The following is a 56794-nucleotide window of genomic DNA, read 5'->3' as shown; positions in this document are numbered from 1 at the left end:
TTTCATCAACAGATCGCCAAGGCAATGTGCTTCTTTGGTCACCAGAATCACGACGCGGCGTCGACCTGCAGGCGTCAGTTCACGTATGGAGCCTTCCGGCAACGCGCTATCCAGATCGGCAAGCAGGGTCGTGTCGTTGAAAATACCTTCCAGTTCGGTACGCATGAAGAAACGACCGGTACGGTGGTCAACGAACTCGTTGTTCTGCACGATATTCAGTTCATGTTTGTAACAAATGTTGGTAATTCGTGCGATCAGTCCTTTTTGATCGGGACAGATGGTGCGCAGAACTTTACGTTGTAGTGATTGCATCGCCGGGAAATCCTGTTTGTGTATTTGCGAAGTCTGGGTTGTCAGGCATTACTGCCCGCAACACTTTTTAAATTTTTTACCTGAACCGCATGGGCAGGGATCGTTACGACCAAACTGTGGGCGCGTTCCGTCAATATAATACCATTGCCCGCTTTCCTTTAAGAACCGGGAACTCTCGATAATGGCCGCCGTTTTATCGCGCTCGATAAAGCGGGCAACAAAGCTGACGTAGCCTTCGTTGTCGTCGTTTCCGGCCGATGCTTCAAAAACGGTCAGTCCAAGCCACTGCGTGTTGGCGAAGCCAGCTTCAATGTCCTGGCGAAAATCGGCGGCATGGCAAGACGGGTGCCAGGTTTTGATCAGATAGTCTGCGTCTTTGATCACAAAAGCAGTGTACCGTGAACGCATGAGGTGTGACGGGTCTGGTGCAACCTGATCGCCAGAAAGATATCGCTGGCAACATAGGCTATACTCCAGAGCGCTACCACAAGGGCAGAGTTGAGACACGATTCTCTTCCTGGAACAAAAAATAAGGGCGTAAAACGCTTCGGGTAGCACTATGTTAACTGAGCAGTTGCGTTGATGTCATGTCAGGAATCCAGGGGACGTAAAACAGGGCTAATGAGAAAGGTTAAAATTGGACTGGCGCTGGGCTCAGGTGCAGCCCGGGGATGGTCACACATCGGCGTGATTAATGCCTTAAACCAGATGGGTGTTGAGGTTGATATTGTTGCAGGGTGTTCAATAGGATCGCTTGTCGGCTCCGCTTACGCGTGCGGAAAGCTTCCGGAACTTGAAACCTGGGTACGTTCCTTCAGCTACTGGGACGTGCTGCGCCTGATGGACCTCTCATGGCAGCGTGGTGGGCTGTTGCGCGGTGAACGCGTTTTTAACCAGTTCCGCCAGGTTATGCCTCTTGAAGACTTCACTGACTGTCAGATGCCTTTCGGCGCTGTTGCGACGAACCTCAGCACGGGACGCGAGCTTTGGCTTACTGAAGGTGATATTCATCTTGCCGTTCGTGCCTCCTGCAGTATGCCGGGACTAATGGCTCCTGTTCCGCATAACGGTTACTGGCTTGTCGATGGTGGCGTTGTTAACCCGGTCCCTATCTCCCTGACGCGTGCGATGGGTGCCGACATCGTCATTGCCGTGGATTTACAGCATGACGCCCACCTGATGCAACAAGACCTCATGCCGGTGAATCTCCAGAGCGAAGATGCCGAAGGCGAGAAACTGGCCTGGCATGAACGTTTGCGTGGAAGAATCGGGCGTATGGCCGCACGACGCTCTGTGACTGCGCCGACGGCCATTGAAATTATGACTACCTCTATCCAGGTTCTTGAGAATCGCCTTAAGCGAAACCGCATGGCTGGCGACCCTCCAGATATTCTGATTCAACCGTACTGTCCGCAAATATCTACCCTTGATTTCCATCGAGCTGAGGCCGCCATCGCAGCGGGCTCGATAGCCGTCGAAAAGAAAATGGATGAGCTGTTGCCTTTTGTGCGAACAGCACGTTAAGCACCTTTTTTTGATTACTTCAGCAAAATCTGACAGGCGGTAGTGCTGATAGCATGCCACTATTTAATTACTGTCAGCCAGGGGAGGAACCATGACGCAGCCATTGGCCGGAAAACACATTTTGATTGTTGAAGACGAGGCCGTTTTCCGATCGCTACTGGATTCGTGGTTATCCTCAATGGGAGCAATCACTTCGCTGGCTGAAGATGGCATAGACGCACTGGAAAAAATGGTCAGCATCACCCCGGACCTGATGATTTGTGACATTGCGATGCCGCGTATGAACGGACTGAAGCTGGTTGAACATCTGCGTAACGAAGGCAATCAGACACCGATTCTGGTGATATCTGCCACAGAGAATATGGCAGATATTGCCAAAGCGCTGCGAATTGGGGTTCAGGATATCCTGCTTAAACCGGTCAAGGACCTGAACCGGTTACGAGAGACGGTGTTAGCTTGTCTTTATCCGAACATGTTTAATTCCCGGGTAGAGGAAGAGGAACGTCTGTTTCAGGACTGGGATGCCCTGGTAAGTAATCCACCTGCCGCGGCTAAACTGTTACAGGAACTCCAGCCGCCCGTACAGCAAACTATTTCACATTGTCGGATAAACTATCGCCAGCTGGTTGCTGCGGACCAACCTGGGCTGGTGTTGGATATTGCACCGCTGTCTGATTCAGACCTGGCTTTTTATTCCCTGGATGTTACCCGGGCAGGGGATAATGGTGTATTAGCGGCGTTATTACTTCGTGCGCTATTTAATGGTCTCTTGCAAGAGCAGCTATCGCATCAGGGGCAACGGCTTCCGGAACTGGGCAGTTTACTAAAACAAGTGAACCAACTTTTTCGTCAGGCCAATTTGCCTGGACAGTTTCCGCTATTGGTCGGTTATTACCATAGTGGTTTAAAGAATCTGATCCTCGTTTCAGCGGGCCTCAACGCCTCACTGAATACGGGTGAACATCATATTCAGGTAAGCAACGGTGTGCCGCTTGGGACACTGGGAACAGCGTATCTTAATCAAATTAGCCATCGTTGCTCCTCCTGGCAGTGCCAAATTTGGGGTGCCGGGGGACGGTTACGATTAATGTTGTCCACGGAATAAGCAATTGGATCGTAATTTTAAGATTGCTTTACCTGTGTTTTGTGGGGAGTGCTACTATCCCTGCCCAGATTCATGCGTATTTATCCTAATTGATCGGCAACGCGTTCTTTTCAGACCCGAACTGTGGGGCGAGGCTGATATACTCAACGCGTTATTTATTGCATAAAAGTTCAAAACTTGAACAGCTCAGGAGAATTTGAATGGCTGCCCTAAATTCGAAAGTCAGAAAGGCCGTTATCCCGGTAGCGGGATTGGGGACCAGGATGTTACCAGCAACTAAGGCGATTCCTAAAGAGATGCTGCCTCTGGTTGATAAGCCATTAATCCAGTACGTCGTTAATGAGTGTATCGCAGCCGGCATCACTGAAATTGTGCTGGTTACGCATTCATCAAAAAACTCTATCGAAAACCATTTCGATACAAGTTTTGAACTTGAAGCCATGCTGGAAAAGCGTGTTAAGCGTCAGTTGTTACAGGAAGTGCAGTCTATTTGCCCTCCGCACGTGACTATTATGCAGGTTCGTCAGGGGCTGGCTAAAGGCCTGGGTCATGCGGTTATGTGTGCCCACCCTGTTGTCGGTGATGAGCCAGTGGCGGTAATACTGCCTGACGTTATTCTGGATGAATACGAATCAGATCTTTCTCAGGATAATTTGGCTGAGATGATCAAGCGTTTTGATGAAACAGGTAGCAGCCAGATTATGGTTGAGCCAGTTGAAGACGTAACCGCTTACGGTGTGGTTGACTGCAAAGGCGTTAACCTTGAGCCTGGCGAAAGCGTGCCAATGGTTGGCGTTGTAGAGAAGCCAAAAGCCGACGTGGCGCCTTCTAACCTGGCAGTGGTGGGTCGCTATGTCCTGAGTGCGGAAATCTGGCCTCTGCTTGCTAAAACGCCTCCAGGAGCGGGTGATGAGATCCAACTGACCGATGCTATTGATATGCTGATCGAGAAAGAGACCGTTGAGGCTTACCATATGAAAGGTAAGAGCCATGACTGCGGTAATAAGCTCGGTTATATGCAGGCATTTGTTGAATATGGCATTCGCCACAATACCCTGGGTGAAGAATTTAAAACCTGGCTCAAAGAGAGCGTGGGTATTAAGAAATAACCAAGGCAGCAAATGTTTGAGACCGGTGAGGCGTTGCCCACCGGTTTTTTTATGCCCATAACACTCGTTATCCCGCTTGAATGTAAGAGATGGCAATAGCCGAATAAGATTCTATGACAGAGTGTAAGGGGATGTTGGTGATAAAATTGTGGTTAAAAAAAATCCCGCATTACGCGGGATTTTATGGAATGTGGCTTGATTAATCCTTGATCAGGAAGTCATCCAGCTGTTTACCTTGCTCATCCATGGCTTTCTTGATAACAGCAGGAGTACGACCCTGGCCAGTCCAGGTTTTAGTTTCGCCATTCTCATCAACGTAGCTATATTTAGCAGGACGGGCAGCGCGTTTTGCTTTGGTGCCGGTTTTAGCTGCAGCCATGCTGTTCAGCAATTCGTTTGGATCGATACCATCAGCAATCAGCATTTCACGATATTGTTGCAGTTTACGAGTGCGCTCTTCGATTTCAGCTGCTGCAGCGCTTTCTTCTTCGCGACGTTCATTAACTACAACTTCTAATTTTTCCAGCATTTCTTCAAGCGTTTCGAGGGTGCATTCTCTAGCCTGCGCACGAAGAGTACGGATGTTGTTCAGAATTTTAAGTGCTTCGCTCATTGTAGTAATCTCAAACTTATAATGGGGGGGTGGTTTGTTGACCTAATAATAGAGCCATAAATTCAGTTGTGCAATAGCCAGGAATGTAAGGAATTCAAAAAATACTAAATAAAGCCACTATTATTAATTACGCTAACTTAAATTTCATCTCCCAGGAATCTCGCTTGTTATCAGCGTAAGCCTGCGCAACCTGCTCGATTGCATCTTTTTTTGTGACATTTACCGCAGGAATTATAGTTGCTGCGGATAAATATCAGCCTTTTGTATTAGTTCCATTGAGCGATGTTAAGACAGTAATAGTTAATAAATAGTGAATTTTAATGAACATTGATTCCACTATAAAATGAAGTGTTATGTTTGACTGACCTTATAACATATAGACCTGATTGATTACGTTTACTCTCTGTTTTAACGGATTATTTTCGTAATCTGAGGGTGCTTAACTCCGCTCTGAACCGCATCGTCTGTGCGCTGAGTCGCTGTTGACCAGACAAAATATGGTACAATCAATCATCGGGAATATTACACATTGATTAGGGTTTTACGGCCAATGGCACAACTTTATTTCTACTATTCGGCAATGAATGCCGGAAAATCCACAGCACTGCTTCAATCCTCGTACAATTACCAGGAACGAGGAATGCGTACTGTTGTTTATACGGCTGAAATTGACGATCGCTTTGGTGCAGGGAAGGTGAGTTCCAGAATAGGCCTTTCGTCTCCGGCCAGGCTGTTTAACCCGCAAACTGACCTGCTGGAGGACATTAGCGCAGCGCATGCCGCGCAGCCTATTCATTGTGTTCTGGTTGATGAGAGCCAGTTTCTGACGCGTGAGCAGGTTCATGCGCTTTCAGAGGTGGTAGATGAGCTCGATATCCCTGTTCTTTGCTATGGGCTGCGTACAGACTTCCGTGGCGAGCTATTCGCAGGGAGCCAGTATTTGCTTGCCTGGTCAGATAAACTCGTCGAACTCAAAACTATCTGCTTTTGCGGCAGGAAAGCCAGTATGGTGCTTCGTCTCGACCAGGCCGGAAAGCCTTATGCAGATGGTGAGCAGGTGGTGATAGGCGGCAATGAACGCTATGTTTCTGTCTGCCGTAAGCATTATAAAGAAGCGCTGTCTGTAGGCTCGCTGACGGCGATTCAGCACGACAACAGAAAATAATTTTCACCGTGTTCTTCAGACATAAAAAAACCCGCCATTGGCGGGTTTTTTATCAGACTGTCAGTTAAGCGCTTTTCTTCGCTTTTTTGTCAGCTTTTACCGCAGGAGCTTCAACTTTAGCCACTGCTACATCACCTTCTTTGAACTCACGACCGTAGTAGGTATCCAGCAGAATCTGTTTCAGCTCGGAGATCAGTGGGTAGCGCGGGTTAGCACCAGTACACTGGTCATCGAAGGCATCTTCAGACAGTTTATCTACGTGGGCGAGGAAGTCAGCTTCCTGAACGCCAGCTTCACGGATAGATTTAGGAATACCCAGTTCAGCTTTAAGGCTTTCCAGCCATGCCAGCAGTTTCTCAATCTTAGCAGCAGTACGGTCACCCGCAGCGCTCAGACCCAGATGGTCTGCAATTTCAGCGTAACGGCGACGTGCTTGCGGACGGTCGTACTGGCTGAATGCAGTCTGCTTGGTTGGGTTATCATTCGCGTTATAACGGATAACGTTGCTGATCAGCAGGGCGTTCGCCAGACCGTGAGGAATGTGGAACTGAGAACCCAGTTTGTGCGCCATTGAGTGGCAAACACCCAGGAAGGCGTTAGCAAACGCGATACCGGCGATGGTTGCTGCACTGTGTACACGCTCACGTGCTACAGGGTTTTTCGACCCTTCATTGTAGGACGCTGGCAGATTTTCTTTCAGCAGTTTCAGAGCCTGCAGAGCCTGACCATCAGAGAACTCAGACGCCAGTACGGAAACGTAAGCTTCCAGAGCGTGAGTTACCGCATCCAGACCACCGAAGGCACACAGTGATTTCGGCATTTCCATGACCAGGTTGGCGTCAACAATCGCCATGTCTGGGGTCAGTGCGTAGTCAGCCAGTGGGTATTTCTGACCTGTTGCATCGTCAGTAACAACCGCAAACGGAGTCACTTCTGAACCGGTACCGGAAGTGGTAGTAACGGCGATCATTTTCGCTTTTACGCCCATTTTCGGGAACTTGTAGATACGTTTACGGATATCCATAAAGCGCAGCGCCAGTTCTTCGAAGTGAGTTTCCGGATGTTCGTACATTACCCACATGATTTTCGCGGCGTCCATTGGGGAACCACCACCCAGTGCGATAATCACATCTGGTTTGAAGGAGTTCGCCAGTTCAGCACCTTTGCGAACAACGCTAAGGGTTGGGTCAGCTTCAACTTCAAAGAAGACTTCAGTTTCGACGCCAGCCGCTTTCAGAACAGAGGTGATCTGGTCAGCGTAGCCGTTGTTGAACAGGAAACGGTCAGTCACGATGAGCGCACGTTTGTGGCCATCAGTAATCACTTCATCCAGCGCAATTGGCAGAGAGCCACGGCGGAAGTAGATAGATTTCGGAAGTTTGTGCCACAACATGTTTTCAGCTCGCTTAGCAACGGTTTTCTTGTTGATCAGATGTTTTGGACCAACGTTTTCAGAGATGGAGTTACCACCCCAGGAACCACAACCCAGAGTCAGGGAAGGTGCGAGTTTGAAGTTGTACAGGTCACCGATACCACCCTGAGAAGCAGGGGTGTTAATCAGGATACGTGCAGTTTTCATCTTCTGACCGAAGTGAGCAACACGTTCTGGCTGATTATCCTGGTCGGTGTACAGGCAAGAGGTGTGACCGATACCGCCCATGGCAACCAGTTTCTCTGCTTTCTCTACTGCATCGTCGAAATCTTTCGCGCGGTACATTGCCAGAGTCGGAGACAGTTTTTCATGTGCAAATGGCTCGCTCTCATCAACAACTTTCACTTCACCGATCAGGATCTTAGTGGTTGCCGGAACGGTGAAACCTGCGAGTTCAGCAATTTTATACGCTGGCTGCCCAACGATAGCGGCGTTCAGTGCGCCATTTTTCAGGATGATGTCCTGAACGGCTTTCAGCTCTTTGCCCTGCAGCATGTAGCCGCCGTGGCTGGCGAAACGTTCGCGAACCGCTTCATATACGGAATCTACAACAACAACGGACTGTTCAGATGCACAGATAACGCCGTTATCGAAGGTTTTGGACATCAGTACAGAAGCAACAGCACGTTTGATATCAGCCGTTTCGTCGATAACAACAGGAGTGTTACCTGCGCCTACGCCGATTGCTGGTTTACCGGAGCTGTACGCTGCTTTAACCATGCCAGGACCACCGGTCGCCAGGATCAGGTTAATGTCTGGGTGGTGCATCAGTGCGTTGGACAGTTCAACAGAAGGTTGGTCAATCCAGCCGATCAGGTCTTTTGGTGCGCCTGCAGCGATAGCCGCCTGCAATACGATATCAGCAGCTTTGTTCGTTGCATCTTTAGCACGTGGGTGCGGAGAGAAGATGATTGCGTTACGGGTCTTCAGGCTAATCAGTGATTTGAAGATAGCAGTAGACGTTGGGTTGGTGGTTGGAACGATACCGCAAATGATGCCGATAGGTTCTGCAATCGTGATAGTACCGAAGGTGTCGTCTTCAGACAGCACGCCACAGGTTTTCTCATCTTTATAGGCGTTGTAGATATACTCAGAAGCAAAGTGGTTTTTGATCACTTTATCTTCAACGATACCCATACCGGATTCGGCAACGGCCATTTTAGCGAGAGGGATTCGAGCATCTGCAGCAGCCAGAGCGGCCGCGCGGAAGATTTTATCAACCTGTTCTTGGGTGAAATTGGCATATTCACGCTGGGCTTTTTTAACGCGCTCGACGAGGGCGTTCAGTTCAGCGATATTAGTAACAGCCATAATGCTCTCCTGATAATGTTTAAACTCTTTTAGTAAACCAGCGCTCGATACGTCAGACAGTATAGACAGAGCTGATATGACTTGCGTAACACAAAATAAAACAAAGAGTTACTTTCTACACCAGCACACTAATTTACTAAAAGAGCCTTACCTTAGCATCATCCCTTTTTGTCAGGTGACCTCCCTGGGGTGTAACCAAGATTACTCACTTCTGAGTACGGAAATCATGATCTGCGTCAATTTTCCCCCAAGCTGATACCTTTCAGCAGGGTTATTTCTTTGAGATTTTTCCAGTGTTAAATAATTACGTAAGTATTGGAAGTGGCGCTATCATTGATTCTACATATGTTTAACATCCTGAAATGATAACGTTTTGGCACAGATTTCGAGTGAAGTATGCTAATAAAAAGGGTATCTTCAGCGCGATTTCACATGACAAATTGTCAGTCCCGGGCATGCGCATAAGCGGAGCAAAACGTGATCCAAACGCTCTTTGATTTTCCAACGTATTTTAAATTTTTTATTGGTTTGTTTGCCCTGGTCAACCCGGTGGGGATCATTCCTGTCTTCATTAGTATGACCAGTTACCAGACGGCGGCGGCCAGGAACAAGACCAACCTCACCGCCAACCTGTCAGTGGCTATCATATTGCTCACCTCCCTTTTTCTGGGGGACGCCATTCTTCAGCTCTTCGGGATTTCGATCGACTCTTTCCGCATTGCGGGTGGGATCCTGGTTGTGACCATCGCCATGTCTATGATCAGCGGTAAGCTGGGTGAGGATAAACAGAACAAACAGGAGAAGTCAGAAACTGCCATCCGTGAAAGCATTGGCGTGGTACCGCTGGCGTTACCGCTTATGGCTGGCCCCGGAGCCATCAGTTCAACGATTGTCTGGGGCACGCGTTACCATAGCCTGATGCATTTGATTGGCTTTTCCGTGGCCATTGCCATTTTCGCGCTCTGCTGCTGGGGAGTATTCCGCATGGCGCCCTGGCTGGTGCGCTTATTGGGGCAGACGGGCATCAACGTTATAACCCGTATCATGGGCCTGCTGTTGATGGCGTTAGGGATCGAATTTATTGTCACCGGTATTAAAAGCATTTTCCCCGGCTTGTTACACTAATATTTCATATGAAAGAACGGAGCTACAGCTCCGTTTTTTTACGTGATTATCAGCAAATCATATAACTAAAGTTGAAATGCTCACATATCATAATAAATTCTACTAATAATGTTCATCTCTTGTATTTCAATAAGTTATTAATTTCCTTCCAACCCACCTGCGCAGAAAACCTTCGATCGCTCTGTTATTTTACTCACATGATACTCTGGGGCTTGCTGAGAGATAACCGAAATGATATTAGTAATTTCAACATTCCCCTAGATGAATGTGCTAAATAATAACCAGTTGTTAAATTTTTGTACAAAAACACTCGATGATAGCGCAGCGACGCGCTTGTAGAGGAGGTTTCCTCTATCTTATTGAATGTCATGTTTTTTAGTGGCGTTTGATGTCTGGCAGGGCTGCCCTCAACGATACGGCTCTCACCGTAAAAGAGAATTGCTTAACAAATTTGCAAAATGTATTGGCGTGCGTTTACGCCATTTGATACTTTCCGGCCTACTATTTTGCAGCATAAAACAAGTAGATGAGAATTATTTTCATATGCTTCTCTTCTCAGATATCCAGCGCAGGTCTCAAACAGGGGAGGCCTGTAAAGAATCGACGCAAGACGGCCATACGAGCGGTCAGTAATAAAAAAGTCGGTGATAGCAAGAAGTAAAAAAGAAGAACCTGGCAGCAGCAAAAAAAACTCCTGCGCTGTACAGGCCCCAACAGGGGATTACACAGCTGGCGAAGGCCAGTCATTATAATGAGTGGAGTACCAACACAATGTCCATCATCACAAAAAAAAATCTGGTAGCGGCGGGGATTTTAACTGCGCTAATCGCGGGCAACGCTGCAATGGCTGCGGACGTACCTGCAGGTGTTCAACTGGCTGAAAAACAGACGTTGGTTCGTAACAACGGTGCGGAAGTTCAGTCTCTTGACCCGCATAAAATTGAAGGTGTTCCCGAGTCAAACGTTAACCGCGACCTGTTCGAAGGTCTGCTGGTGACTGACGTAGACGGCCACCCGGCACCTGGTGTGGCAGAAAAATGGGAAAATAAAGATTTCAAAGTCTGGACTTTCCATCTGCGTAAAGATGCGAAATGGTCAGACGGCACGCCGGTTACCGCCGAAGATTTCGTTTATAGCTGGCAGCGTCTGGCGAATCCAAATACTGCCTCTCCGTATGCGAGCTACCTGCAATATGGCCACATTGCCAATATTGATGACATCATCGCAGGCAAAAAACCGGTCACCGACCTGGGCGTGAAAGCGATCGATGCGAATACCTTTGAAGTCACGTTGAGCGAACCTGTTCCGTACTTCTATAAGCTGCTTGTTCACCCGTCTGTTTCTCCAGTTCCAAAATCCGCAGTGGAAAAATTTGGTGAAAAATGGACTCAGCCTGCCAATATCGTGACCAACGGTGCCTACAAACTGAAAGACTGGGTAGTCAACGAACGTATGGTTCTGGAGCGTAACCCGCAATATTGGGACAACGCGAAAACCGTGATTAATCAGGTGACGTACCTGCCAATTTCTTCCGAAGTGACTGACGTTAACCGCTACCGTAGTGGTGAAATTGACATGACCTATAACAACATGCCGATTGAACTGTTCCAGAAGCTGAAAAAAGAAATTCCTAAAGAAGTGCATGTCGATCCGTATCTGTGCACCTATTACTACGAAATCAACAACCAGAAAGCACCATTCACCGATGTTCGTGTCCGTACGGCACTGAAACTGGCACTGGATCGCGATATCATCGTGAACAAAGTGAAAAACCAGGGCGATCTGCCAGCATACAGCTATACCCCTCCATACACCGATGGCGCAAAACTGACTGAACCAGATTGGTTCAAACAGACGCAAGAGCAGCGTAACGCAGAAGCGAAGAAACTGCTCGCCGAAGCTGGCTATACTGCTGATAAGCCGCTGACCTTCAGCCTGCTGTATAACACCTCCGATCTGCACAAAAAACTGGCTATCGCCGTCGCCTCGATCTGGAAAAAGAACCTGGGCGCAAACGTGAAGCTGGAGAACCAGGAGTGGAAGACCTTCCTGGATAGCCGTCATCAGGGCACCTTCGATGTCGCGCGTGCTGGCTGGTGTGCGGACTATAACGAACCAACCTCCTTCCTGAACACCATGCTGAGCGACAGCTCGAACAACACCGCGCACTATAAGAGCCCGGCATTCGACAAGCTGATTGGCGACACGCTGAAAACAACTGACGAAGCACAGCGTACTGAACTGTACTCTAAAGCTGAGCTGCAGTTGGATAAAGATTCCGCGATCGTTCCGGTTTACTACTACGTCAACGCCCGTCTGGTGAAACCGTGGGTAGGTGGCTATACCGGTAAAGACCCGATGGATAATATCTACGTTAAAAACTTGTATATTATCAAGCATTAATGGCAATGAGTGGGGCGAGTTCACTCGCCCCACGGTGTCTAACCGACGTCACAATATATAGGCACACGCCAGAAGGTACGGGCAATGTTTAAATTTATCCTACGTCGCTGTCTTGAAGCGATTCCAACGCTGTTTATTCTGATAACAATTTCCTTCTTCATGATGCGTCTTGCGCCGGGAAGTCCATTTACCGGTGAACGTACGTTGCCGCCAGAAGTCATGGCGAATATTGAAGCGAAATATCACCTGAACGATCCTATCTCCACCCAATACTTCAATTATCTGAAGCAGCTGGCTCACGGTGATTTTGGACCGTCATTCAAATATAAAGACTATTCCGTTAACGACCTGGTGGCTTCCAGCTTCCCGGTATCGGCAAAGCTGGGTGCTGCGGCATTCTTGTTGGCCGTTGTTCTCGGGGTGACTGCAGGCGTTATCGCCGCGCTTAAACAAAATACCAAATGGGATTATACCGTAATGGGGGTGGCGATGACTGGGGTAGTCATACCCAGCTTCGTTGTCGCGCCGTTACTGGTGATGATATTTGCCATCACGCTGAAATGGCTACCTGGCGGTGGCTGGAACGGCGGGGCGTTAAAGTTCATGATTTTGCCGATGGTGGCATTATCTCTGGCGTACATCGCCAGCATTGCGCGTATCACCCGTGGTTCAATGATCGAAGTGTTGCATTCGAACTTCATTCGAACCGCGCGCGCTAAAGGGCTGCCGATGCGTCGGATTATCTTCCGCCACGCGCTCAAACCGGCGCTGTTGCCTGTGCTCTCCTACATGGGGCCGGCATTCGTCGGTATCATCACTGGCTCAATGGTTATCGAAACGATCTACGGTCTGCCGGGTATTGGTCAACTGTTCGTAAATGGCGCGCTCAACCGCGACTATTCGCTGGTACTGAGCCTGACCATTCTCGTTGGTGCGCTGACCATTCTCTTTAACGCAATTGTCGATGTGCTGTATGCCGTCATCGACCCGAAAATCCGTTACTAACTGGAGCACGCCATGATGTTGAGTAAGAAAAACAGCGAGGCGCTGGAAAACTTCAGTGAAAAACTGGAAGTAGAAGGTCGTAGCCTCTGGCAGGACGCGCGCCGCCGCTTTATGCACAACCGTGCCGCGGTAGCCAGTCTGGCCGTACTGGTGATCATCGCGCTGTTTGTGACCCTGGCGCCGATGCTGTCGCAATTTACCTATTTCGACACCGACTGGGGCATGATGTCCAGCGCACCTGATATGGAGTCCGGACACTATTTTGGTACGGATTCCTCCGGACGCGATCTGCTGGTACGAGTGGCTATCGGAGGCCGTATTTCGCTGATGGTTGGTATCGCTGCTGCACTGGTGGCGGTGATTGTGGGCACGCTCTATGGCTCACTCTCAGGCTACCTTGGCGGTAAAGTGGACTCCGTGATGATGCGTCTGCTGGAAATCCTGAACTCCTTCCCGTTCATGTTCTTCGTTATCCTGTTGGTGACCTTCTTTGGCCAGAACATCCTGTTGATTTTCGTGGCTATCGGGATGGTTTCCTGGCTGGATATGGCGCGTATTGTCCGCGGACAGACACTGAGCCTCAAACGCAAAGAGTTTATCGAAGCCGCGCAGGTGGGTGGCGTATCAATCGGTAATATTGTGGTTCGCCATATCGTTCCTAACGTGCTGGGGGTGGTGGTGGTTTATGCTTCACTGCTGGTACCAAGCATGATTCTGTTCGAATCCTTCCTGAGCTTCCTGGGGCTGGGTACGCAAGAGCCTCTGAGCAGCTGGGGTGCACTCCTGAGTGATGGTGCAAACTCCATGGAAGTCTCTCCGTGGTTACTACTTTATCCGGCGGGTTTCCTGGTCGTTACCCTGTTTTGTTTCAACTTTATCGGCGATGGCCTGCGTGATGCCCTCGACCCGAAAGACCGTTAAGGAGCGCCGTCATGACAATTATTGAAACGGCCACTGCGCCGCAGGCGCAACAGCAGAGCAAACTTCTGCTGGATGTGAAAGATCTCCGTGTAACCTTTAAAACCCCGGACGGAGACGTAACCGCCGTTAACGATCTCAACTTCGACCTGCGTGCAGGTGAAACGCTGGGGATTGTTGGTGAATCTGGTTCCGGAAAATCCCAGACTGCATTTGCGTTGATGGGACTGCTGGCTGCAAACGGTGTTATCGGAGGTTCCGCGAAATTCAACGGACGTGAAATCCTCAACTTGCCGGAACATGAGCTGAACAAGCTGCGTGCCGAGCAGATCTCGATGATTTTCCAGGATCCGATGACTTCGCTGAACCCGTACATGCGTGTTGGCGAGCAGCTGATGGAAGTCCTGATGCTGCACAAAGGTCTGGGCAAAGCGGAAGCGTTTGAAGAGTCAGTCAAAATGCTGGATGCGGTGAAAATGCCGGAAGCCCGTAAGCGCATGCGTATGTTCCCGCACGAATTTTCTGGCGGCATGCGTCAGCGTGTGATGATTGCGATGGCGTTGCTGTGCCGGCCAAAACTGCTGATTGCTGATGAACCCACCACCGCGCTGGACGTCACCGTTCAGGCACAAATCATGACCCTGTTAAACGAGCTTAAGCGCGAGTTCAACACAGCGATCATCATGATCACCCACGACCTTGGCGTTGTGGCGGGCATCTGTGACAAAGTGCTGGTGATGTATGCCGGCCGTACCATGGAATATGGCAACGCGCGTGATGTGTTCTATCACCCAGCCCACCCGTACTCAATTGGTCTGTTGAATGCGGTACCGCGTCTCGATGCGGAAGGGGAATCTCTGCTCACCATTCCGGGTAACCCGCCAAACCTGCTGCGTCTGCCGAAAGGTTGTCCGTTCCAGCCGCGTTGCCCGCATGCGATGGAAATCTGCAACAGCGCTCCGCCGCTGGAAGCGTTTGCACCAGGCCGCCTGCGCGCCTGCTTTAAGCCGCAGGAGGAGTTGGTATGAACGCATTAGATGAAAAACGCAATGTGCTGCTCGAAATCGCTGACCTTAAAGTGCATTTTGACATCAAAGACGGTAAACAGTGGTTCTGGCAACCATCTAAGACCCTGAAAGCGGTCGATGGTGTCACGCTGCGTTTGTACGAAGGCGAAACCCTGGGCGTGGTAGGGGAGTCTGGCTGCGGTAAATCCACCTTCGCGCGCGCCATTATTGGTCTGGTAAAAGCCACCGGCGGCAAAGTGGCCTGGCTGGGTAAAGACTTGTTGGGGATGAAGCCTGACGAGTGGCGTGACGTGCGTAGTGATATCCAGATGATTTTCCAGGATCCACTGGCATCATTGAACCCGCGTATGACCATCGGTGAGATTATTGCCGAGCCGCTGCGTACTTATCATCCGAAGATGGCTCGTCAGGAAGTTCGCGATCGCGTGAAGGCGATGATGATGAAAGTTGGCCTGTTGCCTAACCTTATCAACCGCTACCCGCACGAATTCTCAGGCGGCCAGTGTCAGCGTATTGGTATTGCACGTGCGTTGATCCTCGAACCGAAGCTGATCATCTGTGATGAGCCCGTCTCCGCGCTGGACGTATCCATTCAGGCACAGGTGGTCAACCTGCTGCAGAAACTGCAGCGTGAAATGGGGCTGTCACTCATTTTTATCGCGCACGATCTGGCCGTGGTGAAACACATCTCGGACCGCGTACTGGTAATGTACTTAGGCCATGCAGTGGAGCTGGGCACCTATGATGAGGTGTACCACAACCCGTTGCACCCTTATACCAAAGCGCTGATGTCCGCAGTACCGATCCCCGATCCCGATCTGGAAAAGAATAAAACGATTCAGCTTCTGGAAGGGGAATTACCCTCACCGATTAACCCGCCGTCGGGCTGCGTCTTCCGTACGAGATGCCCAATGGCCGGGCCGGAATGTGCGAAAACGCGACCGGTTCTGGAAGGCAGTTTCCGACATGCGGTTTCCTGCCTGAAAGTAGACCCGTTATAATCGCAAGGGCTGACATGATGTCAGCCCTTATTTTTTGCGAGGTTACTGTGTCGCTTTTAATCACGCCCGCCCGTCGGCGGCTTTACCATTTTTTATTCGATCCTGAAACCGTAACCGGGAGACGCTTCGAAGGCCTCTGTGGTTTATTTGCGCTGCTCAGCGTGGTTGTGATCTTTATTGAGTCTGGTGTCGGGACGCAATACCACCTGACGTTTGACGAGTGGCATATTTTTGTCTGGCTTGAGTTGGCGATTACTCTGGTCTTTACCGCGGAATATTTCCTGAGAGTCATTTGCTGGCCCAACCCGGCCAGATATGTTTTCAGCTTTTGGGGATTTATTGATTTAGCGACCATCCTGCCACTCTATGTGATGTGGCTGTGGCCGGAAATTAGCCTGAGTTACGTCTTTGCCTGGCGAGCGATGCGCGTCATTAGGGTATTACGTATCCTTAAATTACTGCGTTTTATGCCGTCATTGCACGTGTTCTGGAGCGCGATTGTCAGCGCACGGCACCAGCTTATTCTGTTCTATTCATTTATTGCCATCGTCATGATTGTTTTCGGCGCGCTGATGTATCTGATAGAAGGGCCAAAATATGGCTTCACGACGCTTAATGCCTCGGTCTATTGGGCTATCGTGACCGTGACGACCGTGGGTTATGGTGATATCACACCGCATACCCCATTGGGACGTATTGTGGCATCAGTGCTGATCCTGATTGGCTATTCGGTGATTGCAATCCCAACAGGGCTCATTACCACACATATGAGCAGTGCCTTTCAGAGTCGCAAACAGCAGCGCAAATGCCCGAATTGTCATCAGGGTGAGCATGAACACAGCGCACGGTTTTGTAACCGCTGCGGAAGCGAATTACCGGATTAAATAAAAAAGGCTGCAATCGCAGCCTTTTTTACTATTCGCGCCAGAGGATATGGCACAGTTTGTGGTCTTTCTCGCGGCACAGCAGGACGCGGGCGAAGATGTCATTTATTTCGCCGCCATCTTCATCGGCCAGCCCAATCACTACTTCGGCAAAGAAGTCAGGATTAAGGTCGAAATCCACATGCTCAGCCCAGTCTTCTGAAGGGTCGAACAATTCGGCACCGCCGCGCTCTTCGAACTGCAGATTAAAGAGGATCACGTCTGCGGGATCGAGGTTATCAACCGCCAGTTCGAGAAAAATGTCATAGGCCTGCTCGAGCGTTTCGTCTTCGGTCAGGCGATTGTTCAGATCCATTTCCATGATGACTACCTGTTTAACATCGTTGGGCACGTTTTACAGCAACGGACTAAAGAAGTAAAACAGTCGTTCGGCAATTCTCTGCCACATTGGACGTTTTACCCACAGTCTGGCATCCAACAGTCGCGAGCGGGAGATATAATCATCCTGCACCGCCGCCAGGTCACCGCCAAAACCGGCGTCATCAATCACAAGTGTGATTTCAAAATTGAGCCACAGACTCCGCATATCCAGGTTGACTGTGCCCACCAGGCTTAATTCACCGTCGACGAGAACGCTCTTGGTATGGAGTAATCCGCCTTCAAACTGATAAATTTTCACCCCTGCGGCCAACAGTTCGCTAAAGAATGCCCGGCTGGCCCAGCCTACCAGTAGGGAGTCATTTTTGCGTGGCAAAATGATACTCACGTCAACACCACGTTGCGCCGCCGTACAGATTGCGTGCAGCAGGTCATCGCTGGGGACAAAGTATGGCGTGGTCATGATCAGGTATTCACGGGCTGAGTAGGTTGCCGTCAGCAGCGCCTGATGAATCAAATCTTCAGGGAAGCCTGGCCCGGATGCAATCGTATGAATGGTGTGCCCGCTGGCCTCTTCAAACGGCATAATATTGCCGTCCGGTGGTGGTGGCAGAATACGTTTACCGGTCTCAATCTCCCAGTCGCATGAGTAAACGATACCCATAGAGGTGGCAATCGGCCCCTCCATTCTTGCCATCAAATCAACCCATTGCCCAACTCCCGAATCCTGTTTAAAGAAGCGTGGGTCGACCATGTTCATACTGCCGGTGTAGGCAATATAGTTATCGATCATGATCATCTTACGGTGCTGGCGGAGATCCATCCGGCGCAAAAAGACACGCAGGAGGTTAACCTTCAGCGCCTCAACCACTTCGATACCGGCATTACGCATCATGCCCGCCCACGGGCTGCGGAAAAATGCCACGCTGCCTGCAGAGTCCAGCATCAGTCGGCAGTGAATGCCCCGACGTGCTGCGGCCATCAGGGATTCAGCAACCTGATCGGCCATACCACCGGGCTGCCAGATGTAAAACACCATCTCAATGTTACGGCGAGCCAATTGAATATCGCGGATCAACGCCTGCATAACATCGTCAGAAGTGGTCAGCAACTGGAGCTGATTGCCTTTGACACCGCCAATCCCCTGACGGCGCTCGCAAAGTTTAAACAGCGACGCGGCAACACTGCTGTTCTCTTCGGCAAAAATATGTTTGCAGGCTTTAAGGTCGTTAAGCCACTTCGCGGTCGAGGGCCACATGGCGCGGGCACGCTCGGCGCGGCGCTTGCCCAGATGAAGCTCACCGAAAGAGAGATAGGCAATGATCCCTACCAGCGGGAGGATGTAGATTATCAGAAGCCAGGCCATGGCAGAGGGTACGGCTCTGCGCTTCATCAGGATGCGTAATGTCACACCCGCGATTAACAGCCAGTATCCCAGAATGACCAGCCAACTCACCACGGTGTAGAAGGTTGTCATAGGTTAAAAAATCCTTTTGAAAGCGTATTGTTATGAGTGTACGCATCAGGATTCATCTGGCAAATAAAAACGCCAGGTAAAAGCGCTGGTTTGCTGTAGTGTTGGGTTTATAATGGCATCTCTGTTAGAGAAAGAGTTGTAGACATGAAGCGCAGTAGAACTGAAGTAGGGCGCTGGCGCATGTTGCGACAGGTGAGTCGTCGCAAGGCACGTTGGCTGGAAGCACAATCCCGCCGCAATATGCGTATTCACGCCATCAGAAAATGTGGAATGACCCGGCACCGCAACGCGTTGCTGTTCGCAGTCCAGGATATCTGAGAACCATGAGGGCACCGCAAGGTGCCCACTGATTTTATAGCGTCTGATTTTTAGGAATAGCGTTTTTGCAGCGATATTCCCGTTGTTTTTAGCAAAAGGAGGGAGAAGTGTTTGCGGAGTTTGGTGTACTGAATTTCTGGACGTACGTTGTAGGCGCATTTTTTATCGTGCTGGTACCAGGGCCGAATACCCTGTTTGTGCTCAAAACCGGGATTGGTCACGGCGTTAAAAAAGGGTACCTCGCCGCGACAGGTGTATTTATCGGCGATGCGGTACTGATGTTTCTGGCCTGGGCGGGTGTTGCGGCATTAATCCAGACCACGCCGGTACTGTTTAACATCGTGCGCTATCTCGGGGCTTTTTATCTGCTCTGGCTGGGGGGCAAAATGCTCTGGTCGGTGGTGAACCGTCAAAAAAACGCTCATGAGAGCGGGCCCGAACCTGCCAGTACGATCATGAAACGCTCGTTGGTGTTAAGCCTGACCAATCCCAAAGCGATTTTGTTCTACGTATCGTTCTTCGTTCAGTTTATTGATGTGAATGCCCAGAGCACCGGCACTTCTTTCCTGATCCTCGCGACAACGCTGGAGCTAATAAGCTTTGTGTATATGAGCTTCCTGATCTTCTCTGGCGCGTTTGTGACGCGTTATCTGAAAACCAAAAAGAAACTGGCAAAGCTGGGGAACGGTCTGATAGGGCTGCTGTTTGTTGGGTTTGCGGCAAGGTTGGCGTCGCTGCATTAATGTGAAGAAACAAAAAGGCTCCTGCTGGAGCCTTTTTAATGTCTGGCGTAACTGGAAAGCCGCGCCAGACAAGGCTTCACGTTTTACTGCTAGCAGTCAAAAGCCATAAAAAGCGGCTAGGGTGTGGACACATTGTGGACACTCTGACCACCATTAGCACCCTTCAACGGGTTAAGCGAAATCGCGTCCTGCAGGTACTGAGGAGCGAAGTGCGCATAGACCATTGTCTGCGCAATTTTCGTATGACCTAAGATCCTCTGCAGTGTGATGATGTTGCCCCCGTTAATCATAAAGTGCGTCGCGAAAGAGTGTCGTAGCGCATGTGTTGCTTGTCCGGCCGGTAAATCGGGCTTAACCTCTTTGAGGGTTCGCCTGAAGTCAGCATAACTGGCCTCAGGAAATAGAAAACCTCGTGTTTTGCCGACTACGTAAGCCGCAACTTCATCAGAGATCGGGACCGTGCGCGGTGTGTTGGTTTTCGTCTTAACGAAAGACACCCGGTTATGAATCACATTCTCCGCCTTCAATCGCGCAGCTTCTCCCCATCTTGCTCCGGTACTCAAACACAAAACCGCAATTTTACGATTATCACCTGAGAGCGCAGCAAGTAAGGCATCAATTTCCTCAAGAGTGAGATAGCCCGTTTCGGCTGTCTGCTCTTTCAGTTTTTTGAATCCCCTGAATGGATGCTCACCGTTATACAGTTCTGACTCAATCAGGGTTGTGAACATCCCACCTAGCGTGATCAGGTCGCGGTTGATGGTAGTTGGCTTAATACCTTCACCCCGACGTTGAGCACAATATTGCGTTATCAGGCTCTTGGTGATCTGGAAAGCGCACGGGTTTCCGGTCATCGTTTCGAAACGCTCAATTTTCCTGAGATACGATTGACCGTGCTCCTCATGTTTACCTTTCAGCTTCCACCATAACTCTTTCAGTTCCGACAATTGGCGTTTGTCCGTTGGTTTTGAAAGCCATTCCTTTGAGTGATGGTTATATTGAGTATGCTTTTCAAAAGCCATCGCCTCGCTTTTCTTGTCGAACTTCCGACGGATGCGTTTTCCGTTACGCCCGGTCGGTCTAATGTCCACTTCATATCGACCATCATCGAGCTTTTTAACAGACATAAAGCCTCCCGATGATGTTACTGCGTACTTCAATTTCCTGATTTAAATAGCAAAAACTCACTGTGCATTTACTGCACAAATAAGCGCCATAAATAGTTAGCCAGTTTTCTGGTCTGAGTGGGATGACGTTGTTGTCTGCTGCCCAAAGTGCGCGAGAGCCGGTGCAATCTGCCCAGCTTCAGGTGATATCGTCTCTGTCATGAACCACATAGTGTATTTTTTGAACTGAGGATGATTCAAAATCTTCATCACTGCCTGTATGCCCATATCTTTTACACCCTTCTCGTAACTCGAAAGAGAGCTGTATGGAACGCCTGTTAAGTCACTGAATTCTTTCCTATTCATACGTTCTGACTCACGCATGATCGCTAGCTTTTCATTTACGGGTATCATCGTAATTAACACTCCACTATTGATAGAAAAACGATAACGGAGTAATCTTCAATTCGTTATCGCAATCTAATGGCTCCAATATGGCAATTAATAGCCATTAGGAGCAATTAAAACACTAACGAGGAATACTCACAAATGAATAGGGTCATTGATAGTGTGAGCGACGCCGTTCCATACCAGGAATTCGCGCGCCTTATTGGTAAAACACCTGCAGCCGTTAAAGGCATGATTGAAAAGGGGAAGCTACCTGTAGTCGAGATGACTGATCTGCAGTCAACGAGTGGGCGCGCAGGGGAATATTGGGTTTATCTGCCTGCCTGGAACAAGGGGATGAAGATGGCATATGACAGCCGCCCGAAGGAAATTCGTGATGGTTGGCTGATGTGGCTCGGATTAGGGGAGCCAGTATGAATAGTGAACCTCGCTGTATTGCACAGTTGCTTCGAAGAGAAAGTCCTAAACCTACCAACTTCACTATCACTCACGGTCGTGGACGTAAGGGCATCATCATCCGAACCCGTAAGACGGGTGTTATCGAGAAGCTTCGTCGCTTGGTCAAAAAGAGAGGACTGTGGTTATGACGGTAATGACACTTGATGTGATCCAGAAACAACCAACAGCACTTCGCAGTCTGGTCTGCAAGTATCTGGCTCAGCCTCGCTGGCAGGACACTTGCGATTTTTACAATCAGATGATGGAGCGGGAGCGTCTTACGGTTTGTTTCCACGCACAATTAAAACAGCGTCACTCTGTCATGCGCTTAGAGGAAATGACCGAAGCCGATCGTGAGCGTCTTGTTTGTGCGCTTGATGAATTGAGAACTGCATTTGCCCGGCGCCGACAATTTGGCGAGTCAAAAGCAATTTTTATCAGTCGCCTAACCGTTAGCCAAAGGCGCTCATTGTTTCTTCATGCGGGACTGACAGAGCAGGAATTTATGATGCCGCACTGGCGTTTGAATGAAGAGGATTGTTACTGGCGTGACAAACTTTTCCGCGCTCTACGAGAGCTGTTCAGCCTTTTTGAGTACGCACCAACTATTTTAACCTCGGTAAAACCTGAGCAGTATTTACATTAATTAATCTGGATTCGTTTTATTACGCGCCTTACAGCGTGGGGACTCCTTTTGTCTGGAGATAGGCAAATGCAAAAACAAAATACAGCGCAGCGGGGGATGTATTCGGCACATCTGGCGCAGGCAGTAAGCGAGGCACAGCGCGACTTGGCGACCCGTTACTCTTCTCAGTTTGATGCGCTTATCGCGTACATCAGTAAGTCAGAACTTAATCGCACCGAGATTATCGAGTTATTAGGCCAGGAGTCGGAAAAGTTACACAACTCAATTTTCGGTAGAGCTGGTTAACCACTGTTAACAGGAAGCAAAAATGAGCATACGCATCGAGATTAATAACCAATACGTCATCACCAGTGACCGCTATCAATTCATTTTGCAGGAAAAAAAGACCGCTACATCCGGGAAGAATGAAGGAAAGGAATGGTTGGACGTTGTGGGTTACTACCCAACTATCCCTAAGCTTATCTCAGGCTTGGTTTTGCATGATCTTTTGACCAGCGATCTTACCGGCTTCTCAGCTTTGGAAGCTCGGATTGAACGCATGGGGAAGCAATGTCTGGACGCTTTTAAATAATATGTCCAACGAACCTCGGGGGCGTGTTGCCCCCTCGCCACCACCACCATTTTTGAAGGGCACCAGTGATTCATTCGTTGGTGCTTATCCCTGGAATAACGTCACCAAAGAGGCCATTGGCCGCGACAGACCCCTTACACGTGCCGAACTCCGTCAGGTGCAAGGTGTTTTAAACCGGATTGACCGTCTGCCGTTTTTCCTGCAAACGCTGTTTACATCGCGTTATAACTTCATCCGCCGTAAAAAGAGCCCTTTAGGTGGGCTGTATTTCCTTAAAAACACGTTTGAGCGCAAGCTGCTGCCACGTCTTGAGCGTGTTAATGAGCTGTGCGGGATGAATGAAACCGCCTCGATTGGGTTTCTGTCCGAGCGCGACCAGTATGCGCGCTTGCCCGATATGAATGACAAAGCGCTCAGGAAATTTGCGGCCAGAATTGCCTCACAGCTCTGGAGCAAATACGAGGAGTTAAGCGACGCATGGGCGGAGGCTTACGGCGGGAAAGAGACACTTTTCACCGATGAAGCTCAGTCGCACCTATACGGGCAAGTGGCCGGTATTGCTCGCGCATTAAACATCACCCCGATGTACTGGAAAAAATACCGTAAGGGTCAGATGACGATCCGCATGGCCTTTTCCGCTATTTCACGACTGATTAAAGACGAGTGGTGGGTCAACCAGCTCAAGGCGCAGCGGATGCGCTGGCGCGAGGCGCTGCTTATCGCAGCAGGTGAGGTCAACAAAGACCGTTCACCTTACGCAAGCAAAATAGCGATCCGCGATGTTCACGCGCGCCGCCAGGCTAATCTCGAATACCTGAAATCCTGCGAGCTCGAAAACAAAGTAACCGGCGAGCGTATCGACCTCATCAGCAAGGTCATGGGGAGTATTTCAAATCCTGAGATACGCCGCATGGAGCTGATGAACACCATCGCCGGGATTGAGCGCTACGCGGCCAACGCCGGTGATGTGGGGATGTTTATCACCCTGACCACACCCTCGAAATATCATCCGACCCGACAGGTCGGCAAAGGCGAAACCAAAACGGTGCAGCTCAATCACGGCTGGAACGAAACCGCATTCACACCCAAAGACGGCCAGCGCTATCTCTGCCAAATCTGGAGCCTGATGCGTACCGCGTTCAAAGATAACGATTTAGAGGTGTACGGGATGCGCGTTGTCGAACCGCACCACGACGGTACGCCTCACTGGCACATGATGCTGTTTTGCAAACCTGGTCAGCGTAAAGCCATTAACGAAATCATGCGTCGTTATGCCCTCAAAGAGGACGGACACGAAAAGGGAGCGGCAAAACAGCGCTTTGAGTCTCGTCATCTTAATCGGGGCGGCGCAGCGGGTTATATCGCTAAATACATTGCCAAAAATATTGATGGCTACGCGCTCGACGGCCAACTCGACCACGACACCGGCAAGTCCCTGAAAGATACGGCCGCAGCCGTCACCGCATGGGCGTCTACATGGCGCATCCCGCAGTTTAAACCGATTGGTCTCCCGACGATGGGCGCTTACCGCGAACTGCGCAAGCTGCCGCGCGGGGTGAGTATTGCCAGCGAGTTTGACGACAGGGTTGAAGCCGCGCGAGCTGCTGCAGATGAAGGGGACTTTGAGCGGTACATCATCGCGCAGGGTGGGGCAAACATGCCGCGTGATGCTCAGGCCGTAAGGGTTGCCCGTAAGGTGACGGATGAGGTCAACGACTATGAGGAAGATATCGAGAGGATTGTCGGGATTTATGCCCCTCACCTCGGGGCTCACCGTGTCCATGTAACCCGTACAGCCGAATGGCGAATCGTGCCAAAGGTTTTGGCCGTTGAGCCTTTGACCTTGAAAAGCGGCTCTGCCGCGCCTCGGAGTCCTGTCAATAACTGTGGAAAGCTCACCTACGGTGGCGATCCAGTTATGACCCCCACACCGTCTGAGCAAGCCGCAGCGGTGTTAAATCTGATTAAGCGCGGGGTTATTGGCTGGAATGAGCCGGACGTCCTGAAGGTGCTTAACGGGGCGTTAAAAGTTGGCGCACCGCGCAAACATCGGCAGCAAAGAAGCAATGCTCCGCTCAAAACCAGCGAGCAAGCGCCATCAGCCAGGATGACGAAGCCCGAAAGGGATCGCGTCGCAAAAATTCGTTTCGATTTAGCTCAGGAGGGCATTACCCCGGAATGGTGGGCGCTCGATGTGCTGGCTCGTGGGGCAACTGTGATTTATGGCGATAAAAAATTCAAATACGCGGCTGCTGAAGGGGTGCCGGGATTTTCAATGCAAGAGGAGTGAAGTTAATGACCAAAATCAATGACTTAAAAATCGCACCAGAGCATTTTGAAGCAGTGAAGTCAGGGGAAAAACGCGCTGAATTTCGTATCAATGACCGTGATTATTCCTGTGGTGATGTTCTCAGGTTGCATGAGTGGGAACCTAAGCAAGGATATACCGGGAAACGTGTATCGGTAAGGGTCACAGACGTTACTGATTTAACCGTGTGGGTGGGAAACTATGTAATGCTGAGCGTCCAGTTACTTGTTCAGGATGAACCTTGCGGTATGTCCCTGTTGAACTGGAAAGAACTTAGCAAGAAAGGGCTGGTTTTCAGAATTAATCACGAAATTTTGCACCCATTAGGTCTGGCTATTGGATATGAAACACTTAACGGCGTTTCGGCTGGGGCTTTCGTGGCCGATGATGGTGTATGGCAATATTCAGCCGAGCTGGTCGCCGATGCTAAAAAAAATGGGTGGTTAAAATGAGCCATACGCTAATGATGCCAGCACCGCCCGTGCATTCGAAACACAACGTTAAGCTGATGGCCGTCGTGCATCGCCTGCAGCAAATCATGATTAACGAGAATCTGACTCCTGACGAGCTGGTCGGGTGTGCAGGTGTAGTGAGAGACAACTATCGCCGATATAGCGACATCAGCAATCCGAAATCATATGCGATCACACCGGTAAACATGCCCAAATGCCAGCCACCACGGCAAAGATAAGAACAGCGCCGGTGCTTCAGTGCCGGTGGTGTTGAACAACGAGCCCGGCGAGGGGCTATGGCGGGTCATGACTTGGATTTTCAGGTGGTCTATTGGGAGAGAAGTTAGAGTATTTTCGCCCTGGAGGCTGGGTTTTCTTTAGCGGTCTAAAGAGCACGCAGCGGGAACTGATTAGGGCGCACTTATGATGGCGTTTTTATGATTGAGTACGAGCGACCAGTATCGCTACATGATGGTATGGATTTTATTACCTCGAGGAAAAAAGTAGTGGCTAAAAGCGAGGAATTATAGAGATGATAAGACATTCACTAGAGCAGTTTCCTTTTTGATTTTACTCACAACGTTTGTAACTATATATTGCGCGTTAAATTTCAACTCTATAAATTAATCTTACTTTTCGCAAGGTCTTAAAGGATTTTAATTATGGGAATGAAAAGCCGATTAAAAAAAGAACGCAGAGCTTCTTGTCATCAAGATGATTTGCATTCAGCTTCAAAAGAACAAACCTCTGCATACACCCCACCAAAAACCATCTTCAGATTTTTTAAAGAGAAAGAGCACGCTGAAGCCCTTTGCAATGGGGACGTTTGGTTAAGTACTCTTCAAACATGTCGAGAATATGAAGACCCTCTTCAAGGAGATCCTAAAGAGGCAACACATACTTATAATGCAGGGTCTACTGTTTTACATGGTGATGGCACTGAAGAAGATTTTGTCACGAAAGCAGCTCGTCTTGGCATTAGAGTCCATCCGGGAGCAAAAGACATAACATTAATAGGTGGCTTTCACTCATTCTCCATACCAGATGCATATGTGCTTTGCATGACACAGGAATTTGACCCATCAAAGCTGAGTGATACTTTCGGTAATTATTGTGTGGAGATATCTGATCCAAAACAATTTTTCGAAGTAATTTCTACAAAATTGCATACTATCATCCCTTTAAAAGATGGATATATGGGTCCAATAACTTACGATACAAGAGACCACTCGGTACATGAGGCTATGCCCGGTATAATCGGATTCGTTAAGCCTAAAGACACCTATTCTGAACAGAAAGAATTTAGATTTCTCTGGCAAACTTATGACAAAAGAGCCATTAAACCATTTCTACTTAGCTGCCCGGAAGCTGCCGCATTTTGTCGGATAATTACATGACATTAGCTATGCCGTTATGTGTGCATAAGTTAGGTGCATGATTTTGCATGCGTCATGGTTGAACGATCTTGTCACGCCACACCATACCTAGTGCGGTTCCAGAGTATCCATGCAACTGCATTAAAAGCGACCCGTTAAGCGCGCAGGCGAGGCGGGGATAGCACTGCGCGCCAGACGTGGTGACAGGATTTATTTTGCACGTCTGTGTGAGTCGTGGTGGCGTGCTGAGTGCTGAGGTTGAATCGTGAGGTTGTCGCGGGGTTACGTGGCGTGTGCAGCGTCTGGCTGGCTCTGAGGGGATGCCGCCCAAAGGCGGCATTTCAGACGGGGTTTATTCTGTCTCGATGCTGTAATCCTTAAAGCGGATCACTTCCATACCGAGCCATTCATTGATTTCTTTGAAACGCTCCTGCAGCGGCGTCAACTCGTTACGCACAAACACCCGTGCCACTTTCTCGATATCGCCCATCGAACCGATATTTTCAGGCTTGCCGCCCATGAGCTGGAACGGCACGCGATGCGCGTCGAGCAGGTCAGCGGCGCTCACCTTCTTGATGTTAAAAAAATCATCCTTTGTGGCGACTTCACTCAGCGGCACAATCTTGATGCCATCCGGTTTCCCGTTTGGTGCGTAGAAAAACAGGTTTTTGAAATTACCGAGTCCTTTCGAGTCACGCATGGCGGAGCGCAGCGCCTCAACGTCGGTGCTGCTTTGCGCCGCATCGGTCACGTACATAATGTAACCCGCGTGCGCGCCGTTCTGGTAATACTTTCGACGAAACAGCGTGGCGGATTCATTCAGCCAGGCGGAATTGAGCGCGCTAAGGTATTCCGGCATCCCGTAGAGCTCCTGATTGATATCGGGCTCAAGCAGATGGCACACCGAGCCGGGGGCGAACTGGTGCGGGTGGGTAAAGCTCGACACGTACCAGTAAACGCCATCCTCGACGCCACGGCGGGTGTATTTGGCCGGGGAGGTTTCCAGCTTCATGAGCTGGCCGGTCACGCTCATGCGCTTTTCGAGATAGCCGTTGGCAAACACCAGATAATCGAGCACAAGGCGGCTGAAGTCCTGACGTGACAGCAACGGGTGCGGAATGTAGGTGCTCGTCAGGATGTTGCGCTTAACGTAAATCGGGGAGCTGTGATGTACTGCGGCGCGCAGGCTTTTCGCCAGCCCCGAGAAGTTGACCGGCGGCTCGTACCATTTGCCGTTATTGATACACTCGACATAGTCGAGGATATCGCGGCGATCCAGAACGGGCGACGGCTCACCAAAGGTGAATGCCTCCATTTTCTGTGATGCGCTGGCGGTCATGGTTGCTGTCTGTTTTGGCTGTTTCTTTTGGCGTTTTTTCATCTTAGTTAATATCCAGAATGGAGCTTGACTGCATACCGCTACCAGCGGAAAGCGGCTCGTTTAACAGCGAGTGCATGGTTGCCCAGGCGATATCCGCGTGGCTGGCCTCCTCACTGCGGCTGGCTTCATAGGTGGCGCTGCGGCCACTGCTGGTCATGGTTTTGCGGATAGCCATAAATGACTGCGTGATGTCGGTCGCCCCGGCGTCATATTCCAGACACCCGCGTCGGATGGTGCCCGGATAAGTGAGAACACCATGACAGTAAAATATAAAACGGTCATCACCAAAGCCGGTGCGATTAAGCTTGCTGCAGCGACCGTCCCGAACGGGAAAAAAGTGAATTTTACGGCGATGGCCATCGGTGACGGTGGCGGCACATTGCCGGTGCCTGATGCCAGCCAGACAAAGCTCGTCAATGAAGTCTGGCGCCATACGCTGAACAAAATCAGCCAGGACAACAAGAATCAAAACTATGTGATCGCCGAGCTGCTCATCCCGCCTGAAACCGGCGGTTTCTGGATGCGCGAAATGGGGCTCTATGACGACACCGGCACGCTGATTGCCGTCGGCAACATGGCGGAAAGCTACAAGCCGGAGCTGGCGGAGGGGTCAGGCCGCGCGCAGACCGTGCGTATGGTCATCATGGTAAGCGACATCGAGTCAGTCGAGCTGACGATTGACGCCTCAACGGTGATGGCAACGCAGGACTATGTTGACGATAAAATCGCTGAGCATGAGCAGTCCCGCCGTCATCCTGACGCCACGCTCACCGCAAAGGGTTTCACGCAGCTAAGCAGTGCGACCGACAGCACGTCTGAGGCGCTCGCAGCGACGCCGAAAGCGGTCAAGGCGGCGTATGACCTTGCTAACGGTAAATACACGGCTCAGGGCGCAACCACGGCGCAAAAGGGTATTGTTCAGCTCAGTAGCACGACCGACAGCGTGTCTGAGACGCTCGCAGCAACACCGAAAGCCGTAAAAATAGCGATGGATAACGCAAGTGCGAGACTGGCTAAAGAGCGTAACCTTGCTGATTTACCAGATCCGGCGCTGGCAAGACAACACCTCGAATTAGGTGCTTTCCACACTGATGATAACTTCACCAGTGTATCAGCTCCCAAAGGGGGGGTATTTTTTTATATCACGTCTTCTGGTCACTGGGGGGTACAGGACTCTGCTGGCAACCCCTTACCATTAGCGGTAGCCAATGGGGGTACTGAAGCAAACACACTGCTGGGTGCAAGGGTGAAATTAGGGGTTGCGTCCTTTAGCGGTGACGGGACGCTTACCACCATGTCCTCACCTGATGGGAACGCTTATTTATACATTGACGACGACGGACATTGGGGGGTTCAGGACTCAGCGGGAAACCCTTTACCTTTAGCGATTGACAATGGTGGAACGGGATCAAACACATTGCTCGGTGCCAGAGTGCGACTGGGGGTTTCTTCGTTTGGTTCCGATGAGGACCGGTCGACAATGTCTTCACCAGGCGCAACAGCTTTTGTTTTCGTAGATAAAAACGGAGACTGGGGCGCGCTGGATTTAAAGGGCAAGACAATCCCTCTGCCGCTTTCGCGCGGTGGTCTTGGGGCAACTGATGCCGCAGGTGCCAGAACAGCCCTTCAACTGGGTAGCGCAGCAACTAAATCTGTAGGGACTGGTTCAGGGCAAATCCCAGACATGAGCACCTTTCAGTTTTCTGCTTCCGTAAAAGGGTATGAAAAGCTACCGTCAGGAAAGATTCGTCAATGGGGGACAATCAGTATCCCCGCTGCAAATGCCAGCACAGATTTTTCGATTGATAGCTTCGCTATTCCTTTCCCGAATGGGGTGTTGAATTGCCGCGCAAGCGGGACTTCAACGCTGACCGATACGCCATGCTTTGCCACGGCGGAGGCTATAAGCAAGACAGAAATTCGGCTCAAGGCTATTGCTGTGAATTTAACCAACAAGACTATTACCCAGGGCATGGCTGTTGACGTTGCCTGGGAAGCTATCGGAGCATAAAAATGTCGGAATTCATTTATAGCGCCAAAAATAACGCCTTCTATCCGGTAGATATGAAAGAAGATTATGTAGCTGCCGGATCATGGCCTGAGGACGGAAGGAAAGTCAGTCAAGCCTGTTTTCTTGAGTTCACCTCAGTAAGCCATACGGATAAGTACCGGATTGCTGGTGACGATGGTTTTCCGGCATGGGAGGCCGTTCCCGCCCCAACAAGAGAGCAACTGATTGCAATGGCGGAGTCTGAAAAATCGCGATTAATCGACTTTGCTAACGCCAGTATCAATGCGAAGCAATGGCCAGGAAAGGCTGCGATCGGACGGCTTAAAGGTCAAGAGCTGGCTGAGTACAATTTGTGGCTGGATTATCTCGATGCATTACAGGCAGTGGATACGTCGAAAGCCCCGGATATTCACTGGCCTGAATTCACCTCGTAACCTGAGCCCTCCACCCGGAGGGCTTTTGTTTGTTGTCTCATTCCCCCGCCAACGGCATTGCATCGCACCCGCAGAACACACAACAGAAAATAGTCGCACCCCTTAACCACGGAGTTAAACAGATGGGCGACTATCATCACGGCGTCGAGGTCATCGAGATTAACGATGGCACGCGCACCATTTCCACCGTCTCGACGGCCATCATCGGCATGGTCTGCACGGCCAGCGATGCTGACGCAAAGACATTCCCCCTTAACGAGCCTGTGCTGATTACCAGTGTGCAAACGGCTATCGGTAAAGCCGGTAAAAAAGGCACGCTGGCAAAATCCCTGCAGGCCATCGCCGACCAGTGCAAACCGGTCATTGTGGTGGTGCGCGTTCCCGAAGGTATCGAAGACCCTTCCGACCCGGAAGCGGCACAAAAAGAGACCATTTCCAACATCATCGGCACGACGGATGAGAACGGCAAATACACCGGTCTGAAAGCACTGTTAACGGCGAAAACCGTCACCGGCGTTAAGCCGCGCATTCTCGGCGTGCCGGGGCTGGATACGCAGGAAGTGGCGACCGCGCTTGCGTCGACCTGCCAGAGTCTGCGCGCGTTCGGCTATGTGAGCGCGTGGGGATGCAAGACCATTTCTGACGCCATCAAATACCGCGAGAACTTCAGCCAGCGTGAGCTCATGGTGATTCACCCTGATTTTCTGGCATGGGACACTACTGCAAACGAAACCGATATTGCATGGGCGACCGCCCGCGCGCTCGGCCTGCGTGCCAGAATCGACCAGGAAACCGGCTGGCACAAAACCCTGTCTAACGTCGGCGTGAATGGTGTTACCGGCGTCAGCGCCTCGGTCTCATGGGATTTGCAGGAGCAGGCCACCGACGCCAATCTGCTGAATCAGGCCGGGGTGACAACGCTCATCCGCAACGACGGCTTTAAATTCTGGGGTAACCGCACCTGCTCGGACGATCCGTTATTCGTGTTTGAAAACTACACCCGCACGGCGCAGGTGCTGGCCGACACGATGGCGGAGGCGCACGCGTGGGCGATGGATAAACCCGTTACAGCAACGCTCATCCGCGACATCGTCGCCGGTATCAATGCGAAATTCCGCGAGCTGAAAAATAACGGCTATATCGTTGACGGCTCATGCTGGTACGACCCGGAGTCAAACAGCGTGGAAACCCTGAAAGCCGGGAAACTGTACATTGACTACGACTACACCCCCGTCCCGCCGCTGGAAAACCTGACCCTGCGCCAGCGCATCACTGATACCTATCTGGCAGACCTGTCAGACTCGGTCAACAGCTAAGGAGCTCAGAGCATGGCGTTACCACGCAAACTCAAATACCTGAATATGTTTAACGACGGTCTCAGCTACATGGGCGTCGTTGAATCCGTCACCCTGCCAAAGCTGACCCGAAAGCTTGAGAAATACCGTGGCGGCGGGATGCCGGGCTCGGTGTCAATCGACCTCGGCCTCGACGACGACGCGCTGTCGCTTGAGTGGACGCTGGGCGGTCTGCCTGACGTCGCGCTGTGGGCGCAGTACGCGTCACCGGGTGCCGACAGCGTGCCGCTGCGCTTCACAGGCTCTTTCCAGCGCGATGACACCGGCGAAATTTCCGCCGTTGAGGTGGTCATGCGTGGCCGTCACAAGGAGTACGACGGCGGCGAGAACAAACAGGGCGAAAGCGGCACGACCAAAATCGCAACCGAGTGCTCGTACTACCAGCTCACGATCGACGGCAAGGAGGTCATCGAGATTGACGTCGTCAACATGGTGATGAAAGTCGACGGCGTCGACCGTCTCGCTGAGCACCGCCGGGCGATTGGCCTGTAACCCGTTAACCGGTCAGCCAGGCTGGCCGGTCACTTACTCACATTCAAAGAGAGCAACATCATGGAAAACATCAACGAAACCGCCACCACCGAAACCGAAAACCCGAACATTGTGATCCTCGATAATCCAATCATGCGCGGTGAGCAGAAAATCGAACAGGTGACCGTTACAAAACCCAATGCCGGAACCCTGCGCGGTGTGAGTCTGGCGTCGCTGGCAAACTCTGACGTCGATGCGCTGATTAAGGTGCTGCCGCGCATGACTTACCCGGCGCTGACCGAGCACGAGGTCATGCGTCTGGAAGCATCAGACCTGATTTTGTTCGCCGGTAAGGTGGTCGGTTTTTTGTCGCCATCTTCGGCTCGCTGAATTTTTCCGACAACCTGTCGGTCGATGACCTGATGGCGGATATCGCGGTGATATTTCACTGGCCGCCATCAGAGCTGAACTCCCTGAGCGTGACCGAACTCATCACATGGCGCGATAAGGCGCTGCAGCGAAGCGGACACCACCATGAGCAATAACGTCAGACTTGAGGTACTGCTGAACGCAGTAGACCGGGCAAGCCGACCGCTCAAAGCTATCCAGACTGCCAGCAAGACCCTTGCTGGCGACATCCGCACTTCTCAAAACAGCCTGCGCGATCTGAATGCGCAGGCGTCCCGAATTGACGGATTCAGGAAAGCGAGCAAACAGCTTGCCGTGACCGGTCAGTCGCTTAACAAGGCGAAACAGGAAGCCGCCGCGCTGGCCGTCCAGTTTAAAAACACGCAGAACCCTACAACCGCGCAGGCGCGCGCGATGGAAGCGGCAAAGAAATCCGCCGCTGACCTGCAGCTCAAATACAACAGCCTCAGGCAGTCGGTACAGCGTCAGCGCACCGAACTCGCGCAGGCCGGGATTAATACCCGCACCCTGTCGGCGGATGAGCGCCGGCTGAAAACCAGCATCAGTGAGACCACTACGCAGCTAAACCGGCAACGTGAGGCGCTGGCGCGCGTCAGTCAGCAGCAGAGCAGACTCAGCGCCGTAAAAAGTCGCTATGAATCCGGGCAACAGCTTGCCGCCGGTGCGCGTAATGCCGGGATGGTGGGCGTCGGGGTGGCGACAGCCGGGCTTTATGGTGCGTCACGCTTTATTGCGCCGGGCATCGGTTTTGATAAGCAGATGTCAGGCACGCAGGCGATCCTCGGGCTCGATAAGGGCGATGATAAGCTCGCGGCCATCCGTCAACAGGCGCGTGATATCGGTGCGACAACCGCCTTTTCACCGGGTGATGTGGCGCGTACTCAGACCACGCTCGCGCGCTCGGGCTATAACGCCGATGATGTGCTGGCCGCGACCGGCTCGACCGTAAACCTGAGCCTCGCGGCCGACGTGGATATCGCAGAAGCCGCCGACATTATCACTAACATGCAGTCGGCATTTAACCTGCCGACCACTGAGATTGAGCGCGTCGCGGACGTGATGACGAAAGGCTTTACGTCATCAAATACCGGTCTCGTCGAGCTGGGCGAGGCGATGAAGTATGTCGCACCCATCGCAGAGGCTGCAGGGGCGAGCATTGAAGACACGACCGCCATGCTCGGTATTCTGGCAGATAACGGGATTAAAGGCTCGATGGCCGGGACGGGGGCAAGCGCCATTTTCAACCGTCTGCAGGCTCCTATGGGTAAAGCCGTAGAGGCAATTTCTGAGCTGGGCGTGAAAACCCGCGACAGCAAAGGGAACATGCTGCCGGTCGAGAAAATCCTCAAAGATATTCACAAGTCCTTTGTGAAAAACAAGCTCGGTACGGCTGAGCAGGGCGAATATCTGAAAGTGATTTTCGGCGAGGAGGCCATGAAGGGCGCGATTAAACTCGTCGCTGCAGCCGGTGATGGCTCACTCGATAATAAGCGCCAGCAAATCCGCGACTCGAAAGGCACGACCGAGCGCATTGCGAAAGTCCAGACGGATAACCTCGACGGCGATCTGAAAAACCTGCAGTCAGCATGGGAAGACCTGCAGATTGAGGTTTTCGAAAAAGAGGATTCAGCTCTGAGACGCCTGACCGTTTCCGCGACAAACTGGCTCGGCAAGGTTGCCGCGTGGGCGAAAGCAAACCCTGAACTGACGCAAACCCTGTTTAACCTTGTTGCCGGAGGGCTGGCGCTGATAGGTGTGCTGGGCGGGATTGGGCTGATTGCATGGCCGGTCATTGCCGGGATTAACGGGATTATTGCTGCAGCCGGTCTGCTGAGCGTCGTTTTCACCACTGCAGGAAGTGCCATTGTCGCTGCCGTTGGCGCAATTAGTTTGCCGGTGGTCGCGGTGGTCGCTGCTGTTGTGGCCGGTGCGCTGCTGATTCGTAAATACTGGGAGCCGTTGAGCGCATTTTTCTCGGGAGTAGGTGAAGGGCTGAAAGCCGTTATCGCGCCATTAAATGAAATGTTTTCACCGCTCATTCCGGTATTTGACGCCGTGTCGGGAAAGCTGCGCGAGGTCTGGCAGTGGTTCACTGACCTGATTGCACCAGTTAAAGCGACGCAGACGTCTCTCGACAGTTGCAGAAATGTCGGGGTGGAGTTTGGTCGAGACCTTGCTAATGCTCTGATGGCTCCTGTCAGACTTTTTAATTTCCTCGGCGGAAAGGTTGACTGGCTGCTGGAAAAGCTGGGCGTCATCAAAAAAGAGTCGGGTGAACTCGACCAGACCGCAGCAAAAACCAATGCCGCAACGGGCTCGCAAAATGGGTCTTATATTCCGGCAACCTCAACATATGGCGGTTATCAGGCATATCAGCCGGTAACGGCTCCCACCGGAAAGACTTACGTCGACCAGAGCAAGCCGGAATATAACATTCACCTGAGTGGTGGTATCGCGCCGGGTAGCGACCTCGACCGTCAGCTCCGCGAGGCAGTCGATAAACTTGACCGGGAAAACCGTGCGCGCCAGCGCTCAAGTATGCGCCATGACTGAGGGGGAAATGCATGTTAATGGTTTTAGGTTTATTTGTGTTTGAGCGCCGCACGATACCGCATCAGTCAATGCAGTACTCGAAGGATTACCGCTGGGTGTCAAACGACCGTATCGGCAAGCCACCGGCTTATCAATATCTCGGGGAAGGGGAAACCACGCGCACGCTGTCGGGCGTGCTCTATCCCGAAATCACAGGTGGCCGTCTGTCGCTGACCGCCATCGAGCTGATGGCCGACGAGGGGCGAGCGTGGCCGTTGATTGACGGAACGGGCATGATCCACGGCATGTACGTCATCGACAAGGTAACGCACACGCACACCGAACTTTTCAGCGACGGAGCGGCCAGAAAAATCGAGTTTAGCCTTTCCCTTAAACGGGTCGATAAATCGCTCGCGGCCATTTATGGCGACCTGCAGACGCAGGCCGACAATCTGGTCACGTCTGCCGGTAACTGGCTGGGAGGGCTGGCAGGATGATTACGGGTATGAATATTCAGGCCGGGGCGAAGATAGCCCCGGCGTTTATGCTCAAGCTGTATAACGAGGATATCACGCAGGATTTTAGTGACCGCCTTATCAGTCTGACCATGACCGATAATCGCGGATTCGAGGCCGACCAGCTCGATATCGAGCTCGATGACACTGACGGCCAGATAGCTTTGCCACCGCGCGGAGCAATGTTGACGCTGTGGTTAGGCTGGCAGGGGGCCGCGCTGATAAAAAAAGGGACGTTCACGGTCGACGAAATCGAACACAGGGGCGCACCTGATACGCTGACCATCCGGGGGCGAAGCGCCGATTTTCGCGGGACGCTGAACTCGCGCCGGGAACAGTCATGGCATGACACCACGCTCGGGCAAATTGTTGAGACGATTGCGGCACGAAATAAACTGACGGCCAGCGTGGCCGACACGCTGAAAGCCGTCGCAGTGCCTCACATTGACCAGTCGCAGGAATCCGACGCGGTGTTTCTGTCCCGCCTGGCTGAACGGAACGGGGCGTCGGTTTCGGTAAAAGCGGGAAAACTGTTATTCCTGAAAGCGGGGAGCGGTAAGACGGCCAGCGGAAAGCCCATTCCGCAGATGATGCTTGAGCGCGGGGACGGCGATCGTCATCAGTTTGCCATTGCTGACCGGGAAGCCTACACCGGCGTGTCGGCAAAATGGCTGCACACCAAAGACCCGAAGCCGCAAAAGCAAAAGGTGAAGCTCAAACGTAAGCCCAAAGAGAAGCACCTCCGCGCGCTGCAGCACCCGAAAGCGACAAAAGCCCCGGCAAAGACTAAAGCCAAAAAAGAGCAGGAAGCGCGCGAGGGTGAGTATATGGCCGGTGAGGCTGATAACGTGCTGGAGCTGACGACCATCTACGCGACAAAGGCGCAGGCCATGCGCGCCGCTCAGGCGAAGTGGAACAAACTGCAGCGCGGCGTTGCGGAGTTTTCAATCTCGCTGGCGATTGGCCGGGCAGATTTATTTCCTGAAACGCCCATCGCGGTGAAAGGCTTTAAGCGCGTTATAGACGAGCAGGCGTGGATAATCAGCCGGGTGGTGCATAACCTTAACGGGAACGGCTACACGACGGGCTTAGAGCTTGAGGTTAAGGTTTCGGATGTGGAGTATGAAAGCGAAGATGTAATGCAATAAAATTGATTTATGTCTTTGATGTATAGTGATTTAATGGTTAAAATTGATACATCATAAACGCTTTGAGGTGCTCGCCATGTTTCACTGTCCAAAATGCCATTACGCCGCCCACGCTCGCACAAGTCGGTATTTTACTGACACGACCAAAGAGCGTTATCACCAGTGCACTAACATCAATTGCAGCGCAACGTTTGTGACCACTGAGACTGTCGAGCGCTTTATAGTTTCACCGGGTGAAGTAGTACCCGCGCGGCCGCACCCCACAACATCAGGACAACATCAGATGCAATGGCTGTGATAAATGTTTTTTCATGCGCATTTAAAAAATAATGTTTAATGTCAATGGATGATTTGTTTGTTTTTTTAAACCATTACGTAATTTGTTATCTCGGTTTTACCTTTATTTGGTGATGAAGATCAAGTTAGTCTTTAAGACTCTAAATTTTTGGATATCAGGTTGTGGGTTTTCACCTGAAAAAATACTGGGAAATACATAAGGAAAAGTAATGACGACTCCCAAAGTATTCGTGTCTTACTCGCACGATTCGCAAGAACATAAAAAATGGGTATTGGATTTGGCAACTCGACTACGAAATAACGGTGTCGATGCTATTCTTGATCAGTGGGATTTAAAGCCTGGCGGTGACCTCACTCACTTTATGGAGCGAGGTTTAAGTTCTGCTGACCGTGTTCTTATGATTTGTACTGAGAAATATGTCGAGAAAGCTAATTCAGGCGCTGGAGGCGTAGGGTACGAAAAAATGATCGTCACAGCAGATTTATTGAAGGCTATTGATTCTGAGAAAGTTATTCCACTAATTAGGCAAAGTGGAAGCCGCGATGTGCCAACCTTTTTAAGGACAAAACTACATTTGGATTTTTCTCTTCCAGATCACTATGAATTTTCATTTGATGAGCTTATAAGGACATTGCATAATGCCCCTTTATATGAAAAACCACCAATATCCAATAATCCCTTTGCACCCGCTTCAATGATAACCCCTAACCGTACGGGGGATGGTGTTCTTGAAATAATGAAGCAAATTGTTGCGCTGTATGAGGGACATACACAAGATTACATCCGGTATGATTTTTTGGTAGCACAATCGTCAGTTTCCCGAATAATGTTGGATGTTTATATCGAAGAAGCGAAGTCTTTAGGGCTACTGACTCAAGATCCTGACAATGATGTTAGACTGACAGCAAAAGGTAAGCACTATGCTGTTCTAAATAAGCTTGTAGGCTAGAGTAATTCCAAATAGAACGGCAAAAACTGCTTCATCATATTTACAAACAGTTTATTTAAAGAGTAAGCCCCGTAATGACGGGGCTTCATTATCGATGTGGTCATTGTGTGGACATGAAATGAAATAAATCCTTTTATTTCAATATGTTGAAGCGTTAAAAAAAGCTCCTGCTGGAGCCTTTTAACATCAGAACACTTTTTTATAAGGGCGAACCGTCACCTTCGCATACACACCGGCCGCAACGTATGGGTCCGCATCAGCCCAGGCCTGAGCAGCTTCCAGAGATTCAAACTCAGCAATCACTGTGGAACCGGCAAAACCGGCGGCACCCGGGTCATTGCTGTCTACTGCAGGCATAGGGCCGGCGGTCAGTAAACGGCCTTCATCCTGGAGCAGCTGCAAACGTGCCAGATGCGCAGGGCGCACAGCCTGGCGTTTTTCGAGCGAATCAGCAACATCTTCAGAGTAAATCACGTAAAACACGGCGAAGCTCCTTAACCGGTAAAAGTGTCAGTTACGTTATGTGAAAGGGCAAACGACTGCAATGTAAAATAAAAACAATGTTAAAACCCTGATCTGAATGCGACTTTTTTGGCCTCTCATGCGCTAAAGTTGCTCCAGAACAAAGTGTCTTATTGAATATGATTGCTATTTGCATTTAAAATCAGGGTTCGGTTTTTTAACGTTGATGAATATGACTTCGATGACCCTTGATTTACCTCGCCGCTTTCCCTGGCCGACGCTGCTTTCTGTCGTGATTCACGGTGCTGTTGTGGCGGGGTTGCTGTATACCTCGGTTCATCAGGTTATTGAAATGCCCGCGCCCGCGCAGCCGATTTCGGTGACGATGGTATCACCAGCGGATCTTGAACCGCCGCAGGTTGCCCCTCCGCCGCCACAGCCAGTGGCTGAACCGGAGCCGGAGCCAGAGCCCGAGCCTGTTCCGGCGCCACCGAAGGAAGCGCCGGTGGTGATCCACAAGCCTGAACCGAAGCCAAAACCTAAGCCGAAGCCAAAACCGGTGAAGAAGGTCGAGGAGCGTCCAAAACGCGATGAACGTCCGGTTGAACCGCGCGCAACACAGACGGTCGAGAATGCGGCGCCTTCGCGTCCGGTGATGAACAATACGGCAACGACCTCAAAGCCAACGGTTACCGCGCCAGTGGGCCCGCGTGCCGTAAGCCGCAACCAGCCCCAGTACCCGGCGCGAGCTCAGGCCTTACGTATTGAAGGCCGCGTACGGGTAAAATTTGACGTCACTGCGGATGGGCGCGTAGATAACGTGGAAATCTTATCTGCTCAACCTTCTAATATGTTTGAGCGCGAAGTGAAATCGGCGATGCGCAGATGGCGCTATGAAGCCGGAAAACCGGGCAGCGGACTTATTGTGAATATCGTTTTCCGCCTGAACGGCGGGGCGCAGATGGAATAAAAAAAGCCTCCGAAAGGAGGCTTTTTTTGCCTGTCGATCAGGCTTGTGGAAGCTGACGAGGTTTACCCTCGCTGTCCACGGCGACATAAATAAACAGTGCTTCGGTGGCCTTATAACGCTGCCCAATCGGCTCAGAAGAGACTTTCTTCACCCAGACCTCGATGTTGATGGAAATGGAGGTATTGCCGCGTTTGACACAGCGCGCGTAGCAGCAGACCACATCCCCTACCGCAACCGGGCGCAGGAAGGTCATGCCGTCCACCCGCACCGTCACCACGCGCCCGTGGGCGATCTCTTTTGCCAGAATTGCGCCGCCCATATCCATCTGCGACATCAGCCAGCCGCCAAAAATATCGCCATTGGCATTGGTGTCAGCGGGCATTGCCAGTGTGCGTAAAACCAGTTCGCCCTGAGGGGCGTTAGTTGTTGTCATTGTTTTAACTCGTAACGGAAGACTTCAGGCGGGATGCTACTATGATTCGCGTGCGGAGAGAATAGACCAGAACGCCTGTCGTTGACGTTCTGGTCAGTCATTAATCAGTGGTTGTCGTCCTGCGGCATATGACGATAGATGTATACACCGCTTAACAGCGTGAAGATAAGCGTCAGCGCGGTCAGGCCAAAGACCTTAAAGTTGACCCAGATATCCTGCGGCAGCCAGAAGGCGATATAGATATTAGCGAGACCGCAGAGAATAAAGAAGATTGCCCAGGCAGTATTCAGACGCGACCAGACTACCTGCGGCAGCGTTAGTTCTTTACCTAACATGCTCTGGATAAGGGGCTTTTTCATGAACCATTGACTGAACAGTAACGCTGCTGCAAACAACGCATAAATAACAGTAACCTTCCACTTAATAAATTCAACATCATGCAAGGCAATGGTCAATCCACCAAACACCGCCACTAAAATGAACGTGATGAGAGCCATTTTTTCGACTTTGCGATAGCGAATCCAGCTATAGATCAGCACAACGGCGGTCACAACGATTAGTGCTTTTGTTGCAGCAAAAATGTCGTACAACTTATAGACAGCGAAAAACACCGCGAGCGGTAAAAAATCAAGAAACTGCTTCATTCTGTGATTCCATCTTCTGAGCGGGGCGGGAGACAGCGATGTCCCCCCGCCTCGGGATTACTGACGAATTAACATATACAGGCGGAACAGATAGACGAGCAGTACCGCTGAAATGAGATTGCTCAGCGTATTCGCCACCACGGCGCCAACATTAGGCGTTAATACCGCAAAATTCGGCGCAAACAATAACAAGAGCGTTTTAGCAAGCAGCCAGCCGATCACGGCGGGGGCCACCAGACGCATATTAGCCCATGCCAGTCTGATGCTGCTGCGCATTGCGGTAAAAATCCCCATCTTATCCTGCACAACCATCACAGGGGCAAAAGAGAGCACGATAGCCAGCAACACACCTGGTACCACGACCAGCATAATCCCCATCTGCACCAGCATGGTGGTTAAGAAGATTAGGATAAACAGCTTAGGTAAGACCGGTGCGCTGGCTCCAATCGCCCGTAAAGCGCTGACCCGATGTCCCGCTGACACCAGCTGAATCATTAGCAGAACGCCACCGGCCAGCACCGCATTACCAATAAGACCTGAGAAAGTGGATGCAGCGGAAGCCCGCAGCAGAATTTGTTGCTGCTCAGGCGTCATGTTTTGTACCAGTTCAAACAACCCTACGCTTCCTGCAAGGTGGTCGCCCTGGCTCAGGCTGGCAATTTGTTCTTCACTCGGTGAGAACGCATGGCCAAGCACCACCGTGATAAAGGCGCAAAGCAACGCGATCAGTAAAAAGGTAATGAACTGATTGCGGAAAAAGTTTCCCGTGTCACGGTAGACAGACTTCGCCGTGATAGACATGCACTCTCCTTGAGTATTGCAGGTGTTAATTAGCCGGCAATTGTACACCGGATGCACCTGCTGTGGCAGCATCAAGGCTTGTATGGAAAAGCATATCTTTGTAAAGCGGCGGTAATCCAACGCGCGCGCGTGCGCGGTTACAGGCTTCGTTGACCTGCCCATCTTCCCCAGACATGGCAAATTCCCGGCACGGGCTGGGGCGATCCTCATAGATAGAACATCGGGTCGAAACCCCAGGCTCACCCTGTAGCGCTGCACAGCGGACCTGTTTTTGGTTGGTGCCACTCATGCAGCGCAGAAAAGGCGTTAGCGGCTCTGTGAGATGAACCGGAACGGTACCGCTACCATCGCTGGCTTCGGCCCAGTAGAAAGAGACTCGAAAATACGCACAACAGGCTCCGCACGTCATGCACGGGTTCGTATCACTCATGGCACACCTGCAAAAGAAGAACGCATCAAATCAACTTGTGAGAGCGATAAATTATCCAGTCACCAGAGGAAGAGCAAGAGGGGAAAAAGGGAAAATTTTGTAACTGTGAAATGCCAAAAATTGACATGGGAACAACTTATTGCCTTTCAATGTGCCACAAAAAATTAACCCAGATCAATGAATGTTAAGTTACTGGTTTTAATGTGATCTGTGGCAGATCACTTATTACTCATTTGTGAGTATATTCTCATCCGCGATTAAAACCACAACGATGGAGCGGATATGAAAAAATTAGCGGTGGCAGCCCTTGTATTAAGCAGTCTCTCTGGCGGCGCGTATGCGCATGAAGCAGGCGAATTCTTTATTCGTGCCGGTTCGGCTACGGTTCGCCCTACTGAAGGTTCCGATAATGTGCTGGGGATGGGCGGTTTTAACGTCAGTAATAACACCCAGTTAGGTTTAACGTTTACTTATATGGCGACGGATAACATCGGTGTTGAGCTTCTGGCTGCAACGCCATTCCGCCATCGCGTAGGCCTTGGGCCGACAGGCGATATCGCCACAGTTCACCATTTACCACCAACGTTGATGGCGCAGTGGTACTTTGGCGATGCCAGCAGCAAAGTGCGTCCGTATATTGGCGCCGGTGTGAACTACACGACCTTCTTTGATGAGAAATTTAACGATACCGGTAAAGAGGCTGGTTTGTCAGACCTCAGTCTGAAAGATTCCTGGGGCATGGCCGGGCAGGTAGGTCTTGATTATCTGATTAACCGTGACTGGTTAATTAACGCCTCTGTCTGGTACATGGATATTGATACTGACGTACGCTTCAAAGCAGGCGGTCAGCAGCAAAGTATCAGTACTCGCCTGGATCCGTGGGTATTTATGTTCTCCGCGGGTTATCGTTTCTGATTTCATCTCCTGAGACTGGCCAAAAAACGGCCAGTCTTTCTGCAGGATTTCCCCTAGCGCACAACCAGCACCGGACATTTTGCGTGGCGGACAACGACTGCCGCGTTTGAGCCTAACAGATAGGTCGTAATATCAGGCCGATGAGAGGCAATAATGATCAGGTCTGCGTTGATACTGTCTGCCAGTTTCAGGATCTGGTCTTTAGGCGCGCCAGAAATGGCATGTGTCTGAACGCGTTCTGCGGGCAAATTGAACTGTTTTACCATCTCATTGAGTTTCTCCAGCGCCTCCTGCTGTATTTCCGCCAGTTTTGGCATCTCAACAGAATAGGCCAGCCCAAGAGAGGAGTAGTAGGGGAAAGAGGGAACGACCGTCAGAAAATGAACTTTACCGTTACTGATTGCTGCGTTTGCCTGTACATAAGGGATCACCTGTTCGGTCAGGCGACTCTCAGAGATATCGACAGGAACAAGAATCGAATTAAACATGCCACACCTCCTGTTTGTTTTTTATCCACTTAAAGTGTAGTGCTGTTGTAATGACATTCACTGTATTCGCGGTCAAAGTGGGATATAAGGCAGGTTTTGAGGCGGGAGAGACACCCCTGATAGGGGCGTCCGTGACAGCATTATTTCTGAATTAAATAGCGGATGGTCGGTCCGTCCTGCTGGATATCTAACACCGTGTAACCGTGGTTTTTGGCATCCAGCGGAATATTGTTGATGGACTGCGGACAGTCACTCACCACTTCCAGAATTTCACCTTTTTTGAGCTGCGGAAGCGCTTCAAGTGTGGCAACTGCCGGATAGGGGCAGGGTTCGCCGACCATATCCAGGCGATAATCAGGCACGATCTCTTTCATGCGGCATTCTCCTGCGTTTGGTTTTTAACAGTGGCTCTGCGGAAGAAACGTTTTTCCTGTGCGACAACCAGTAAAAAGGCTACCAGCAGCAGACCATAAGTGACCAGTAGACCGCCGAGGGGGCCGAAGGTGCTCAGCAGGTTCACCTTGTCCCAGTTGGTGGCAAGCACAGGGGAGAGGTCGTCCCAGAAGTAAGCCAGTATCGTCGAGCCGATAACATTTCCCAGACCCACCCACCAGTAATGCACCTGACCCTCAACGGCGCGGTACATCCAGCCGGTTTCACACCCGCCAGCCAGCACGATCCCGAAGCCAAACAGCAGACCGCCAATCACCGCGTTAGGACCTGCCCACATGATTTTCGGTTCGACACCTAACTGGACATAGCTGAAGATGCCGATGGCACTGACCGCCATCCCGGCGATAATCGCTTTCGCCATCATCGTGCGGCCGGTGATCCACATATCGCGAAACGCCGAAGTAAAGCAGATCTGTGCGCGTTCAATGAGAAGGCCAAAACCCACGCCAAACAGCATCGCCAGACCGAGTTTCGGCTGGTTCAGGGCTGTACACAGCGCCCACGCCAGCATGGCGAAAAAGACCAACATACCCAGGCGGAAGCGGCGACGGGCCTGAGAGGGCTTTTGCGTCAGTGGAGAAGCTGCACTCACCTTGACCATTTTGACCGGAATACGGAACAGCGGGAGAAGGGTAAATTTTGCGCCAAAGTAAGAGCCGATAGCCGTGGCGACGGCAAAGAACCAGGCATGCAGTGAAAACTGAGGAATACCAGTGAAGAAGGCGGCAAGGTTGCACCCCATCGCCAGACGCGCGCCGAAGCCGGCAATCATGCCGCCGACAATCGCCTGCAGAATACGGATTCGGCTTTTAGGCAGCCTCAGCTTGACGTTATTTGCCCATAGCGCCGCAGCTAAACATCCTCCGAACATACCCATGATCATCATCCCATCGATGCGGGTGAGCGGTGTGCCGTCCAGATGAATGAGTTTAAAGTAACCCCACTCTTCGGTATGTACCCCAGCCAGTTGTAGCAGTTGCCCACCCCAGCGCGTGAACTCGCCGGTGACGGCCCAGAAGGTGCCGGTAATGCCGAAATAGTAGGTAGAAAGGATCCCCGCCGCGATAACGGCCGGTACAGGTGACCAGAACTTAACCAGGTAAGTCTGTTTAAAGTATTGCCATGACATGAGTAAGCCTCTGAACTCAGAAGGTTTATGTTGATTTAACGGACTGGAATATATAACTCTTTTTCTTTCTCTAAAACTTTTTTCCAAATTACCGCCTATTTTTATGACCTCAATCATTAAACCGTGCCGCTAGTCCAACGGCAGCACGACCCCGGAATTCAGATAGCGAGCGTGATCCATTGCCCACCACGCTCTTCGTTGAACATGTCAGTTGTAGAATATGATTTAGGTATTTCACTATGATGGAATGGTTTCAGTCGCGAGATAAATTGAGACAAATTCTTTCGTGAGTGAAGGGCATAGCACCATCAATAAAGTTACGATTCCCCTGGAAAAAATGAGGCAAGATTGTTATCTATACTAGAAAGCGGGCTAACGCAAAAGACGGAAGAGACGTTTTCACATCTGCGGGTGAAAGTGTACATTCATAATGTATAAATGTAGCGAGAAATATTTTCTAAAGTTTACCTTATATAAATAAAAACACTTAGAATATGGCGCGACATTGTATAGAGCTAAACTTCCGGCGCAAAAGCGCCGGAAGTTTTCATCTAATAACTTGTGTTTTTTTATTGATTCCAATAAAATTAATTTTCTTTATGAAAGGTCTTTCAATAAAATGGTAGGTGAGTGAAGAGAAGAGGCATATTACCACGTAAGATAGGATTAAAATCAAAAAAGTACGTATATTTAATTCTGGTTTATTATTTTCCTGAAAATGAAGGATTATTGGAAATAAGACTAGCCCTTGCGTCAAATATAAGCTGTAGCTTATTGCGCCAAGGCGAATGGCTGCTTTTGTAATTAAAAGGCCAAAAAAATCAGCACCGGAAATTACAGCAAAAAACAGAGTGCAAAGGAATATCTTCTCAGGTGACCCGTAGAGTGTAGGTTGCACTAATATTATTATGAAGATAATGGTTGTAAATATGGTGTTGGCCGATTTTTTTGATATAACTATCCTATCCTTAATTTCACTGCATAACATCCCCGCGATAAAATATGACCATAAATATGCATCGCTAGTAAAACCTGGAAGGAAATATATTGAGAAGGCAAAAAGAAAAATGGTTAACTCAAATGACCATTTCTTGAACATAAACAACAGAGGGAGAGAAAAGTAAAAAATCCACTCCCAGCGCAAAGTCCACGTAACGCCAGCAAGAGCCATAAAAGGAAATTGGAATGTCGTAACAGGTGGTTTGTCATTCCAGAGTCCGAAATCAAACCAAGAGAGCACGTTTCTTATTAAACTAACAGAAAACTCCTTCCGTTCAGTTAATAAGAAAAGTAAACATAGGGCTGCTAAAGAGCAGAATATTGATAGAGGCGCAATTCTGTAGAAGCGTTTTTTATATAGTTCAACCCAATTCACATCGATTGATCTTCTTATTTTCCCCCAAAACAAAAAAGCCGTAATCATGAAAAATAAAGCAACGCCATATTTTCCCATATAAAGCAATAAGTCTGATGTGGGGGCCCAGTTGCCTTTTGTTATGTATGTGTAAGCACAGTCCATATGATGAAATATAACAAACGATGCAAGGACGTATCTAACTCCGTCTATACTGTTTGACCTTGCCGGGTCAGTATCTTCATCTATAAATTTGAATAGCGGTAGGCTAAAAATCACTATTGCCAATGCTAAGCATGTTAAAACCAGAAAAATCGAAAAATATAAATCCATCATCAAACCTTACGGATATTAATATAGGAAAAATAGTAGGGTTTTACCTAACCCAGAGACCATTCTATCATTGCTTCTTGTAATCGTCGAGGCCACATAATTCATTTAATTTTCTATTATTTCTTACGATTCTCGAGTCACGAGGCACTTAACATTCCCAACAGTGTACACAGGGATAAGTCACATGCATTTGTAAGTAGCTTTTACACCGCATGCAGCTAAGTCGTCTAAATATTCCCTGATTCAACCATTTACCTGCAGTGATAGGTGACGGTACTAATGGCCGTTGGCCGTGAATATCGACCAGCCTCTTATCAGTTGTGGACATCTTAACGCGAAAATATTCTACTCGATCGCCTCTCTCGAACGGAGAGCTCTAATCGCTTTCACGAAACTTGGCGGATAGTCTACCTGGTGAATGAAGTAAGCATTTTTAGTAAGCGTCTATTTCCATTCATACCTGACGAGGCGTTGCTTCAGAACATAGGATCAAGATGTAATTGCTCATCGAGTTCGTATAGATGAAGGATCCCCTAGCTTCGCCCCAGGATAATCTGGTAATCCACAACCGATTATCCACCGTGCGTCTTCAGCAGGAGCCTACACAGGCGTTGAATAACGATTTAAATAGTTAATGATATGTTAAGGCATGTTTGAATTAGATATTGGCATTTTCAATGACGAAAACTGATTCTATAACTACTGATGAATTCATGGTCATCCACCAGAGGTTGTTCAGGATCTCAAAGGCCTGGAGGGATTTATGGTTGACGTTTTTTTTACAAGCTGAAAGTTGCCGGATAGTAAGCATTAGATATAGCGATATCAAAGATGACGTATTGCATATCGCTGCAACACTAAAGTTTGAGTCGTGTACAATTAGACCGGGCAAGATACTGTGTCACATAGTTAAGTAAAGAAAGTTGTCTAACCCTCTGGATATCTATGTCTTCCAGAGCAAATTCAATCGCGTTAAAGGGCATGCAAAACCTGTAAAAACATTCGCTATGAACCTGACACTTAAAGAGGCCTTCATCTCAAATTTAATAATATGTGAGCGTGAGGTTTTTCATCAAAACGTAATTAAAATACACACCTCAATGGACTAATGTTGCACCACTGTTTTTTATACTCCATTCCGCTGAAGTATTTCCCAAGAGAGAAAATGATTTTTTTCTCATTCTGCTCACACAGTTCTCTGGCTCGATTATAATTTTCCCAAAGCAAGATGCTTCCCGCACCAATATTATTGTATTGAGGGTCGTATCCTCCATTGATGTCGTCGAAGTAAATCCACCCGGGGCATTCTGTTTTAAATATTAAATCAATGGCTATGATTTTCTTATTGATTGCGAGTGCGGATCCAAAAATCATATGTCTCAAGCTATTAATGGCATCCAGTAGATTTTCTCTTGGGTAGGGCGATACTTTGCCGCGCCAGCGAACATTAAACAAGTCTATGTAACTGTCGCAAATCTCGTCAGTGGAAAGATTGTTCACATCCAGTATTTCACCTCCAAGCTTGAGAAAACGACTCCTTTCCCCATTTCTTTTTCTAACCGTTTTTGTAGAAAATAGCGGTTTCATGTGACATATCTCATCATTCAGTATTTTACTGCTGAAGGAGTTGATGAATGAACTTTTCTGTAGTGGTGAAAGCTTTTTCGTCCTGACGGGAAGAAAGGATTTTGAATGGGTGGCGCTGGGTAAAATTATATCCTCAAAAACAAAAGGATGTGATTTTGAGTAGAGATTCAGTGACCCATTAATAGAATAAATTGATGAAACGACAATGCCATCTTTTTTTCTGCAAAAGAACTTGATTTCTTTATTTCGTTTGCTCGAAAGATAAGTTAGCACATCCGGATGTGTGCATACACTACCGCCATAAGTAGCATATGCCTGACGGTAAATACTCAGGTCACATTCTTCCCAGCCAAAAATGAAATTTCTCAACATGTTGTCCAAATATTATTACAATAGCAAACATGCGCATACATTATACTTTCCTTATAATAAGTAAATCGACAAAACGATATTGTTGACTGCCTGTTTAGTGAAGTGGGTAATTAAGTATTAGTTTGCTATTTATTGCAGTTGATATTAATGCTGTAAAGTGAAGAGGGAGTATAAAAAGAAGAAGAAGGGAACCGTCTGGCGGAGTTGCCAGACGGCGAAGGGGTTATGCTCTTCGGGTTGCGGCTTTCATTGCGCTTACGAATGTTTTCAGTTCGGCCAGCATCTGCTCGGGCTTATCAACGTTCTTCTCGATGATTTTGACAATAGCCGAGCCGGAAATCGCCCCTGCTGCTTTTGCTTCAATCGCTGCCGAGACCTGTTCAGGAGAGGAAATCCCGAATCCCTGCAGCGGCGGTGCGGCATGGTATTCAGCCAGCTTTTCTACCAGATGATGCAGCGGCAGTGCGGCTTTATTCTCGGCACCGGTCACGCCCGCACGGGAGAGCAGGTAGGTATACCCGCGACCGTAAGAGGCAATCTGGCGCAGCAGCTCGTCATCAGCATTCGGTGGGCAGATGAAAATCGGGGCAACGTTGTGGCGCATTGCTGTCTGGCGGAACGGTGCAGATTCCTCAACCGGCACATCCGCCACCAGTACAGAATCAACACCCACGCGTGCGCACTCGGCATAGAACTCATCGATCCCGCGGTTAAACACCAGGTTGGCGTACATTAGCAGGCCGATTGGGATTGTCGGGTGTTTCTGTCGAATGGCGGCCAGCATCTCAAAGCACTGGGTTGGCGTTACGCCCGCCGCAAAGGCGCGCAGCGTCGCATTCTGAATGGTTGGGCCATCCGCCAGCGGGTCAGAGAACGGGATACCCAGCTCCAGCGCATCGGCACCGGCTTCAATCAGGGCATCAATAATCCTCAGCGACTGTTCCGGGCCCGGGTCGCCCAGGGTAACGAAGGGAACGAAAGCGCCTTCCTGGCGGGATTTCAGTTCTGCAAATGCGTTATCGTAACGTTCCATCAGATTTCCCCTCGTGCTTTCAGAATATCGTGAACGGTGAAGATATCTTTGTCACCGCGACCGGAAAGGTTAACCACCAGCAGCTGCTCTTTCTCCGGGTTTTCTTTCATCATTTTCAGCGCGTGTGCCAGTGCGTGAGATGACTCCAGCGCCGGGATAATCCCTTCACTACGACACAATGTTTTAAATGCTTCCAGCGCTTCATCATCGGTAATGGAAACATAATCCGCACGACCAATGCTGTTCAGGTACGCATGCTGTGGCCCAACCGACGGGAAATCCAGGCCCGCTGAGATAGAGTATGATTCTTCAATCTGGCCTTCGTCGGTCTGCATCATCGGGGACTTCATACCGAAGTAGATCCCAACGCGGCCATGCTTCAGTGGCGCACCATGCTCACCCGTTTCAATTCCATGACCAGCAGGCTCAACGCCAATCAGGCCAACGCGGGTGTCGTCGATGAAATCGGCAAACATGCCGATAGCGTTAGATCCACCGCCGACGCAGGCGATCACCGCATCCGGCAGACGACCCTCTTTTTCAAGGATCTGCGCTTTGGTCTCTTCACCAATCATGCGCTGGAATTCACGTACGATAGTCGGGAACGGGTGAGGACCCGCAGCGGTACCGAGCATATAGTGCGCGGTTTCATAGCTGCCAGACCAGTCGCGCAGCGCTTCGTTACAGGCATCTTTCAGCGTGGCTGAACCACTGTGAACCGGGATCACTTCTGCACCCATCAGGCGCATACGGAACACGTTCGGCGACTGACGTTCAACGTCTTTTGCGCCCATATAAATGCGGCATTTCAGGCCGAGCAGGGCACTGGCCAGTGCCGATGCCACACCGTGTTGACCCGCGCCGGTCTCGGCGATGATTTCGGTTTTACCCATACGTTTGGCGAGCAGCGCCTGACCCAACACCTGGTTAGTTTTGTGTGCGCCGCCGTGCAGCAAATCTTCGCGCTTAAGGTACAGCGTGGTTTTGGTGCCTTCAGTCAGGTTGCGACACTTGGTCAGTGCCGTTGGACGACCAGCGTAGTTTTTCAGCAGGTCGGTAAATTCAGCCTGAAATGCCGGATCCTTCTGCGCGCTGACAAACGCCTCTTCCAGTTGGCGCAGAGCGGGCATCAGGATTTGCGGGACGTACATCCCACCGAACTCACCAAAATAAGGGTTTAGTAATGTCGTCATCTTCTCTTCCTTAATATGCACGCAGAGTTTTAAATACCGAGGCCAGCTTGCTGGCATCTTTGATACCCGGTTGCGACTCTACGCCTGAATTGAAATCGAGGCCTGCGCAGCCCGTTTTCGCGGCTTCCACGCAGTTATCCGGGCTTAATCCGCCCGCCAGCAGGACGTTATCCAGCTTTTCACCATTCAGCAGCGACCAGTCAAAACGCTGACCGGTGCCGCCCTGGCCGTTATCCAGCACGTATTTATCAACATGATTAAGATTACGCGCTGGCAGGGTGTCACCTACGCTCTGGGCTTTCCAGATCTGCACCTGCGGTGCCAGCGCGGTACGCAGAGCGTCTATATACGCCTGATCTTCATCACCGTGGAGCTGGACCGCGCTCAGGGATAAAGCGTCGGCTTTTGCCGCCACGTCCGTGATATCCGCATTGCGGAAAACGCCGACGTAGCTGAGCGGCGCTGCCGCTATCACCTCGCGCGCCTGTTCTACGCTGACAACTCGTGGAGATGAATCGACAAAAATCAGCCCTCCGTAAATCGCCCCCGCGTCATACGCAGCCCGGGCATCCTGTTCGCGGGTCAAACCGCACACTTTGTTTTCACCCAGCAACACCCGGCGCACCGCAGCGTTGAGGTCGTCATGTTCCATCATGGCGGAGCCAATCAGGAAACCGTTGGCGAAGTGGCTCAACTCACGTACCTGCGCGTAGCTGTTAATACCGGACTCGCTGATCACCGTCACACCGGAGCCCAGACGCGGCGCGAGCTGGCGGGTGCGGTTGAGGTCGATCGACAGGTCGCGAAGATCGCGGTTGTTAATGCCGACCACTCTGGCTTCCAGCGCAATCGCGCGTTCCAGTTCTTCTTCATTACTGACTTCTGTCAGCACGCCCATGTTCAGACTGTGTGCCACGGCAGAAAGCTGGCGATACTGTTCGTCGTCTAGCACCGAGAGCATCAGCAGGCAGGCGTCAGCCTGGTAAAAGCGCGCCAGCCAGATTTGATACGGGTCGATAATAAAGTCTTTGCACAGAATCGGCTGTGGTGCGATGCCGCTGACGATGGGCAGAAAATCAAAGCTGCCCTGGAAATATTTCTCATCCGTCAGCACAGAAATGGCGGACGCATGATGCTTATAAATACCAGCGATACGCGCCGGGTCGAAATCGTCACGGATAACGCCTTTAGACGGGGACGCTTTTTTGCACTCAAGGATAAACGCAGTGCGTGCACCCTGCAGGGCATCATAGAAACGACGGCTACTTGGAACGACGTCATTCTGGAAACTGGCAAGCGGCTGTTGTTGCTTGCGGGCTTCCACCCAGATGGCCTTATCGGCAACGATTTTCGCTAAAACGGTCTGCATTCTTTACCCTCTTGCCGCAAGTGCGGTAACGCGATCGTAAGCTGCACCAGAGCGCAGTACATCCAGAACTTTTTGAACGTTGGCCTTCAGGTCTTCCTCACCGTGCAAACGCATCAGCATGGCGACGTTGGCAGCAACGGCGGCCTCATGAGCGACCTCTCCTTTACCTTGTAATAAGCGCGTCAGAATGTCACGGTTTTCTTCCGGCGTACCGCCTGCCAGCGCTTCCTGGTGATATGGCGCTAAACCGAAGTCGGCGGCTTCCAGCTGATAACTCAGGATCTCGCCGTCGCGCAGTTCGGCTACCAGCGTTGGCGCATGCAGCGACACCTCATCCATTCCTCCACTGTGGACCACGGCGGCACGTTGATATCCCAGAACACGCAGTGTCTCAGCAATCGGCAGCACCAGTTCAGGGCTATAGACGCCAATCAGCGCCAGCGGCGGATGAGCCGGGTTTATAAGTGGCCCCAGTACGTTAAACAGCGTACGGGTTTTGAGCTGCTGACGAACTGGCATCGCGTGGCGGAAACCGGTGTGGTACTTCGGCGCAAACAGGAAACAGACACCCAGGTCATCCAGCGCTTCACGGGAACGCTCGGCGTTCATATCGAGATTAATACCGAATGCGGCGAGCAAATCGGAAGAACCTGACCGGCTGGAAACGCTGCGGTTACCGTGTTTCGCGACTTTCAAACCACACGCCGCCGCCACGAAGGCGCTGGCGGTGGAGATGTTGATGCTGTTGCTGCCGTCACCGCCGGTGCCAACAATATCGGCAAACGGATAGTCCGGGCGCGGGAACGGAGCGGCATTTTCCAGCAGGGCCGTAGCGGCACCGGCGATCTCCTGCGGGCTTTCACCGCGCACTTTCATGCTCACCAGTGCAGCAGCAAGCTGTTCAGGTTTCAGCTCGCCGCGAACCACGGCGGAGAAGAGCTGGTGGCTTTCCTGCTGGCTCAGGGTCTGCGCCTGGTACAGTTTTTCCAGAATCGGCTGCAGGGTATTAGTCTGTTCCAGCTTCTGTAATGCCCAGTCGAGAGTTTGTTCCAGCAGACGGGCTCCGTTAGAGGTCAGAATCGATTCCGGGTGGAACTGCATACCGCAGACGCGATCCGCATCATGACGCACCGCCATCACCATCCCTTCAAACGAGGCGTTAATGGTCAGTCCGGCTGGAATATTGCTCCCCACCAGCGAGTGGTAGCGTGCCACCGGGAGTGGGTTAGGCAAGCCGGCAAACATCGCCTGACCGTCATGTTCGATGCTGGACGCTTTGCCGTGCAGAATTTCGCCCGCCTGGCCAACGTAGCCGCCATAGGCTTCAACGATGGCCTGGTGACCGAGACAGATACCGATAATCGGCAGCTTTCCGCGCATACGCGTCAGCAGTTCTGGCATACAGCCAGCTTCACTCGGTGCACCGGGCCCTGGAGAGAGCATCAACACCGGGTTTTGCATGGTGGCCAGTCGGTCAATCAGCGTCTGTGCCGGCACGTGGTTGCGGTAGATAACGACGTTATGACCATTCGCACGCAGCTGATCTGCAAGGTTATAAGTAAAGGAGTCGATATTATCGAGCAGCAGAATGTCAGCCATCAGAAAATCTCCTGTGCATGGTGTGCGGTAGCAATGGCGCGAAGTACCGCACGCGCTTTACTGCGTGTTTCGTCAGCTTCAGACTGCGGAACAGAATCAAGAACAATGCCTGCGCCCGCCTGGACGGTGGCAATACCGTCTTCGACATAGGCAGAACGGATTACGATACAGGTATCAAGATCGCCGTGGGCGGTGAAGTAACCCACCGCACCACCGTAACTACCGCGACGACGGCCTTCGGCACCGGCAATCAACTGCATGGCGCGTACTTTTGGCGCACCGCTCAGGGTTCCCATGTTCATGCAGGCGCGATAGGCGTGCAGCACGTCGAGGTCGCTGCGCAGTTCACCGACCACTCGGGAAACCAGGTGCATCACAAATGAATAACGGTCGACTTTGGTGAGGTCAGCGACGTAACGGCTACCCGGAGTACAAATGCGTGCCAGGTCGTTACGTGCCAGGTCAACCAGCATCAGGTGTTCGGACAGCTCTTTATGGTCGGTACGCATTTCCAGCTCAATACGGCTGTCGAGATCGCGGTCAAGCGAGCCATCCGCACGGCGGCCACGCGGGCGTGTCCCGGCAATCGGGTAGATCTCAATCTGGCGGCTGGTGGCATCGTATTTCAGTGAGCTTTCTGGTGACGCGCCAAACAGGGTGAAATCGTTGTCCTGCATAAAGAACATGTACGGACTCGGGTTGCTTTTCTTCAGCACGTCGTAGGCCGCCAGCGGAGACGGGCAGGGCAGAGAGAAGCGACGGGAAGGTACAACCTGGAAAATTTCACCGGCACGAATCGCTTTTTGCATCTGGCGAACAACGGCGCCGTACTGATCGTCAGTCTGGTTGACGTCGCACGCCATCTTCTCCACGCGCTGCACCGGAAGCGCAGGCGGTGCTTCGGTCATTTGCTGCTGCAGCTGCGAGATGCGGTGTTCAAGGCGGTGTTTCTCAGACACAGACGGCGTGAACAGGCTCGCCTGAATGCGGGTATATTTTTTCTGATGGTCGATCACCAGCAAGGTTTCCGCCAGGTAGAAGCAGTAGTCAGGGCAGCGGTTGCCTTGCTCTGTTTCCGGCAAATCTTCAAAACCCGCGACCAGGTCATACGCAAACAGCCCACCGAAGAACATTGCCTCACGCTCATCTTCCGGTACGGACACCAGGTTTTGCAGCAGGCGGAAAGCATCGAAAACGGACAGAGAACAGAGACGTGCATCTTCATCCAGCAACTGGCTGACCGGCGGGAAATGCAGAACCCGCATTTCCGGATGACGTTCATTTTCAATTGCGGCAGGCAGGGCGGCATCCAACAGCGGCAGCAGCGACGCGCCATTTTCTGACAGTGCCTTAATGGTGACAGTGTCACCTAAAGCGGTAATGCGCAACGCGCTGTCAACCAGCAGCAGGCTCTTGAGATCGTCTTTGCTGTCGATATCCGCAGATTCCAGCAGCAACGTTGCCGGGCGAGCACCGCACACCTGATGAAACAGCGCGGTGGGGTTGTGGCGATAGGCCGCCTCGCAGGTTAGCAGTTCGAGGTGTGGTTTGGCTGTTTGCATGATGTTGTTCTCATTTATTCTGTTCAAAAAAAAGCCCGCTTAGTAGCGGGCTGGGTATCTGTTTGCATTTCGCAGACGCGTGACACTGCCCGATGATCAGGAAGTGCGCCACCAACCGTGCAGAGTGAAATGTGCTGTCATTTTCAGATACCTTTCTCGTGTGAACTTGCGTACTAGTTAACTAGTTCGATGGCAAGTTGTCAACCCTTGATTTCAGAATTTCACGTTAAGTCGGTATCATGGCGGTTTCGGATGTCTCCAACCTGCTATGGGAAGTGCTTTGAGCGATACCACCTACGCGATTATTTATGATTTACACAGCCATACACAGGCCTCTGATGGCCTGCTGACACCCGAGGACCTGGTTCATCGTGCCGTTGAAATGCGCGTCGGTACGCTGGCGATAACCGATCACGATACGACAGATGCCATTCCGGCGGCGCGCGCCGAAATCGCCCGCAGCGGACTGGCGCTTAATCTGGTGTCCGGTGTCGAAATCTCTACCGTCTGGGAAAACCATGAAATTCATATTGTTGGCCTGAATATCGATATAGACCATCCGGCACTTCGGGCCTTTTTGCAAGAACAAAAAACGCGCCGCAACCAGCGCGCAGAGATGATTGGTGAACGTCTGGAAAAGGCGCATATTCCGGGCGCGCTGGAAGGTGCTCAAAAGCTGGCGAACGGCGGGGCGGTCACGCGCGGTCATTTCGCCCGTTTTCTGGTAGAGGCGGGCAAAGCCACGACAATGGCGGATGTTTTTAAAAAATATCTTGCTCGCGGGAAAACCGGATACGTTCCGCCACAGTGGTGTACAATAAAACAAGCTATTGATGTGATTCATCATTCTGGTGGCAAGGCCGTGCTGGCCCATCCGGGGCGATATAATCTTTCTGCTAAATGGCTGAAAAGACTGCTGGCACACTTTGCCGAATGCGGTGGTGAGGCGATGGAAGTCGCCCAGTGTCAGCAGGCGCCCAATGAGCGC

The 56794-nt window shown here is 50.8% G+C and carries 60 protein-coding genes and 1 other annotated feature (2 of these 61 cut by a window edge); of the genes, 35 read left to right on the top strand and 25 right to left on the bottom strand.

Features of this window, described 5'->3' with window-relative positions; translation table 11 throughout:
• Both purU and JGF26_RS13150 read right to left on the bottom strand, forming a co-directional pair.
• A protein-coding gene (gene purU / locus JGF26_RS13155) for a formyltetrahydrofolate deformylase (protein WP_028018765.1) crosses the window boundary here: on the bottom strand, positions 1 to 312 show its 5' end (the start). 531 nt of this gene lie to the left of the window's left edge; only the first 312 of its 843 coding nucleotides appear in the window; it begins with the start codon at positions 310 to 312; its stop codon lies beyond the left edge, outside the window.
• Positions 313 to 360: 48 nt separating this feature from the next.
• Positions 361 to 819: a YchJ family protein gene (locus JGF26_RS13150; RefSeq protein ID WP_134708101.1), complete on the bottom strand. Its 459-nt coding sequence runs from the start codon at positions 817 to 819 to the stop codon at positions 361 to 363.
• A 114-nt stretch (positions 820 to 933) separates the two neighbouring features.
• On the opposite strand from JGF26_RS13150, the gene rssA reads away from it, so the two are divergent.
• The 3 genes from rssA to galU all read left to right on the top strand — a co-directional run bounded on the left by rssA (position 934) and on the right by galU (position 4050).
• Positions 934 to 1836 (top strand): patatin-like phospholipase RssA, encoded by a 903-nt coding sequence (gene rssA, locus JGF26_RS13145; RefSeq protein ID WP_108089736.1) that lies wholly within the window; start codon positions 934 to 936, stop codon positions 1834 to 1836.
• Between the two features lie 91 nt (positions 1837 to 1927).
• Entirely contained in the window at positions 1928 to 2941 is a 1014-nt protein-coding gene (rssB, locus tag JGF26_RS13140; RefSeq protein ID WP_028018768.1) for a two-component system response regulator RssB, read from the top strand.
• Positions 2942 to 3141: 200 nt separating this feature from the next.
• Positions 3142 to 4050 (top strand): UTP--glucose-1-phosphate uridylyltransferase GalU, encoded by a 909-nt coding sequence (gene galU / locus JGF26_RS13135; RefSeq protein WP_028018769.1) that lies wholly within the window; start codon positions 3142 to 3144, stop codon positions 4048 to 4050.
• 199 nt (positions 4051 to 4249) lie between these two features.
• Here galU and hns read toward each other — a convergent pair whose 3' ends face one another.
• On the bottom strand, positions 4250 to 4663 hold the full coding sequence (gene hns / locus JGF26_RS13130; RefSeq protein ID WP_008502781.1) for a histone-like nucleoid-structuring protein H-NS: 414 nt from the start codon (positions 4661 to 4663) through the stop codon (positions 4250 to 4252).
• A 550-nt stretch (positions 4664 to 5213) separates the two neighbouring features.
• Between hns and tdk the strand changes: the two genes are divergently transcribed.
• Entirely contained in the window at positions 5214 to 5828 is a 615-nt protein-coding gene (gene tdk / locus JGF26_RS13125; protein WP_028018770.1) for a thymidine kinase, read from the top strand.
• A gap of 64 nt (positions 5829 to 5892) precedes the next feature.
• On the opposite strand, the gene adhE is transcribed toward tdk, so the two are convergent.
• Complete coding sequence (gene adhE, locus JGF26_RS13120; protein WP_129323435.1) at positions 5893 to 8571, bottom strand: bifunctional acetaldehyde-CoA/alcohol dehydrogenase; 2679 nt, start codon at positions 8569 to 8571, stop codon at positions 5893 to 5895.
• A gap of 477 nt (positions 8572 to 9048) precedes the next feature.
• Between adhE and JGF26_RS13115 the strand changes: the two genes are divergently transcribed.
• The 7 genes from JGF26_RS13115 (at position 9049) to JGF26_RS13085 (ending at position 16935) form a co-directional block, all read left to right on the top strand.
• Entirely contained in the window at positions 9049 to 9696 is a 648-nt protein-coding gene (locus tag JGF26_RS13115) for a YchE family NAAT transporter (RefSeq protein WP_021240330.1), read from the top strand.
• 771 nt (positions 9697 to 10467) lie between these two features.
• Positions 10468 to 12099, top strand: coding sequence for an oligopeptide ABC transporter substrate-binding protein OppA (gene oppA, locus JGF26_RS13110; protein WP_028018772.1), 1632 nt, complete (start codon positions 10468 to 10470; stop codon positions 12097 to 12099).
• A gap of 84 nt (positions 12100 to 12183) precedes the next feature.
• Entirely contained in the window at positions 12184 to 13104 is a 921-nt protein-coding gene (oppB, locus tag JGF26_RS13105; RefSeq protein WP_028018773.1) for an oligopeptide ABC transporter permease OppB, read from the top strand.
• A 12-nt stretch (positions 13105 to 13116) separates the two neighbouring features.
• Complete coding sequence (oppC, locus tag JGF26_RS13100; protein ID WP_049006867.1) at positions 13117 to 14025, top strand: oligopeptide ABC transporter permease OppC; 909 nt, start codon at positions 13117 to 13119, stop codon at positions 14023 to 14025.
• Positions 14026 to 14036: 11 nt separating this feature from the next.
• Entirely contained in the window at positions 14037 to 15050 is a 1014-nt protein-coding gene (locus JGF26_RS13095) for an ABC transporter ATP-binding protein (RefSeq protein ID WP_028018775.1), read from the top strand.
• A complete protein-coding gene (gene oppF, locus JGF26_RS13090) occupies positions 15047 to 16051 on the top strand; it encodes a murein tripeptide/oligopeptide ABC transporter ATP-binding protein OppF (protein ID WP_028018776.1) in 1005 nt (334 codons plus the stop codon). The genes JGF26_RS13095 and oppF overlap by 4 nt, the downstream gene beginning before the upstream one ends.
• A 14-nt stretch (positions 16052 to 16065) precedes the next feature.
• Complete coding sequence (locus JGF26_RS13085; protein ID WP_203250368.1) at positions 16066 to 16935, top strand: ion transporter; 870 nt, start codon at positions 16066 to 16068, stop codon at positions 16933 to 16935.
• A 31-nt stretch (positions 16936 to 16966) separates the two neighbouring features.
• On the opposite strand, the gene JGF26_RS13080 is transcribed toward JGF26_RS13085, so the two are convergent.
• On the bottom strand, positions 16967 to 17296 hold the full coding sequence (locus JGF26_RS13080) for an HI1450 family dsDNA-mimic protein (RefSeq protein ID WP_006810881.1): 330 nt from the start codon (positions 17294 to 17296) through the stop codon (positions 16967 to 16969).
• Between the two features lie 33 nt (positions 17297 to 17329).
• Positions 17330 to 18790: a cardiolipin synthase gene (cls, locus tag JGF26_RS13075; protein ID WP_134708103.1), complete on the bottom strand. Its 1461-nt coding sequence runs from the start codon at positions 18788 to 18790 to the stop codon at positions 17330 to 17332.
• 144 nt (positions 18791 to 18934) lie between these two features.
• Between cls and JGF26_RS13070 the strand changes: the two genes are divergently transcribed.
• Together JGF26_RS13070 and leuE are read left to right on the top strand one after the other, a co-directional pair.
• A complete protein-coding gene (locus JGF26_RS13070; RefSeq protein ID WP_021240326.1) occupies positions 18935 to 19108 on the top strand; it encodes a YciY family protein in 174 nt (57 codons plus the stop codon).
• 107 nt (positions 19109 to 19215) lie between these two features.
• Entirely contained in the window at positions 19216 to 19851 is a 636-nt protein-coding gene (leuE, locus tag JGF26_RS13065; RefSeq protein WP_028018779.1) for a leucine efflux protein LeuE, read from the top strand.
• 116 nt (positions 19852 to 19967) lie between these two features.
• Here leuE and JGF26_RS13060 read toward each other — a convergent pair whose 3' ends face one another.
• Positions 19968 to 20978 carry a tyrosine-type recombinase/integrase gene (locus JGF26_RS13060; protein ID WP_134708104.1) on the bottom strand — a complete coding sequence of 337 codons (1011 nt, stop codon included), beginning with the start codon at positions 20976 to 20978 and terminating at the stop codon, positions 19968 to 19970.
• 96 nt (positions 20979 to 21074) lie between these two features.
• On the bottom strand, positions 21075 to 21371 hold the full coding sequence (locus JGF26_RS13055) for a helix-turn-helix transcriptional regulator (protein ID WP_032658822.1): 297 nt from the start codon (positions 21369 to 21371) through the stop codon (positions 21075 to 21077).
• 135 nt (positions 21372 to 21506) lie between these two features.
• Between JGF26_RS13055 and JGF26_RS13050 the strand changes: the two genes are divergently transcribed.
• The 8 genes from JGF26_RS13050 (at position 21507) to JGF26_RS13015 (ending at position 27177) form a co-directional block, all read left to right on the top strand.
• Positions 21507 to 21782 (top strand): Cox family DNA-binding protein, encoded by a 276-nt coding sequence (locus JGF26_RS13050; RefSeq protein ID WP_134708105.1) that lies wholly within the window; start codon positions 21507 to 21509, stop codon positions 21780 to 21782.
• 166 nt (positions 21783 to 21948) lie between these two features.
• Positions 21949 to 22449 (top strand): replication protein B, encoded by a 501-nt coding sequence (locus JGF26_RS13045; protein WP_134708106.1) that lies wholly within the window; start codon positions 21949 to 21951, stop codon positions 22447 to 22449.
• A gap of 66 nt (positions 22450 to 22515) precedes the next feature.
• Positions 22516 to 22734, top strand: a complete 219-nt coding sequence (locus tag JGF26_RS13040; RefSeq protein ID WP_134708107.1) for a DUF2732 family protein — start codon at positions 22516 to 22518, stop codon at positions 22732 to 22734.
• Positions 22735 to 22756: 22 nt separating this feature from the next.
• The gene (locus JGF26_RS13035; protein WP_029883439.1) at positions 22757 to 23020 is read left to right on the top strand and encodes a DUF5405 family protein; all 264 of its coding nucleotides are present in this window, start codon (positions 22757 to 22759) and stop codon (positions 23018 to 23020) included.
• 1 nt (position 23021) lies between these two features.
• Positions 23022 to 25310 carry a replication endonuclease gene (locus JGF26_RS13030; RefSeq protein WP_134708108.1) on the top strand — a complete coding sequence of 763 codons (2289 nt, stop codon included), beginning with the start codon at positions 23022 to 23024 and terminating at the stop codon, positions 25308 to 25310.
• Between the two features lie 5 nt (positions 25311 to 25315).
• Complete coding sequence (locus tag JGF26_RS13025; RefSeq protein ID WP_134708109.1) at positions 25316 to 25780, top strand: DUF3850 domain-containing protein; 465 nt, start codon at positions 25316 to 25318, stop codon at positions 25778 to 25780.
• Positions 25781 to 25791: 11 nt separating this feature from the next.
• The gene (locus JGF26_RS13020) at positions 25792 to 26019 is read left to right on the top strand and encodes a hypothetical protein (protein ID WP_134708214.1); all 228 of its coding nucleotides are present in this window, start codon (positions 25792 to 25794) and stop codon (positions 26017 to 26019) included.
• Between the two features lie 423 nt (positions 26020 to 26442).
• Entirely contained in the window at positions 26443 to 27177 is a 735-nt protein-coding gene (locus JGF26_RS13015; RefSeq protein ID WP_167587193.1) for a hypothetical protein, read from the top strand.
• A gap of 331 nt (positions 27178 to 27508) precedes the next feature.
• Here the strand turns inward: JGF26_RS13015 and JGF26_RS13010 are convergent, their stop codons facing one another.
• Positions 27509 to 28537 carry a phage portal protein gene (locus tag JGF26_RS13010; protein ID WP_134708110.1) on the bottom strand — a complete coding sequence of 343 codons (1029 nt, stop codon included), beginning with the start codon at positions 28535 to 28537 and terminating at the stop codon, positions 27509 to 27511.
• 1 nt (position 28538) lies between these two features.
• Complete coding sequence (locus JGF26_RS22570; RefSeq protein ID WP_323673946.1) at positions 28539 to 28808, bottom strand: hypothetical protein; 270 nt, start codon at positions 28806 to 28808, stop codon at positions 28539 to 28541.
• On the opposite strand from JGF26_RS22570, the gene JGF26_RS22420 reads away from it, so the two are divergent.
• The 11 genes from JGF26_RS22420 to JGF26_RS12950 all read left to right on the top strand — a co-directional run bounded on the left by JGF26_RS22420 (position 28794) and on the right by JGF26_RS12950 (position 38679).
• On the top strand, positions 28794 to 30548 hold the full coding sequence (locus JGF26_RS22420) for a phage tail protein (protein WP_238934218.1): 1755 nt from the start codon (positions 28794 to 28796) through the stop codon (positions 30546 to 30548). The two genes, JGF26_RS22570 and JGF26_RS22420, sit on opposite strands and share 15 nt — an antisense overlap.
• 2 nt (positions 30549 to 30550) lie before the next feature.
• Positions 30551 to 30982 (top strand): tail fiber assembly protein, encoded by a 432-nt coding sequence (locus tag JGF26_RS12995; RefSeq protein ID WP_134708111.1) that lies wholly within the window; start codon positions 30551 to 30553, stop codon positions 30980 to 30982.
• 122 nt (positions 30983 to 31104) lie between these two features.
• Positions 31105 to 32298, top strand: a complete 1194-nt coding sequence (locus JGF26_RS12990; protein WP_134708112.1) for a phage tail sheath protein — start codon at positions 31105 to 31107, stop codon at positions 32296 to 32298.
• Between the two features lie 12 nt (positions 32299 to 32310).
• Positions 32311 to 32829: a phage major tail tube protein gene (locus JGF26_RS12985; protein ID WP_063960159.1), complete on the top strand. Its 519-nt coding sequence runs from the start codon at positions 32311 to 32313 to the stop codon at positions 32827 to 32829.
• A gap of 60 nt (positions 32830 to 32889) precedes the next feature.
• Complete coding sequence (locus JGF26_RS12980; protein WP_134708113.1) at positions 32890 to 33198, top strand: phage tail assembly protein; 309 nt, start codon at positions 32890 to 32892, stop codon at positions 33196 to 33198.
• Positions 33199 to 33230: 32 nt separating this feature from the next.
• Positions 33231 to 33353 carry a GpE family phage tail protein gene (locus tag JGF26_RS12975; RefSeq protein ID WP_128350889.1) on the top strand — a complete coding sequence of 41 codons (123 nt, stop codon included), beginning with the start codon at positions 33231 to 33233 and terminating at the stop codon, positions 33351 to 33353.
• Positions 33343 to 35790 carry a phage tail tape measure protein gene (locus JGF26_RS12970; RefSeq protein ID WP_134708114.1) on the top strand — a complete coding sequence of 816 codons (2448 nt, stop codon included), beginning with the start codon at positions 33343 to 33345 and terminating at the stop codon, positions 35788 to 35790. Before JGF26_RS12975 ends, JGF26_RS12970 begins: the two co-directional genes overlap by 11 nt.
• A gap of 11 nt (positions 35791 to 35801) precedes the next feature.
• Complete coding sequence (locus JGF26_RS12965; RefSeq protein WP_134708115.1) at positions 35802 to 36266, top strand: phage tail protein; 465 nt, start codon at positions 35802 to 35804, stop codon at positions 36264 to 36266.
• The gene (locus JGF26_RS12960) at positions 36263 to 37432 is read left to right on the top strand and encodes a phage late control D family protein (protein ID WP_134708116.1); all 1170 of its coding nucleotides are present in this window, start codon (positions 36263 to 36265) and stop codon (positions 37430 to 37432) included. Before JGF26_RS12965 ends, JGF26_RS12960 begins: the two co-directional genes overlap by 4 nt.
• 76 nt (positions 37433 to 37508) lie before the next feature.
• Complete coding sequence (locus JGF26_RS12955) at positions 37509 to 37730, top strand: DNA-binding transcriptional regulator (RefSeq protein WP_134708117.1); 222 nt, start codon at positions 37509 to 37511, stop codon at positions 37728 to 37730.
• Positions 37731 to 37938: 208 nt separating this feature from the next.
• The gene (locus JGF26_RS12950) at positions 37939 to 38679 is read left to right on the top strand and encodes a toll/interleukin-1 receptor domain-containing protein (protein WP_134708118.1); all 741 of its coding nucleotides are present in this window, start codon (positions 37939 to 37941) and stop codon (positions 38677 to 38679) included.
• Positions 38680 to 38865: 186 nt separating this feature from the next.
• Here JGF26_RS12950 and JGF26_RS12945 read toward each other — a convergent pair whose 3' ends face one another.
• Entirely contained in the window at positions 38866 to 39162 is a 297-nt protein-coding gene (locus JGF26_RS12945; protein WP_028018781.1) for a YciI family protein, read from the bottom strand.
• Between the two features lie 220 nt (positions 39163 to 39382).
• On the opposite strand from JGF26_RS12945, the gene tonB reads away from it, so the two are divergent.
• Positions 39383 to 40111 carry a TonB system transport protein TonB gene (gene tonB, locus JGF26_RS12940; RefSeq protein ID WP_134708216.1) on the top strand — a complete coding sequence of 243 codons (729 nt, stop codon included), beginning with the start codon at positions 39383 to 39385 and terminating at the stop codon, positions 40109 to 40111.
• 37 nt (positions 40112 to 40148) lie between these two features.
• Here tonB and yciA read toward each other — a convergent pair whose 3' ends face one another.
• From yciA to JGF26_RS12920, 4 genes are all read right to left on the bottom strand, one after another.
• Complete coding sequence (yciA, locus tag JGF26_RS12935; RefSeq protein ID WP_008502796.1) at positions 40149 to 40544, bottom strand: acyl-CoA thioester hydrolase YciA; 396 nt, start codon at positions 40542 to 40544, stop codon at positions 40149 to 40151.
• Between the two features lie 104 nt (positions 40545 to 40648).
• Positions 40649 to 41188: a septation protein A gene (locus JGF26_RS12930; protein WP_028018783.1), complete on the bottom strand. Its 540-nt coding sequence runs from the start codon at positions 41186 to 41188 to the stop codon at positions 40649 to 40651.
• Positions 41189 to 41245: 57 nt separating this feature from the next.
• Complete coding sequence (locus tag JGF26_RS12925) at positions 41246 to 41989, bottom strand: YciC family protein (protein WP_032656704.1); 744 nt, start codon at positions 41987 to 41989, stop codon at positions 41246 to 41248.
• Positions 41990 to 42014: 25 nt separating this feature from the next.
• On the bottom strand, positions 42015 to 42419 hold the full coding sequence (locus tag JGF26_RS12920; protein WP_134708119.1) for a YkgJ family cysteine cluster protein: 405 nt from the start codon (positions 42417 to 42419) through the stop codon (positions 42015 to 42017).
• Between the two features lie 282 nt (positions 42420 to 42701).
• On the opposite strand from JGF26_RS12920, the gene ompW reads away from it, so the two are divergent.
• A complete protein-coding gene (gene ompW / locus JGF26_RS12915; protein ID WP_049006880.1) occupies positions 42702 to 43334 on the top strand; it encodes an outer membrane protein OmpW in 633 nt (210 codons plus the stop codon).
• A 53-nt stretch (positions 43335 to 43387) separates the two neighbouring features.
• Here the strand turns inward: ompW and uspF are convergent, their stop codons facing one another.
• The 10 genes from uspF to JGF26_RS12865 all read right to left on the bottom strand — a co-directional run bounded on the left by uspF (position 43388) and on the right by JGF26_RS12865 (position 55806).
• Positions 43388 to 43822, bottom strand: coding sequence for a universal stress protein UspF (gene uspF, locus JGF26_RS12910; RefSeq protein ID WP_028018787.1), 435 nt, complete (start codon positions 43820 to 43822; stop codon positions 43388 to 43390).
• A 140-nt stretch (positions 43823 to 43962) separates the two neighbouring features.
• Positions 43963 to 44196, bottom strand: coding sequence for a sulfurtransferase-like selenium metabolism protein YedF (gene yedF / locus JGF26_RS12905; RefSeq protein WP_003856774.1), 234 nt, complete (start codon positions 44194 to 44196; stop codon positions 43963 to 43965).
• Positions 44193 to 45404, bottom strand: coding sequence for a selenium metabolism membrane protein YedE/FdhT (yedE, locus tag JGF26_RS12900; RefSeq protein WP_134708120.1), 1212 nt, complete (start codon positions 45402 to 45404; stop codon positions 44193 to 44195). Before yedE ends, yedF begins: the two co-directional genes overlap by 4 nt.
• Before the next feature lie 547 nt (positions 45405 to 45951).
• Complete coding sequence (locus tag JGF26_RS12895) at positions 45952 to 47094, bottom strand: acyltransferase (protein WP_238934217.1); 1143 nt, start codon at positions 47092 to 47094, stop codon at positions 45952 to 45954.
• A gap of 1080 nt (positions 47095 to 48174) precedes the next feature.
• The gene (locus JGF26_RS12890) at positions 48175 to 49050 is read right to left on the bottom strand and encodes a hypothetical protein (RefSeq protein WP_032666962.1); all 876 of its coding nucleotides are present in this window, start codon (positions 49048 to 49050) and stop codon (positions 48175 to 48177) included.
• A 223-nt stretch (positions 49051 to 49273) separates the two neighbouring features.
• Positions 49274 to 50083 carry a tryptophan synthase subunit alpha gene (trpA, locus tag JGF26_RS12885; RefSeq protein ID WP_134708121.1) on the bottom strand — a complete coding sequence of 270 codons (810 nt, stop codon included), beginning with the start codon at positions 50081 to 50083 and terminating at the stop codon, positions 49274 to 49276.
• Positions 50083 to 51276, bottom strand: coding sequence for a tryptophan synthase subunit beta (gene trpB, locus JGF26_RS12880; RefSeq protein ID WP_049006888.1), 1194 nt, complete (start codon positions 51274 to 51276; stop codon positions 50083 to 50085). Before trpB ends, trpA begins: the two co-directional genes overlap by 1 nt.
• Before the next feature lie 10 nt (positions 51277 to 51286).
• Positions 51287 to 52645 (bottom strand): bifunctional indole-3-glycerol-phosphate synthase TrpC/phosphoribosylanthranilate isomerase TrpF, encoded by a 1359-nt coding sequence (trpCF, locus tag JGF26_RS12875; protein WP_028018793.1) that lies wholly within the window; start codon positions 52643 to 52645, stop codon positions 51287 to 51289.
• A gap of 3 nt (positions 52646 to 52648) precedes the next feature.
• Positions 52649 to 54244: a bifunctional anthranilate synthase glutamate amidotransferase component TrpG/anthranilate phosphoribosyltransferase TrpD gene (gene trpD, locus JGF26_RS12870; protein WP_028018794.1), complete on the bottom strand. Its 1596-nt coding sequence runs from the start codon at positions 54242 to 54244 to the stop codon at positions 52649 to 52651.
• Positions 54244 to 55806 carry an anthranilate synthase component 1 gene (locus tag JGF26_RS12865; protein ID WP_134708122.1) on the bottom strand — a complete coding sequence of 521 codons (1563 nt, stop codon included), beginning with the start codon at positions 55804 to 55806 and terminating at the stop codon, positions 54244 to 54246. The genes trpD and JGF26_RS12865 overlap by 1 nt, the downstream gene beginning before the upstream one ends.
• Before the next feature lie 25 nt (positions 55807 to 55831).
• Positions 55832 to 55926: a sequence feature (Trp leader region), on the bottom strand.
• A gap of 148 nt (positions 55927 to 56074) precedes the next feature.
• On the opposite strand from JGF26_RS12865, the gene rnm reads away from it, so the two are divergent.
• Positions 56075 to 56794: the 5' portion of an RNase AM gene (gene rnm / locus JGF26_RS12855; RefSeq protein WP_167587195.1), read on the top strand. It continues 174 nt past the right edge of the window; 720 of the gene's 894 nt are visible here — the first part of the coding sequence; it begins with the start codon at positions 56075 to 56077; its stop codon lies off the right edge, out of view.

The sequence above is a fragment of the Enterobacter sp. E1 genome (genome assembly GCF_016809815.1).
GTDB classification, from domain to species: Bacteria; Pseudomonadota; Gammaproteobacteria; order Enterobacterales; family Enterobacteriaceae; genus Enterobacter; species Enterobacter adelaidei.
This window is presented reverse-complemented; position numbering and strand designations above follow the sequence as displayed.

Bases quoted from the DNA above. Each gene is read 5' to 3' on its own strand.
- JGF26_RS13095 (WP_028018775.1), top strand. From the start codon at position 14,037: ATGACAATTATTGAAACGGCCACTGCGCCGCAGGCGCAACAGCAGAGC.
- trpD (WP_028018794.1), bottom strand. From the start codon at position 54,244: ATGGCTGACATTCTGCTGCTCGATAATATCGACTCCTTTACTTATAAC.
- trpB (WP_049006888.1), bottom strand. From the start codon at position 51,276: ATGACGACATTACTAAACCCTTATTTTGGTGAGTTCGGTGGGATGTAC.
- JGF26_RS13080 (WP_006810881.1), bottom strand. From the start codon at position 17,296: ATGGAAATGGATCTGAACAATCGCCTGACCGAAGACGAAACGCTCGAG.
- ompW (WP_049006880.1), top strand. From the start codon at position 42,702: ATGAAAAAATTAGCGGTGGCAGCCCTTGTATTAAGCAGTCTCTCTGGC.
- oppA (WP_028018772.1), top strand. From the start codon at position 10,468: ATGTCCATCATCACAAAAAAAAATCTGGTAGCGGCGGGGATTTTAACT.
- galU (WP_028018769.1), top strand. From the start codon at position 3,142: ATGGCTGCCCTAAATTCGAAAGTCAGAAAGGCCGTTATCCCGGTAGCG.
- adhE (WP_129323435.1), bottom strand. From the start codon at position 8,571: ATGGCTGTTACTAATATCGCTGAACTGAACGCCCTCGTCGAGCGCGTT.
- JGF26_RS13085 (WP_203250368.1), top strand. From the start codon at position 16,066: ATGATGTCAGCCCTTATTTTTTGCGAGGTTACTGTGTCGCTTTTAATC.
- JGF26_RS22420 (WP_238934218.1), top strand. From the start codon at position 28,794: ATGACAGTAAAATATAAAACGGTCATCACCAAAGCCGGTGCGATTAAG.
- JGF26_RS12865 (WP_134708122.1), bottom strand. From the start codon at position 55,806: ATGCAAACAGCCAAACCACACCTCGAACTGCTAACCTGCGAGGCGGCC.
- oppC (WP_049006867.1), top strand. From the start codon at position 13,117: ATGATGTTGAGTAAGAAAAACAGCGAGGCGCTGGAAAACTTCAGTGAA.
- JGF26_RS13050 (WP_134708105.1), top strand. From the start codon at position 21,507: ATGAATAGGGTCATTGATAGTGTGAGCGACGCCGTTCCATACCAGGAA.
- JGF26_RS12895 (WP_238934217.1), bottom strand. From the start codon at position 47,094: ATGATGGATTTATATTTTTCGATTTTTCTGGTTTTAACATGCTTAGCA.
- JGF26_RS13010 (WP_134708110.1), bottom strand. From the start codon at position 28,537: ATGAAAAAACGCCAAAAGAAACAGCCAAAACAGACAGCAACCATGACC.
- JGF26_RS13045 (WP_134708106.1), top strand. From the start codon at position 21,949: ATGACGGTAATGACACTTGATGTGATCCAGAAACAACCAACAGCACTT.
- yedF (WP_003856774.1), bottom strand. From the start codon at position 44,196: ATGAAAGAGATCGTGCCTGATTATCGCCTGGATATGGTCGGCGAACCC.
- JGF26_RS13020 (WP_134708214.1), top strand. From the start codon at position 25,792: ATGATGCCAGCACCGCCCGTGCATTCGAAACACAACGTTAAGCTGATG.
- yciA (WP_008502796.1), bottom strand. From the start codon at position 40,544: ATGACAACAACTAACGCCCCTCAGGGCGAACTGGTTTTACGCACACTG.
- tdk (WP_028018770.1), top strand. From the start codon at position 5,214: ATGGCACAACTTTATTTCTACTATTCGGCAATGAATGCCGGAAAATCC.
- JGF26_RS13035 (WP_029883439.1), top strand. From the start codon at position 22,757: ATGAGCATACGCATCGAGATTAATAACCAATACGTCATCACCAGTGAC.
- JGF26_RS12930 (WP_028018783.1), bottom strand. From the start codon at position 41,188: ATGAAGCAGTTTCTTGATTTTTTACCGCTCGCGGTGTTTTTCGCTGTC.
- uspF (WP_028018787.1), bottom strand. From the start codon at position 43,822: ATGTTTAATTCGATTCTTGTTCCTGTCGATATCTCTGAGAGTCGCCTG.
- JGF26_RS13025 (WP_134708109.1), top strand. From the start codon at position 25,316: ATGACCAAAATCAATGACTTAAAAATCGCACCAGAGCATTTTGAAGCA.
- JGF26_RS12955 (WP_134708117.1), top strand. From the start codon at position 37,509: ATGTTTCACTGTCCAAAATGCCATTACGCCGCCCACGCTCGCACAAGT.
- JGF26_RS12965 (WP_134708115.1), top strand. From the start codon at position 35,802: ATGTTAATGGTTTTAGGTTTATTTGTGTTTGAGCGCCGCACGATACCG.
- JGF26_RS12925 (WP_032656704.1), bottom strand. From the start codon at position 41,989: ATGTCTATCACGGCGAAGTCTGTCTACCGTGACACGGGAAACTTTTTC.
- tonB (WP_134708216.1), top strand. From the start codon at position 39,383: ATGACCCTTGATTTACCTCGCCGCTTTCCCTGGCCGACGCTGCTTTCT.
- JGF26_RS13060 (WP_134708104.1), bottom strand. From the start codon at position 20,978: ATGTCTGTTAAAAAGCTCGATGATGGTCGATATGAAGTGGACATTAGA.
- trpA (WP_134708121.1), bottom strand. From the start codon at position 50,083: ATGGAACGTTACGATAACGCATTTGCAGAACTGAAATCCCGCCAGGAA.
- JGF26_RS12990 (WP_134708112.1), top strand. From the start codon at position 31,105: ATGGGCGACTATCATCACGGCGTCGAGGTCATCGAGATTAACGATGGC.
- JGF26_RS13055 (WP_032658822.1), bottom strand. From the start codon at position 21,371: ATGATACCCGTAAATGAAAAGCTAGCGATCATGCGTGAGTCAGAACGT.
- oppF (WP_028018776.1), top strand. From the start codon at position 15,047: ATGAACGCATTAGATGAAAAACGCAATGTGCTGCTCGAAATCGCTGAC.
- JGF26_RS12950 (WP_134708118.1), top strand. From the start codon at position 37,939: ATGACGACTCCCAAAGTATTCGTGTCTTACTCGCACGATTCGCAAGAA.
- JGF26_RS12920 (WP_134708119.1), bottom strand. From the start codon at position 42,419: ATGAGTGATACGAACCCGTGCATGACGTGCGGAGCCTGTTGTGCGTAT.
- JGF26_RS12970 (WP_134708114.1), top strand. From the start codon at position 33,343: ATGAGCAATAACGTCAGACTTGAGGTACTGCTGAACGCAGTAGACCGG.
- rssB (WP_028018768.1), top strand. From the start codon at position 1,928: ATGACGCAGCCATTGGCCGGAAAACACATTTTGATTGTTGAAGACGAG.
- yedE (WP_134708120.1), bottom strand. From the start codon at position 45,404: ATGTCATGGCAATACTTTAAACAGACTTACCTGGTTAAGTTCTGGTCA.
- JGF26_RS13070 (WP_021240326.1), top strand. From the start codon at position 18,935: ATGAAGCGCAGTAGAACTGAAGTAGGGCGCTGGCGCATGTTGCGACAG.
- trpCF (WP_028018793.1), bottom strand. From the start codon at position 52,645: ATGCAGACCGTTTTAGCGAAAATCGTTGCCGATAAGGCCATCTGGGTG.
- JGF26_RS12985 (WP_063960159.1), top strand. From the start codon at position 32,311: ATGGCGTTACCACGCAAACTCAAATACCTGAATATGTTTAACGACGGT.
- JGF26_RS12890 (WP_032666962.1), bottom strand. From the start codon at position 49,050: ATGTTGAGAAATTTCATTTTTGGCTGGGAAGAATGTGACCTGAGTATT.
- JGF26_RS12960 (WP_134708116.1), top strand. From the start codon at position 36,263: ATGATTACGGGTATGAATATTCAGGCCGGGGCGAAGATAGCCCCGGCG.
- hns (WP_008502781.1), bottom strand. From the start codon at position 4,663: ATGAGCGAAGCACTTAAAATTCTGAACAACATCCGTACTCTTCGTGCG.
- rssA (WP_108089736.1), top strand. From the start codon at position 934: ATGAGAAAGGTTAAAATTGGACTGGCGCTGGGCTCAGGTGCAGCCCGG.
- JGF26_RS12995 (WP_134708111.1), top strand. From the start codon at position 30,551: ATGTCGGAATTCATTTATAGCGCCAAAAATAACGCCTTCTATCCGGTA.
- JGF26_RS12975 (WP_128350889.1), top strand. From the start codon at position 33,231: ATGGCGGATATCGCGGTGATATTTCACTGGCCGCCATCAGAGCTGAAC.
- cls (WP_134708103.1), bottom strand. From the start codon at position 18,790: ATGACAACCTTCTACACCGTGGTGAGTTGGCTGGTCATTCTGGGATAC.
- JGF26_RS13030 (WP_134708108.1), top strand. From the start codon at position 23,022: ATGTCCAACGAACCTCGGGGGCGTGTTGCCCCCTCGCCACCACCACCA.
- JGF26_RS13040 (WP_134708107.1), top strand. From the start codon at position 22,516: ATGCAAAAACAAAATACAGCGCAGCGGGGGATGTATTCGGCACATCTG.
- JGF26_RS12980 (WP_134708113.1), top strand. From the start codon at position 32,890: ATGGAAAACATCAACGAAACCGCCACCACCGAAACCGAAAACCCGAAC.
- JGF26_RS13015 (WP_167587193.1), top strand. From the start codon at position 26,443: ATGGGAATGAAAAGCCGATTAAAAAAAGAACGCAGAGCTTCTTGTCAT.
- oppB (WP_028018773.1), top strand. From the start codon at position 12,184: ATGTTTAAATTTATCCTACGTCGCTGTCTTGAAGCGATTCCAACGCTG.